This window comes from Chloroflexota bacterium, from assembly GCA_026706485.1.
GTDB lineage: Bacteria > Chloroflexota > UBA11872 > UBA11872 > UBA11872 > JAJECS01.
On sequence record JAPOYR010000008.1, the window covers coordinates 1 to 57,671 of the forward strand.

48 protein-coding genes (1 of these 48 running past the window's edge) are annotated in these 57,671 nt (G+C 68.7%); 23 read left to right on the plus strand and 25 right to left on the minus strand.

All coding sequences use genetic code 11. The annotated features are described in order from the left end of the window. Window positions 1-188 precede the first annotated feature (188 nt). The 3 genes from OXG79_06050 to OXG79_06060 all read left to right on the plus strand — a co-directional run bounded on the left by OXG79_06050 (window position 189) and on the right by OXG79_06060 (window position 4,577). Window positions 189-1,793, plus strand: a complete 1,605-nt coding sequence (locus OXG79_06050) for a thiamine pyrophosphate-binding protein (GenBank protein ID MCY3783329.1) — start codon at window positions 189-191, stop codon at window positions 1,791-1,793. Window positions 1,794-1,831: 38 nt separating this feature from the next. Then, window positions 1,832-2,575 carry an SDR family NAD(P)-dependent oxidoreductase gene (locus OXG79_06055; protein ID MCY3783330.1) on the plus strand — a complete coding sequence of 248 codons (744 nt, stop codon included), beginning with the start codon at window positions 1,832-1,834 and terminating at the stop codon, window positions 2,573-2,575. Between the two features lie 361 nt (window positions 2,576-2,936). Further along, complete coding sequence (locus tag OXG79_06060) at window positions 2,937-4,577, plus strand: cation:proton antiporter (GenBank protein MCY3783331.1); 1,641 nt, start codon at window positions 2,937-2,939, stop codon at window positions 4,575-4,577. A gap of 396 nt (window positions 4,578-4,973) precedes the next feature. On the opposite strand, the gene OXG79_06065 is transcribed toward OXG79_06060, so the two are convergent. Further along, on the minus strand, window positions 4,974-5,477 hold the full coding sequence (locus OXG79_06065) for a hypothetical protein (protein MCY3783332.1): 504 nt from the start codon (window positions 5,475-5,477) through the stop codon (window positions 4,974-4,976). A 440-nt stretch (window positions 5,478-5,917) separates the two neighbouring features. On the opposite strand from OXG79_06065, the gene OXG79_06070 reads away from it, so the two are divergent. The 3 genes from OXG79_06070 to OXG79_06080 all read left to right on the plus strand — a co-directional run bounded on the left by OXG79_06070 (window position 5,918) and on the right by OXG79_06080 (window position 9,336). Continuing rightward, entirely contained in the window at window positions 5,918-7,102 is a 1,185-nt protein-coding gene (locus tag OXG79_06070; protein ID MCY3783333.1) for a sialidase family protein, read from the plus strand. Window positions 7,103-7,324: 222 nt separating this feature from the next. Beyond that, the gene (locus OXG79_06075) at window positions 7,325-8,311 is read left to right on the plus strand and encodes a zinc-binding dehydrogenase (GenBank protein MCY3783334.1); all 987 of its coding nucleotides are present in this window, start codon (window positions 7,325-7,327) and stop codon (window positions 8,309-8,311) included. Window positions 8,312-8,349: 38 nt separating this feature from the next. Then, entirely contained in the window at window positions 8,350-9,336 is a 987-nt protein-coding gene (locus OXG79_06080) for a zinc-binding dehydrogenase (GenBank protein MCY3783335.1), read from the plus strand. On the opposite strand, the gene OXG79_06085 is transcribed toward OXG79_06080, so the two are convergent. Further along, a complete protein-coding gene (locus OXG79_06085) occupies window positions 9,333-11,642 on the minus strand; it encodes a hypothetical protein (protein MCY3783336.1) in 2,310 nt (769 codons plus the stop codon). The genes OXG79_06080 and OXG79_06085 overlap by 4 nt on opposite strands. 75 nt (window positions 11,643-11,717) lie before the next feature. Next, the gene (locus tag OXG79_06090) at window positions 11,718-12,491 is read right to left on the minus strand and encodes a hypothetical protein (protein MCY3783337.1); all 774 of its coding nucleotides are present in this window, start codon (window positions 12,489-12,491) and stop codon (window positions 11,718-11,720) included. Between the two features lie 63 nt (window positions 12,492-12,554). Here OXG79_06090 and OXG79_06095 point away from each other — a divergent pair, with 63 nt between their 5' ends. Next, window positions 12,555-14,369 carry a DSD1 family PLP-dependent enzyme gene (locus OXG79_06095; GenBank protein ID MCY3783338.1) on the plus strand — a complete coding sequence of 605 codons (1,815 nt, stop codon included), beginning with the start codon at window positions 12,555-12,557 and terminating at the stop codon, window positions 14,367-14,369. Window positions 14,370-14,631: 262 nt separating this feature from the next. Here OXG79_06095 and OXG79_06100 read toward each other — a convergent pair whose 3' ends face one another. From OXG79_06100 to OXG79_06110, 3 genes are all read right to left on the minus strand, one after another. Further along, window positions 14,632-15,234 (minus strand): DNA-3-methyladenine glycosylase 2 family protein, encoded by a 603-nt coding sequence (locus OXG79_06100; protein ID MCY3783339.1) that lies wholly within the window; start codon window positions 15,232-15,234, stop codon window positions 14,632-14,634. 128 nt (window positions 15,235-15,362) lie between these two features. After that, complete coding sequence (locus OXG79_06105) at window positions 15,363-16,148, minus strand: hypothetical protein (GenBank protein ID MCY3783340.1); 786 nt, start codon at window positions 16,146-16,148, stop codon at window positions 15,363-15,365. A gap of 181 nt (window positions 16,149-16,329) precedes the next feature. Then, window positions 16,330-17,007 (minus strand): hypothetical protein, encoded by a 678-nt coding sequence (locus OXG79_06110; GenBank protein ID MCY3783341.1) that lies wholly within the window; start codon window positions 17,005-17,007, stop codon window positions 16,330-16,332. A 216-nt stretch (window positions 17,008-17,223) separates the two neighbouring features. Here OXG79_06110 and groL point away from each other — a divergent pair, with 216 nt between their 5' ends. Further along, window positions 17,224-18,957 carry a chaperonin GroEL gene (groL, locus tag OXG79_06115; protein ID MCY3783342.1) on the plus strand — a complete coding sequence of 578 codons (1,734 nt, stop codon included), beginning with the start codon at window positions 17,224-17,226 and terminating at the stop codon, window positions 18,955-18,957. A 439-nt stretch (window positions 18,958-19,396) separates the two neighbouring features. Here groL and trxB read toward each other — a convergent pair whose 3' ends face one another. Next, window positions 19,397-20,353 (minus strand): thioredoxin-disulfide reductase, encoded by a 957-nt coding sequence (trxB, locus tag OXG79_06120; GenBank protein ID MCY3783343.1) that lies wholly within the window; start codon window positions 20,351-20,353, stop codon window positions 19,397-19,399. A 256-nt stretch (window positions 20,354-20,609) separates the two neighbouring features. On the opposite strand from trxB, the gene OXG79_06125 reads away from it, so the two are divergent. The 4 genes from OXG79_06125 (at window position 20,610) to OXG79_06140 (ending at window position 25,528) form a co-directional block, all read left to right on the plus strand. Continuing rightward, entirely contained in the window at window positions 20,610-21,839 is a 1,230-nt protein-coding gene (locus tag OXG79_06125) for an extracellular solute-binding protein (protein ID MCY3783344.1), read from the plus strand. 211 nt (window positions 21,840-22,050) lie between these two features. Beyond that, a complete protein-coding gene (locus tag OXG79_06130; GenBank protein ID MCY3783345.1) occupies window positions 22,051-22,902 on the plus strand; it encodes a prolipoprotein diacylglyceryl transferase in 852 nt (283 codons plus the stop codon). Between the two features lie 2 nt (window positions 22,903-22,904). Beyond that, a complete protein-coding gene (locus OXG79_06135; protein ID MCY3783346.1) occupies window positions 22,905-24,914 on the plus strand; it encodes a magnesium chelatase subunit D family protein in 2,010 nt (669 codons plus the stop codon). Between the two features lie 65 nt (window positions 24,915-24,979). After that, window positions 24,980-25,528, plus strand: a complete 549-nt coding sequence (locus tag OXG79_06140; protein ID MCY3783347.1) for a hypothetical protein — start codon at window positions 24,980-24,982, stop codon at window positions 25,526-25,528. Window positions 25,529-25,620: 92 nt separating this feature from the next. Here the strand turns inward: OXG79_06140 and OXG79_06145 are convergent, their stop codons facing one another. The 7 genes from OXG79_06145 to OXG79_06175 all read right to left on the minus strand — a co-directional run bounded on the left by OXG79_06145 (window position 25,621) and on the right by OXG79_06175 (window position 34,362). Then, the gene (locus OXG79_06145; protein MCY3783348.1) at window positions 25,621-26,466 is read right to left on the minus strand and encodes a radical SAM protein; all 846 of its coding nucleotides are present in this window, start codon (window positions 26,464-26,466) and stop codon (window positions 25,621-25,623) included. 502 nt (window positions 26,467-26,968) lie between these two features. Then, entirely contained in the window at window positions 26,969-28,534 is a 1,566-nt protein-coding gene (gene zwf / locus OXG79_06150) for a glucose-6-phosphate dehydrogenase (GenBank protein ID MCY3783349.1), read from the minus strand. Next, window positions 28,531-30,210 (minus strand): glucose-6-phosphate isomerase, encoded by a 1,680-nt coding sequence (locus OXG79_06155; protein ID MCY3783350.1) that lies wholly within the window; start codon window positions 30,208-30,210, stop codon window positions 28,531-28,533. Before OXG79_06155 ends, zwf begins: the two co-directional genes overlap by 4 nt. A gap of 126 nt (window positions 30,211-30,336) precedes the next feature. Then, window positions 30,337-31,464 (minus strand): transaldolase, encoded by a 1,128-nt coding sequence (gene tal / locus OXG79_06160; protein ID MCY3783351.1) that lies wholly within the window; start codon window positions 31,462-31,464, stop codon window positions 30,337-30,339. 126 nt (window positions 31,465-31,590) lie between these two features. After that, on the minus strand, window positions 31,591-32,052 hold the full coding sequence (gene rpiB, locus OXG79_06165; protein MCY3783352.1) for a ribose 5-phosphate isomerase B: 462 nt from the start codon (window positions 32,050-32,052) through the stop codon (window positions 31,591-31,593). Between the two features lie 258 nt (window positions 32,053-32,310). Next, a complete protein-coding gene (locus OXG79_06170) occupies window positions 32,311-33,831 on the minus strand; it encodes a gluconokinase (GenBank protein ID MCY3783353.1) in 1,521 nt (506 codons plus the stop codon). A gap of 117 nt (window positions 33,832-33,948) precedes the next feature. Further along, window positions 33,949-34,362: a hypothetical protein gene (locus OXG79_06175; protein ID MCY3783354.1), complete on the minus strand. Its 414-nt coding sequence runs from the start codon at window positions 34,360-34,362 to the stop codon at window positions 33,949-33,951. 93 nt (window positions 34,363-34,455) lie between these two features. On the opposite strand from OXG79_06175, the gene OXG79_06180 reads away from it, so the two are divergent. After that, window positions 34,456-35,454 carry a Gfo/Idh/MocA family oxidoreductase gene (locus OXG79_06180; protein ID MCY3783355.1) on the plus strand — a complete coding sequence of 333 codons (999 nt, stop codon included), beginning with the start codon at window positions 34,456-34,458 and terminating at the stop codon, window positions 35,452-35,454. A 234-nt stretch (window positions 35,455-35,688) separates the two neighbouring features. On the opposite strand, the gene OXG79_06185 is transcribed toward OXG79_06180, so the two are convergent. Continuing rightward, window positions 35,689-36,090 (minus strand): hypothetical protein, encoded by a 402-nt coding sequence (locus OXG79_06185; GenBank protein ID MCY3783356.1) that lies wholly within the window; start codon window positions 36,088-36,090, stop codon window positions 35,689-35,691. A gap of 103 nt (window positions 36,091-36,193) precedes the next feature. Here OXG79_06185 and OXG79_06190 point away from each other — a divergent pair, with 103 nt between their 5' ends. Then, a complete protein-coding gene (locus OXG79_06190; GenBank protein MCY3783357.1) occupies window positions 36,194-37,036 on the plus strand; it encodes a sulfurtransferase in 843 nt (280 codons plus the stop codon). Window positions 37,037-37,282: 246 nt separating this feature from the next. Here OXG79_06190 and OXG79_06195 read toward each other — a convergent pair whose 3' ends face one another. The 6 genes from OXG79_06195 to glpK all read right to left on the minus strand — a co-directional run bounded on the left by OXG79_06195 (window position 37,283) and on the right by glpK (window position 44,321). Beyond that, window positions 37,283-38,053, minus strand: a complete 771-nt coding sequence (locus OXG79_06195; protein ID MCY3783358.1) for a sugar phosphate isomerase/epimerase — start codon at window positions 38,051-38,053, stop codon at window positions 37,283-37,285. Between the two features lie 39 nt (window positions 38,054-38,092). Beyond that, window positions 38,093-39,265 (minus strand): hypothetical protein, encoded by a 1,173-nt coding sequence (locus OXG79_06200; protein MCY3783359.1) that lies wholly within the window; start codon window positions 39,263-39,265, stop codon window positions 38,093-38,095. Window positions 39,266-39,344: 79 nt separating this feature from the next. Then, on the minus strand, window positions 39,345-39,878 hold the full coding sequence (locus OXG79_06205; GenBank protein ID MCY3783360.1) for a mismatch-specific DNA-glycosylase: 534 nt from the start codon (window positions 39,876-39,878) through the stop codon (window positions 39,345-39,347). A 16-nt stretch (window positions 39,879-39,894) separates the two neighbouring features. Then, window positions 39,895-40,836, minus strand: a complete 942-nt coding sequence (locus OXG79_06210) for an NAD-dependent epimerase/dehydratase family protein (protein ID MCY3783361.1) — start codon at window positions 40,834-40,836, stop codon at window positions 39,895-39,897. Between the two features lie 51 nt (window positions 40,837-40,887). After that, entirely contained in the window at window positions 40,888-42,849 is a 1,962-nt protein-coding gene (locus tag OXG79_06215; GenBank protein ID MCY3783362.1) for an acetoacetate--CoA ligase, read from the minus strand. Continuing rightward, the gene (glpK, locus tag OXG79_06220; GenBank protein MCY3783363.1) at window positions 42,846-44,321 is read right to left on the minus strand and encodes a glycerol kinase GlpK; all 1,476 of its coding nucleotides are present in this window, start codon (window positions 44,319-44,321) and stop codon (window positions 42,846-42,848) included. The genes OXG79_06215 and glpK overlap by 4 nt, the downstream gene beginning before the upstream one ends. Window positions 44,322-44,384: 63 nt before the next feature. Here glpK and dcd point away from each other — a divergent pair, with 63 nt between their 5' ends. From dcd to OXG79_06240, 4 genes are all read left to right on the plus strand, one after another. Next, window positions 44,385-44,984, plus strand: coding sequence for a dCTP deaminase (gene dcd / locus OXG79_06225; GenBank protein MCY3783364.1), 600 nt, complete (start codon window positions 44,385-44,387; stop codon window positions 44,982-44,984). Further along, a complete protein-coding gene (locus tag OXG79_06230; protein MCY3783365.1) occupies window positions 44,981-45,466 on the plus strand; it encodes an NUDIX domain-containing protein in 486 nt (161 codons plus the stop codon). Before dcd ends, OXG79_06230 begins: the two co-directional genes overlap by 4 nt. 102 nt (window positions 45,467-45,568) lie before the next feature. Next, window positions 45,569-47,080, plus strand: a complete 1,512-nt coding sequence (locus tag OXG79_06235; GenBank protein ID MCY3783366.1) for a peptide ABC transporter substrate-binding protein — start codon at window positions 45,569-45,571, stop codon at window positions 47,078-47,080. Continuing rightward, window positions 47,061-48,686 carry a peptide ABC transporter substrate-binding protein gene (locus OXG79_06240; GenBank protein MCY3783367.1) on the plus strand — a complete coding sequence of 542 codons (1,626 nt, stop codon included), beginning with the start codon at window positions 47,061-47,063 and terminating at the stop codon, window positions 48,684-48,686. Before OXG79_06235 ends, OXG79_06240 begins: the two co-directional genes overlap by 20 nt. A 112-nt stretch (window positions 48,687-48,798) precedes the next feature. On the opposite strand, the gene OXG79_06245 is transcribed toward OXG79_06240, so the two are convergent. Beyond that, window positions 48,799-49,965 (minus strand): MFS transporter, encoded by a 1,167-nt coding sequence (locus tag OXG79_06245; protein ID MCY3783368.1) that lies wholly within the window; start codon window positions 49,963-49,965, stop codon window positions 48,799-48,801. Window positions 49,966-50,019: 54 nt separating this feature from the next. Next, window positions 50,020-51,285 (minus strand): lactate racemase domain-containing protein, encoded by a 1,266-nt coding sequence (locus OXG79_06250; protein MCY3783369.1) that lies wholly within the window; start codon window positions 51,283-51,285, stop codon window positions 50,020-50,022. A gap of 283 nt (window positions 51,286-51,568) precedes the next feature. Here OXG79_06250 and OXG79_06255 point away from each other — a divergent pair, with 283 nt between their 5' ends. From OXG79_06255 to OXG79_06275, 5 genes are all read left to right on the plus strand, one after another. Then, window positions 51,569-52,309, plus strand: coding sequence for a metallophosphoesterase family protein (locus OXG79_06255; GenBank protein MCY3783370.1), 741 nt, complete (start codon window positions 51,569-51,571; stop codon window positions 52,307-52,309). 66 nt (window positions 52,310-52,375) lie between these two features. Further along, window positions 52,376-53,209: a hypothetical protein gene (locus tag OXG79_06260; GenBank protein MCY3783371.1), complete on the plus strand. Its 834-nt coding sequence runs from the start codon at window positions 52,376-52,378 to the stop codon at window positions 53,207-53,209. Between the two features lie 2 nt (window positions 53,210-53,211). Beyond that, window positions 53,212-54,123: an ABC transporter ATP-binding protein gene (locus tag OXG79_06265; protein ID MCY3783372.1), complete on the plus strand. Its 912-nt coding sequence runs from the start codon at window positions 53,212-53,214 to the stop codon at window positions 54,121-54,123. Then, a complete protein-coding gene (locus OXG79_06270; protein MCY3783373.1) occupies window positions 54,120-54,959 on the plus strand; it encodes an ABC transporter permease in 840 nt (279 codons plus the stop codon). Before OXG79_06265 ends, OXG79_06270 begins: the two co-directional genes overlap by 4 nt. Window positions 54,960-55,006: 47 nt before the next feature. After that, entirely contained in the window at window positions 55,007-56,281 is a 1,275-nt protein-coding gene (locus OXG79_06275; protein ID MCY3783374.1) for a Gfo/Idh/MocA family oxidoreductase, read from the plus strand. A gap of 131 nt (window positions 56,282-56,412) precedes the next feature. On the opposite strand, the gene OXG79_06280 is transcribed toward OXG79_06275, so the two are convergent. Both OXG79_06280 and OXG79_06285 read right to left on the minus strand, forming a co-directional pair. After that, the gene (locus OXG79_06280) at window positions 56,413-57,510 is read right to left on the minus strand and encodes a glycosyltransferase family 4 protein (GenBank protein ID MCY3783375.1); all 1,098 of its coding nucleotides are present in this window, start codon (window positions 57,508-57,510) and stop codon (window positions 56,413-56,415) included. Continuing rightward, window positions 57,507-57,671, minus strand: partial view of a glycosyltransferase family 1 protein gene (locus OXG79_06285; protein MCY3783376.1) — the 3' portion only. 894 nt of this gene lie beyond the right edge of the window; the window shows 165 of its 1,059 coding nt (coding positions 895-1,059); its start codon lies beyond the right edge, outside the window; the stop codon is at window positions 57,507-57,509. Before OXG79_06285 ends, OXG79_06280 begins: the two co-directional genes overlap by 4 nt.

A 57,671-nucleotide genomic window follows, 5' to 3' on the forward strand; every position in this document is an offset into this window, starting at 1 on the left:
GCCCTCGGACATTCCGAGAGTCCTCGGAACATACCCGCCCCGGCACATACAAGGGTTAGGGTGAGGGGTTCCGCCGGGCGCGTGCCCAATGGAGCCGAGTCACTCGCGATGCACGGTTCCACGACGGCGCCCGTGCCCGCTACCATCCGCCTAGTCCCAATCGCACCTGGAGGTGCCGCGTGCCCGTGATGACCGGATCCGACGCCGTTGTGCAAAGCCTGATCGCCGAGGGCATCGACCTCGTCTTCGGCATCCCCGGCTACCACTCCGAGCACCTCTACGGCCGCCTCATGCAGCAGGACCGCATCCGCCACGTGCTGGTGCGGCACGAGCAGGGCGCGGGCTACATGGCCATTGGCGTGGCCCGGGTGACCGGCAAGCCCGCCTGCGTACTGAGCACAGCGGGACCGGGCGCGCTCAACATCGCCACCCCCATGGGCGAGGCCTACGGCGACGGCGTTCCCCTGCTCAACATCATGGCCGAGGACCTCTCGCCCTTTCTCTACCAGGACAAAGGATTGGTCCACGAGAGCAAGGACCAGTTCGGCGTGTTCAGCCGCCTCTCGCAGTGGGCTCGGCAGGCAATGTCTCCGGGCGAGATCCCCGGCGCCATCCACGAAGCCATGCGTCGCATGGAGATCAACCGCCCCCGGCCGACGGTGGTCGAGATCCCGCTCGACGTCTTTCAGAGTGACGGGCCGGTCGAGATTCTCGATCGCGAGACCTGGGCGCGCCCGGCCGGCGATTCGGGGGACCTCGAGCGCGCCGCCGCGCTGCTGCGCGACGCCGAGCGACCGCTGATCTGGGCCGGCGGCGGCGTCATCAACTCGGGCGCCTGGGATGAGCTGCAACAGGTGGCAGAGACCCTCGACGCCCCGGTGCTGACCACATGCAGCGGTAGGGGCTCCATTCCCGACGACCACCCGCTGGCGCTCACCAACATCTCCACCCACGGACCCGTCACGCGCCTCATGGAGCGCAGTGACGCCATGCTCGCCGTGGGCGCGGTGTTCCCGCACCTGATCACATCCAGGTGGACCCTGCCCATCCCCGAGCGCCTGATTCATATTGACATCGACCCCTCGCAGCCCGGCAAGAACTACCCGGCCGAGATCGGCATCCACGCCGACGCCAAGCTGGCGCTGACCGCGCTCGCCGCCGCCCTCGATGGCGGCGACGTCGACCGCGACGACTGGGTGGACACGGCGCGCACCGCCCGCGCCGACGTGCGCCGCGACCTGTCGCAAATGGCCCCGCTGGAGTGGAGCCTAATGCGGACCGTGCGCGAGGCCCTCCCCCGCGAGACCATCGTCGCCTGCGACCCGCACCTCTGGGGCTACTGGGCGCGCGAGCACTTCCCCATCTACGAGCCGCGCACGTTCCTCTACGGACTCCAGTTCGGCACGCTGGGCTATGCCTACCCCGTCGCCCTGGGCGCCAAGCTCGCCGCGCCCGACCGTCCGGCCGTGGCCATCGGCGGCGACGGCGGCTTCCTCTTCACCGGACAGGAGCTCGCCACCGCCGTGCAGCTCGGCATCAACGTCCCCATGGTCATCTTCAACGACGACGCCTACGGCGCCATCAAGGAAGACTTCGTGCGCGACTACGACAACGCCTACGAGGTGGACCTGGTGAACCCCGACTTCGTGCGCTACGCCGAGGCCTTCGGCGCCGTGGGCATGCGGGCCAATCCCGAAAACCTCGGCGACACGCTGCGCCGCGCCCTGGAGCTCGACCGCCCGTCGATCATCGACGTGCCCGCCAAGCTCCGTCGGCCGCTCAAGGTGGACTGAGGCCCGAGCTGACCGAACCGCCCGTCCTCACCACCCGCCTGGACGGCCAGCACGCCATCGTCACGGGCGCCGCCAAGGGCATCGGCCGGGCCGCAGCGCGCGCCCTGCACGCCGCCGGGGCCAACGTCACCCTCGCCGACATCGACGGCGAGGGCGCCAGTGCGGTCGCCGAGAGTTTGAGCGCGGCTGGCCCGCCGTGCTTGGGCTTGCGCCTCGACGTCACCAACGACGTCTCGGTGCGCGCCGGCGTCGCCAAGGCGGCGGAGCGCTGGGGCCGAGTGGACATCCTCGTCAACAACGCCGGCATCTCCGGCTATTCGTCCCCCGTCTGGGAGACTACCGACGCCGACTGGCAGCGAGTCCTCGACCTGAACCTCAGCGGCACGTTTCGCATGTGCCGCGCCGTGGTCCCGCACATGCTCGAGCGGGGCTACGGGCGAATCGTCAACATCGCCTCAATCTCGGCCAAGGACGGCAATGTCAATGTCGCCGCCTATCCCGCCTCGAAGGCCGGAATCATCGGCTTCACGCGCGCCCTCGCCATGGAGCTTGTCCAACAGGGCGTGCTGGTCAACGCCGTCTCGCCCGCCGCCGTCGACACCGAGACCTCGCTGGCCGCCGATCAGACCATGCGCGCCCCGCTCGTCGCCAAGATCCCCATGGGCCGCGCCGCAAAGCCCGAGGAAATCGCCGCCCTGGTCGCCTTCCTCGCCTCCCCCGCCTGCGCCTTCAGCACCGGCGCCAACTTCGACATCACCGGCGGCCGCGCCAACATCACCTGATCCGCGCCGGTCCGGCGCCCTTTCCCTGGAAGGAGACTTTTGCGTAACCCTCCACTAGTCCCCGCAGGCGGGGAGCGGGAATCCGGTCCGGCTCCCTCTCCCACGGGGAGAGGGTCGGGGTGAGGGGATCCCCGCCGTCCGTCGTTCCCGCAGCATCGTTATTCCGAGCGCAGCGAGGAATCTACGGGGCAATTGGCGATGCGCAACGCCCGTCAACTCCTCACAACCGTCGCCCCGCCGACAGTCGCACTTGACGCCCCGTAATCGGCAATAATCGCGCCGGGCCTGGCAGTTCCCGGCTTGTCGAACGCTTCTCGCGCCCTTCGCCTGACTGCAATCGTTCCAAGGGAGCAACGACCAGTTGGAGATCCATGACGCGCTCTTCGCCGTCGGCCTGCTGATCGTCGTCGCCAAGCTGCTGGAAGGCGTCTTCAAGCGCCTCGGCCTCAACTCCATCATCGCCTACGCCACGACCGGGGTGATCCTGGGCCCCGTCACCGGGCTCGTAGAAGCCGGTTCCGAAGTCGAAATCGTCCTGGGCATCGGCATCTTTCTGTTCTTCTTCCTCATCGGACTGGATGAGCTCGACATTCGCGGGTTCATCTCGGCCATTCGCGGGCGGCTCTTCATTGCCTCGGTCTTGTCGCTGGTCATATCGCTGTTAATTTCCCTGGCCGTCACCACGGACGTCATCGTGGACTTGGGGTTGGGGCTCGACTTCACCCAGGCCCTCGGGGTGGCCGGCGTCCTATCGCTGTCCAGCCTCGGCGTCGTCGCCAAGGTGCTGATCGATGAGGGTCGCCTGCGAGAACCGGTTGGCGTTCAGATATTCACCGCCGTCGTCATCGCTGAGCTGATCGGGCTATTCATCGTCGGCTTTGCCATCAGCGAGCATTTCTACGCCAGCGGTGAAGCCCGCACGCTCGATGTGCTCAGCGTATTCACGCTGGTGGGACAAATCGTCGGCTTCGCGATTCTCACCTGGTTCGTATCCACCAGGATCCTTCCCAAGGTCATCGTCTTTCTGCAGCGGTTCATGCAGGTGCCCCAGCTCTCCTTTGGATTGCTGTTGGGCGGACTCTTCCTGGTCGTCGTCGGCGCCGAGAAGGTCGGCCTGCATGGGTCCCTGGGCGCGCTGCTTTTCGGTGCGGCCCTTTCCATGCTGCCCTACCAGGTGCGGCGGGACATCATGCCCGGCATGCAGGGCACCGCCGAGGGCCTGTTCGTGCCGCTGTTCTTCGCCTCCGCCGGCCTGAATCTGAGCCTTGAATTTCTGAGTCTGCCCCTTGTGACCATCCTGGTCTTGGCCCTGGTGCCATTGGCCGGCAAATTCGCCGGGGCCTTCATCAGCGCCTACGTCACCCGGCTCCAGGCCCCGCTCGCCACCGCCGCGGGATTGATGGCCAAGGGCGTGGCCGAGATTGCGCTGCTGCTGTTGCTCCTGCACACGGGCGCCATCGACGAGGGCGTGTTCTCACTCCTGGTGCTTGTCATGTTCGCTTACATCCTGCTCACACCCATGGGCATCAGCCTCGCCCTCAAGCGGATCAAGCACGCCGAGGCCGTCGCTCCTCAAGCGAATGCGCCGCCGTCGCTGAGTCGATTCGCCCTGGAAGGCATCAGGGTCGGCGAAGTCCTGGACCGAGCGCGCAACTATCCGCAACAGTCGCTCACCGTCAAGACATTCGCCGAACACTGGCTGCTGCCGGAACAGCATGACTACGTCGTCATGAAAAACGGCGAGCTAGCCGGCGTCGTCTCCTTGAGCATGTTGCGCTACCTCCCACGCAGCGAGTGGGATCGCACGCCGCTGCAGCAGGTCCTCCGCGGCGATACGCCGTTCGGGCAATCCGACGAGCTGCTCGAGGATCTCCTCCAGCGAATGACCGAAAACTCCCTCACCGTGCTGCCCGTGGCCGATTCCGAAACCGGCGAGTTCATCGGCTCCATAGCCAGCCACGAAATCCTCGAAATGGTCGTCCTCACCGCCAAGGGTCGCTAAGCCTGTCCCCGCGCAGTCGGGGAGCCGGAATCCCGTCCGGCGCCCTCTCCCACGGGGAGAGGGTCGGAGTGAGGGGAACCCCGCAGGCCCGTCATTCCCGCGGAGGCGGGAATCCACCCTAGTCTCACCGACTCCGTAACCCACGTGCATCACTTGAGCCGCCCCCTCTGTCATTCCGAGCGCAGCGAGGAATCTAAGAAGCACGTAACGGGGCACAACGCTCCCCAACTCCTCTCAGCCGTCGCCCCTCCGTCATTCCCCCGGAGGCGGGAATCCACCCATCGTCCCTCAAACCGGTGTAGGGGCGACCCTAGTGGTCGCCCGTTTGCGATCGCCCGCGGCAGACAGCGATTCCCCGGGGCCGCCAAGTCTGGCCTCCCGGATTCCGACGAGCCGCTACCGGCGCCTCATGCGAAGGTAGGCAAAGGACCCACCAACCACGACAACCGCGGCGCCGGCCACGATAGCGATCCACCACCCGCCGCCCGGGTCCGCGCCCTCGCGTTCCTCAGGCGACGGTCCACTCGCCCCGGCCAACGGCGCATCCCCATCCCCAAGCTCGTCAATATCGGCTTGTGCCTGAGCAAGCAAGGCCGTCCGGCTGCAGATGCCCGCCGTGTAGCCGCCGTCGCCGTAAGGGCTGTCATACGCATAGACGACGTACGACTCGCCTTCGACAAACCGATACCCGCAACTCCCGCCAGTCGGCGGCGTGGTGATTGTCATGGTTTGGTGAACCGCACCCTTCCACACGGTGCTGACCTCGAAGCCAACCGTGCTGCGGTCATCGGGACCAACGGACCGTGCATCAGGGTCGTACGAGTGGTGCACGGAGATCACCCGTCCCGCGAAGACCGCGTCGAACTTCCCCAACTCTTCTGACGGTGACCCCGGCTCCACGCACTTACACGCGTGGGTCTTCCCCGCAAATCCGAAGAACCAAACGACGCTCAACGCGAGCGCGACAATTCCGACGCGCAGAGATCCTCGCAGAGTCCGGTAGGGGCGGGTCTCAGACCCGCCCGACGCCAAGCATCCGGCGCGCCCCAGAGTCACCGTCCACATGTCCTAAGTCTCTCCAGTGGCCATCGGCACACGATCGAATCGAGCATTCGCGCGCCGCGCGCCCCTGCGAGCCGTGGACCTGTGAGATCGCATTGGACTCAAGCCGACCGGCGCCGCCGCAAGTTCAATTGTACCGGTCTATCTTGCCCAAGCACCCACGCGGGACAACGCGGCGTCCCCGGGCTGCACCGAGGCCAACGTGCCCAAATGGCACGCTAACGGCATCAGCGGACCGTCTTCTGCCGAAGTCGGATCACTTCGACTGAGAACTCAGGATGCCCAATCCCAACGTCACCCCACTGGCCCAGGACTTCACCATCGCCGCCCGCGTGCCGGATCCCAAGCGCCACTTCTTCCACGACCCGAACCTGGTCCGGCTCGACGACGGCACGCTGATCGTCGCGGCGCCGCAGTGGGGCCGGAAGGGCACGGACGTGGGGCGCTCGCTGCGGATCCTTCGCAGTACCGACAGCGGCGCGACCTGGACCGACCTGCCCACGCTGCCCTACGAGGAGGGGCGCCCCTTCGTCGTGGACGGCCAGCTGCTGATGTTCGTGCAAGAGCGGACCCACCGCGACTTTCAGCTCGTCACCAGCGACGATCTCGGCGAAACCTGGACCGAGCCCCGCACCGTCATCGAAGGGCCGCTGTGGAACATCTCCACGGCCCAGGTCATCCGCCCCGACGCGCTCTACTGGGCCATGGACCATGACTCCGCCGGCATCGACTACAAGGGCAAGGTCATGGTGCGCTGGGACCGCGCCAGGTCGCCGTTCGACCCGGACGCCTGGTCGCTCTCCAACGTCGTGCCGCTGCCGGAGCTGCCGACGGCCCTCACGCGCGGGCTCTACAGCCCAGACCACGGGTCGAAGCTCCATCGCGGCTCGCCGTCGCCGTTCGTCTGGCTGGAGCCCAACACGGTCGAGGTTGCCGGCAAGATCCGCGTTTTCGTCCGGTCGGTCATCGACAACTACGCCACGGCGAACGTCGCAGCCGTGCTCGACTATGACGAAGCGACCAACGTCCTCCGCTTCACCCAGTTCGCCGCCTGGCCCGGCGGGCAGTGCAAGTTCTTCATCATTCACGACGAGCCGCACCGCATGTACTGGATGCTGAGCAACCTGCCCACCAACTCGCAGGACGTCCTCGGCTGGGGCGACCGCATGCGGGAGACCGGGTACACCGGCGGCCCCGGTAACGAGCGCCGCTGGCTCTTTCTCCACTACGGCGTCGACTGCCTCAACTGGTTCCCCGCGGGCTGCGTGGCGCGCTGGCCCGACAGCGTGCACCGCAGCTTCATGTATCCCAGCGCCGCCATCGACGGCGACGACCTGGTGATCCTCTCCCGCACCAGCCGCGACGCCGAGGACCAGCACGACGCCGACCTCTGCACCATCCACCGCGTGCACAACTTTCGCTCCCTCGCAATGGATCTGCATTGCGGCGGTCTGGCGGACTAGCGGCCGCTTACTGTCATTTCGAGCGGAGCGAGAAATCTAAGATCCTCAACCCCGGACGCCCTGGATCAAAGACCGACACCTCGGGCCGCACGTCGACCTAGCCCGCACGCCGCTCGCAGACTCCAGAAGCCGCGGCGCCACTTTTCTCTCGCCTCCCCGACCACTCACTGGCATCATGAACCCGTCGCACCGGCGCATCGCCGTCCCGCATGGAGTCCCCACATGAGGCGCCTCGCGAAACCGGCCGGTCGCTACAACCTGGCGTTCGAAGAGGTCCCAATCCCCGAGCCCGGCCCGACCGAGGTCCGTGTCAAGGCCGTCCGCAGCCTCATCAGCCGTGGATCGGAGATTGGCCGGCGCTACACCCGCGACGAAGCCATCGACCCGCAGATGATGGGCTACTCCATGTCCGGCATCGTGGACGCGGTCGGCGAATCGGTCACGCACATTGCCGTCGGGGATCGCGTCGTCATTTCGGCGCCGCACGCGGACTACGTGGTGCGCGACGCCATCATGCGCTCCGACGACGACCGGCCGCTCGTCTATCCCATCGACCCGGCGGTCGATTTCGACGCCGCGCCGTATTGGTCGCTCGTCAGCGGCTGCGTGACGTGGGCGGCCGGCGAGGAAGCCGCGCCCACCGACACCATCGTCATCGTCGGCCAGGGCCTCGTCGGCAGCCTGCTACTGCAAGTGCACAAGGCCAACGGCATCCACCGCGTGGTGGCGATCGACGCGCTCGACCTGCGTTGCGAGATGGCCGAAGAGCTCGGCGCCGACGTGGTGATTAACGCCGCCCGCGAGGACCCTGTAGAGGCCGTCCACAAGCTCACCGGCGGCCTCGGCGCCGAGATCGTGGTCTACGCCGTCGGCGGCCCGGCCGGACCCAAGGCCTTCGATCAGAGCCTGGACATGCTGGCGCGCGGCGGTCTGCTGCACCTCGTCGGACGCTACGAGGACGCGCCCCTACCCTTCTGGAGCCACAAGTTCGCCGGCAAGCGCATGTTCGAGGGCTACTACCCCCGCACCAAGCGCATGGCGGAAGCCAAGCGGGGCATGGACCTGCTGGCCACCGGCGCCATCAATACCGACCTCATGACGACCCACCGATTCGCGTTCAGCGAAGCGCCCGCCGCCTTCGACCTGCTCTACCTGCGATCCGGCGAGACGCTGGGCGTATTGCTCGACTGGACGCTCGAGGACACATAGCCGGAGCCCAACGCGGCGCCACAAGGACGGGAGACGACATGAAGCGAATGGCAAAGCCCGAGGGACGGGGCAACGTGATGCTCGAGGACGCCCCGGTTCCCGAGCCGGGCTACGGGCAAGTCCGCGTCAAGGCCGTGCGCAGCCTCATCAGCCGCGGCTCGGAAATCGGCCGGCGGTATGTCATGGACGAGGCCATCGACCCGCAGATGATGGGCTATTCCATGGCCGGCGTGGTCGATGCGCTGGGAGAAGGTGTCGAGCACCTGAACATCGGCGACCGCGTGGGAGCCGTCGCGCCCCACGCGCAATTTGTCGTGTGCGCCGCCATTCCCGAAGTGCAAGGCAAGATCCCCGAGATTTTCTCGCTCACGCCCGGCGTCACCTGGGACCAGGCGCCCTACTGGATGCTCGGCGCGTCGGCCGTCCGCTGGGTGGACATCGCCCCATTCGAGCGCGACAACGTCATCGTCGTCCTGGGCCAGGGTTTGGTCGGCAGTCTCATGCTCCAGGTATTGCGCGAGATTGGCGGCGTGCGCCTCGTCGCGGTCGACGCCGCGCCGTTGCGCTGCGAGCTGGCCGCCGAGCTAGGCGCGGACCACGTGATCAACGCGGCCGAGGAAGACCCCGTGGCGGCGGTCAGGAAGCTCAGCAGCGGCGTCGGCGCCGAGCTGGTGGTCTACGCCGTGGGCGGACCCGCCGGCCCGCGGGCCTTCGAGCAGGGCATGGACATGCTCTCCAGCGGCGGCACGCTGCATCTCATCGGCAAATACGAGCATCAAATCCTGCCGCTCACCTCCGACGTGATCCAGGGACGGCGCATCCTGGGCGGCTACTTCGGCGGCCAGTGGCACACGGGATCGGCGCGGCGGGCGCTGGCGCTGCTTGAGTCGGGCGCCATCGACGCCGACCGCATGACAACGCATCACTTCCCCTACACACGGGCGCCCGAAGCCTTCCACCTGCTCCACGACCACACGGACCAAACCCTCGGCGTCTTGATCGATTGGGACGTGGACGACAGCTAGCCGTCGCTGCGGCCGCTCCAGCAGACGACGGTGCCGTCGGCCCGCACCCCGCAGGTGTGAAAGTCGCCGGCGCTGACGGCGACGAACCTCCCGCCCGGGGCATGCGCCAAATAGTCATCGCCCCAGCATTCGATCGTGCCGTCACTGCGCATCCCGCAGCTGTGAAGTCCCCCCGCGCTGACCGCGGCGAACGTCCCGGCGGGCGGTGTGGCCCGGCCGTCTCCGTCAAACCCCCAACATGCCGCCGCACCGTCGGTGCGCAGCCCGCACGTGTGATACCTCCCCGCGCTGACGGCCACAAACGCCCCATCAGGCGGCGTGGATTGGCCATGGGAGTCACTGCCCCAGCACTCGATCGCGCCGTCGGCACGCACTCCGCACGTGTGGTAGCGCCCCGCGCTGACGGCGGCGAAGGTCCCGGGCGGCGGCGTGGCCCGGTCGTTGGAGTTGAATCCCCAGCACGCCACCGCGCCATCGAGGCGCACCCCGCAGTTGTGCCAGGCGCCGGCGTCGACGACAGTGAACGCCCCATCGGGCGGCGTGGATTGGCCGCTGTGGTTGGAGCCCCAGCATTCGATCGCACCGTCGGTCCGCAGTCCGCACGTGTGCCAACGCCCACCGCTGACGGCAGCGAATGCCCCGGGCGGCGGCCTGCCTTGGCCACGGTCATAAGCCCCCCAGCACGTGACGGCGCCGTCGGGCCGCACCCCGCATGTCTGGAACACCCCGGCGCCGACGGCGGCGAACGCCCCATCAGGCGGCCTGATCAGGTCTGCAAATTCAGCGCCCCAGCACTCGACCGCACCGCCTGGCCGCACCCCGCAGGTGCGGAAATCACTGGCGCTGACGGCCGCAAACGCCCCACCAGGCGGGTTGGCTTGGCCATAGCGGCCGGCGCCCCAACAATCAACCGCGCCGTCGGGCCGCACCCCGCAGGAGTGCGAGGCCCCAGCGCTCACGGACGCGAATGTCCCGGCCGGCGGGGTCGTCCGGCCGGCACGGTCGGATCCCCAACAGGCCACGGTTCCATCGGTCCGCGCTCCGCACGTGTGGTACCTCCCGGCGCTGACCGCGGCGAAGGCTCCGCCAGGCGGTGCTGATTGGCGAGCGTCGTTGTCGCCCCAGCATTCGACGGTTCCGTTGGGCCGCACCCCGCAGTTGTGCCAGGCACCCGTACTGATGGCGACGAATGCCCCACCAGGCGGCGCGGACTGGCCAAAGTCGTTGTCGCCCCAGCACTCGACCATCCCGTCGGGCCGCAGCCCGCAGCTGTGCAAGTCGCCGGCGCCGATGGCGACGAACGCCCCGGGCGGCGGCGACGCCCGGCGATCGCGGTTAGACCCCCAACAGGCCACGGTGCCGTCGGCTCGAATTCCGCAGGTGTGTAACGACCCGGCGCTTAGGGTGATGAACGCCCCAGCCGGCGGCGTGGACTGGCCGGCGCCGTCGAAGCCCCAACAGGCCACCACGCCGTTGGGGCGCACCCCGCAGGTGTGCAACTCGCCGGTGCTGACGACGGCAAACGCTCCGGACGACGGCGGTGGCGCGGATACCAGCGCCTTTGCCGTGTCCGGAATGATCACGTTGCTCAACTTCTTCACCTTGTCCGGCACGTTCTGCAGGTTCACCCGGCCCACCGCCGTCCCCGGCGCCGGCACGTTCCAGATCACGAACACCGTCCGCTGCGCCCGTAGCATCTGCAAGCCCTGCGGAATGCCATTCACCTCCCGCTCTTCGTAACGGATCGGCAGGCCGTAGAGATTCAGCCAGTCCGGCTCGCTCAGAAACCGCTCTTTGATCGCCGCGTTCTGGTCCAGTAGCGCCAGGTGGTTGCGGATGATCGTGCCGAAAGTGGCCCCCCGATCCGCTTCCAAAACCTGATGCGGCGGGACGTTGGGGAGCTGCACTTCGGGAAAGCGATTCGCGAGCACGTCGAGGGTGTTGTAGTAGTTCATCCGCTGCTTGCCCGGGTCCCACTGCAAAATGACCTTCTGGAACGCCTGGAGAGTGAACGGCCCATCGACCCACCGCTGGCTGATGGGATAGCCGATGGCCTGGAGGTCGCGCTCTTGGACGAAATCCCACAAGGGCACGCCATCGGCATTGGTCACGGCATAGCCGTCATTGGGGTCGCGGGTGTCTCCGCCGGTAACGGTGAAAAGGCAGCCGTCGTCGACGAGGGCGCCCACGCAATCCAAGGCCCCGACGGGAGGCGCGGTCGTCAGAGCGCCCGCGACCACAATCACCACCGCCGCCAGTGCCGCGCGAACCGGGCGCCACCACTCGCGTCGCCTGCGCGTCAGCATCACATCAATCCCCCGTGCCGCCGACCACCCGGACTAGTCCCTGGTCTTGTAGATCGATTGGGACATCGACGAGAGCTAGCCGCTCGGCGTCCCCACCAGGGATTCGGTCGTCGCGGGCGCGTCCACCACGCCTTCCAGCGCGCCTTTCGCCTCCATCTGGTCCCAATGGCGGCGGAACGTGGCGTTCCACTCCGCCGTGCCCGGATGGAGCAGCATCTCCTCGAAGGTCGCCGGCGAGATCACGATGCCGTCGCAGCCGGCGCGAATCGCCGTGTCGGCGGCGATGGTCGTGCGCACGATGCCCGCCGCCAGGTAGGGAGAGGTTTCGCCGCTGCGCCCAATCACGCGGACGATGTCGCCGATGATCTTTCCGGCATCCGCCCCGGCGTCGATCTGCGGTCCCGTGAACGGCGCGATGTATGCCGCCCCGGCCGACGCGGCGGCCACGGCCTGGCTGACGGAAAACGTCGTCGTCACCATGCTCAGGTGGCCCTCGGCCCTCAGGTGCACCACCGCGCGCAGCCCCCGCATGGTGCAAGGAATCTTCAGCACCACCCGCGGCGACATCGCGGTGAACACCCGCGACACGCGCTCGATCTCCTCCGTGGTGTCGCCATCGACCTCCACCACGAGCGGGCCGTCGTGCGGCAAGTTCAGATACCGCTCGATCACCCGGATCATCGGACCGTAGGAGTCCGTGAGCTGATCCAGCACAATGGTGTTCGTGACCAGCCCCACGACCCCAAGCTCGAGATAATCTCGAATCTCGGCCGGGTCGCCCCACAGCCAGATTCCCACCGGGTCCTTGTGACCCCGTGGAAACCGCGGCATCGTGTGAGACTTGTCCATGGCCCTATCCTACGCGCGCATTCCACAGATGAAAACCACGCTCCGCGCTGATTGCGGCGCGCCATGACGCTCGCTGGCCGCCGGAGCCTTTCGCTCGATCGACGCGCCCTGTCGCTGTCCGGCGCTCCGTGGCCGCGCACGCTGGTCGTTGCCGGAGCCGCCGCGGTACTGGCGTACGGCGCCACACGGATCTTCGTCATCCAGCCCGCGGCCGGCGCCGTGGTGCTGGCAATGCTCGCCATGGCGGCCGCACAGGTCGGCACGCGACCCGGACCTGCGCTGGCGGTGGGCGTGATTGCCGCCGTCTGGAACGACGTCGTCAACCTGCCGCATGCGCTGGCGGGATTCCTGGGCCCCGCCCTCGTCATTGAGTTGTGGACGGCCTTTCTGCGGGCTCGTCCACGCCTGCCGCTGCGACCCCGGGTCGTCGTCGACCTATGCCTCATGTCGCTCGCGCTCGGCAGTCCCGTCGCCATTGGCTTCGCCGCGGGCCCCGGCTACGTCGATCTCGACGCCGTCCCCGAGTTTCGTCGCTACATCGTCGACTTGACCGCCATAGGGCTCGCGTACCTGGGCCTGCTGGCCGCGGCCGCGTTCATGCTCGGACGCGGGGCGCGATGGCTGCGTGCCCGGCGGCAGCGTCGGCGCGCGTACACCGAAGACCTGGCCAAGCAGAGCGCCGAACGTTCGCAGCAAGCCGTGCGGGCCACGACAAGCCTGATTCCCCGCGCGCCGGCGAGCGTCGCGATACCCTTCGTTCGCCAGCAACCGAGGCACACGCTCGTGGATCGACCTCCCCGCACCATCGACGAGATCGACACGCCCGCCGCCATCATCGACCTGGACCTCGTCAAGCAGAACATCAAGACCCTCGAGGACTTCGTGCGCTTCCGTCCGGTGCACACGCGTCCCCACGCCAAGACGCACAAGAACCCGGCCATTGGCCGCCTGCAAGTCGAGGCGGGGGCCGTGGGCCTAACCTGCGCCAAGGTCGGTGAGGCCGAGGCCATGGTCGATGGCGGCATCGAGGACGTGCTCATCGCCAACCAGGTCGTCGGCCCGATCAAGATCGAGCGCATGTGCCGGCTGGCGCATCGTGCCCGCGTCTCGGTGGAAGTGGACGACCCCGCCAACGTCGACGAGATTTCGGCGGCGGCGCAGCGCCACGGCGTGACCATCGGCGTCGTCGTGGAGATCGACGTCGGCGGACCGCGCGCCGGCGTGCCGCCCCATGAGCCGGCGCTGGCCCTCGCGCGCCGCATCATGGACCGGCCCGGGCTGGAGTTCACCGGCCTCATGGCCTACGAGGGCCACACCGTGGGCATCGAGGACTGGGACGAGCGCAACGCGGCCGCCCGCGCCGCCCTGGCGCCGGTCATCGAGACGCGCGAGTTGTGCGAGTCCGAGGGAATCCCCGTCCGCGAGGTCACCGGCGGCGCCACCAACACCTTCGACATCACCGGCACTATCAACGGCTGGACCGAGCTCCAGGCCGGCACCTACGTCACCATGGACGCCTGGTTCCGCCCCCACGCCGGCCACGCCTTCACCCAGGCCTTCTGGATCCTCACCAGCGTCACCAGCCGCGCCAAGCCGGGCTACGTGCACCTCGACGGCGGACGCAAGTCAATTGCCTTCGAGCCTAGCGGATTCCCGGTGATCGACGATCCGGAAGGTCTGGAAATCGAGGTCGTGGCCGAAGAGCATCTGCACGTCAAGATGCTCGACGGCGCTCCCGACCTGCGGCCCGGCGATCAGGTGCGCGTCACGCCCTGGCACGGCTGCGGCACCTTCAACCTGCACGACACCCTGTACGTGCTGCAGGACGACGAGGTCGTGGACATCTGGCCCATCAGCGGACGCGGACGCTTCACCTAGAAACCCTCGATTCCGGCCCCTTCCCCCGGAAAGAGACCGTTGCAAAGTCCCTCCGTCATTCCCGCGAAGGCGGGAATCCACCTGTCACTGAACCTGGGGCTGGTGGGATTCCTACGACCACCGTTCGTCCGACCGGATTCTGCACAAGTCTCTCGGTAGGGGGATGGCTCAGGTGGCCTACGGCCCGGCTTCAGCTGACCAGCGATCCTGCTGAACTGCGGCGAGCGCCGCCGACACGGGGTCGCTCAGCACCGTCCTCGAGCTACGCCCCCGGCGTCCGAATATCCGCCGCGCGCCACATGTACCACGCACCCACGCTGCGAAACGGGGTCCAGCGCGCACCGATCACCGTCGCCTCGGCTGGGGATGGCGTCTCGGCCAGGGCATAGGCGACCTGCATCCCGCGTCGCACCCCAAGATCCCCCACCGGCAGCACGTCCAGTCGCCCCAGTTGAAACATCAGAAACATCTGCGCCGTCCACACGCCGACGCCGTGCACCACCGTGAGCCGCTCGATCACCTCTGCGTCGTCGCTCGCCGGCAGCGCGCCCAAATTCAGCGATCCGTCCTGAAGATGCTGCGCCAAATCACGCAGGTAGCCGGCCTTCTGCCGGGACACGCCCGCAGCGCGAAACTGCTCGTCCGTCGTCCCCAGCAACTCTTCCGGAGTCGGATATCGCCCGTCCGACCCGAAGTGCGCCAGCAGCCGGCCCAAGATGGCGCTGGCCGCCGCCCCGGCCAGCTGCTGGAACATGATGCTGCGAATCAGCGCCTCGTACGGATCGCCGGGAGCACGCGGCGGAAACGGTCCGCACTCGTCGATAAGCCGACCGATCACGGCGTCCACCCGGCGCAAATGTCGCATCGCCTCGCGGGCGACGCTCTCAGTCGACTCGGTGATGGTCGGCGCTCTCTACCGGCCAGGCCACGGCCTGCCGGCGCAAGCCGACGGCAGGCAAACACACGGCCCGCGCTCGACGCCGTCCGCCCGGGCTATACCGGCGACTCCTGCGGCGCGATCTGCAGATACCGGGCCTGGACCCAGGTCCCGTCGTCCAACTCGCGCCAGACGATGCCGTCGACAACCTCGATCACGCCGGTCAGCGTCACCTCGGAGTCGCCGTAGGCCACGTACTGCACCGTGCTCGTCTCAGGGTCCGGCACGTCGCGCACGTTCAGGCCGTCGGCCGGAATCACCACGGCCACGCCGGCGTGCTCCACGTCGGCGAATGCGCCGCGACCCAGCCATTGCTCGGAAACCCAGTTCCCGTCGGCCGTTTCCCGCCACGCGCCGTCGGCCAGGATCACCACCACGCCCGTAACCTCGATTTCGTCGTTCTCGCGAACCACGTATTCGACCTCGCTGCCCTCCACGCCCGGCTGGTTGCGCACGTTCAGCACGTCCGCGATCACCAGGGCCAGCACCGGCACCACCACGGGCGTGGGCTCGGGCTCCGGCGTCGCGGCAGGCGTCGGCGCGGGCGTCGGCGTCGGAGCGGGTTGAGGCGTCGGTGTTGGAACTGGGGTCGGAATCGGTGTCGGCGTGGCAATTGGCACGGGAGTATCGGTCGGAATCGGCTCCGGCGTCGGCGGCGGCGTGGCCGCGGCGGTCGTTGCCTCTGGCGTGGGAGAAGTCTCCCCCCCAATCACCACCACGGTCACGGTTGGGTCCGGCTCGCTGCCGGAATCCGTTCCAGGCGCATCGCACGCGGCGAGGACCAGTACGCCGACAACGGCGACGGCCAAGATCATCGTCCATCGCAGGCGAGGAATTGACATCACGACGCGTGCCTCCTGGGGAATCCTTGAAGTCTAGCGCGCGGAACACTGGTAACTGTAGCGCGTTTAACAATGGTAACCGCGACTTCACTTCGGCAATTGCCCGCCGCCATTCGCCGGCAGGACGCCCAGCGCCTCGGCGCCGGGATCGTCAACCCGTGCCGACAGCCCAACGACGCGCTCAGAACCACTCGCCGGCGCGGCGCGCGCGCGTCACCAGGGCTCGCACACGATCGGCGTCGGTCATCAGCGGCTCGTAGAACTCGACGAACTGCGCCACGCAGTCGTCCACGCTCGTCTCCGACGTGTCGATCTCCATCTTGTTGCGAATCAGCGACGCGGCGTGCTGCTTCTCGAACTGCTCCAGCACGTACTCGACGTCGGCCTCCTTGATCGTTTGAATTCGATGGGGCGCTTCGCGCATGCGTTGCCGGATGACCTCGGGCGTGGCCCTGACGAGAATCTCAATCACGTCCGGCGCCAGGTCGAGGATTCGCTGCTCCGTGTGGCGCGCGAACTCCGTGCGCTCCGCATATTGGCCCGGACCGCCGTAGCCGTAGTACAGCGGCGCGTACACCGCATCCTCCAGGTGCATGCCCACCATCACGTGGTCGGGGTAGGCATAGAACCCTGGTTGCAAGTGGTATTCGATCTGATACCGCTGGAACATCTCGAGCAGCCGCGGCTTCAACGCCGAAAACTGCGCTTCTTCCTCGGCCGTCAGGTTCTTCTCCGGTGGGCCCTTGAAATGGTCATGACTCCCCGGCTTGCCGCCGAGCGTCTCTTCCGCCCATTTGCCGATACCCTCGGCCAGCGTCGTCGTTCCGCTGTACTCACAACCGGCAATGATGAGCCGCATGGGTCTTCTCCCGCTGCCTGCCTGGATCCCAGGCCATTGGACCACATTTGGGCGCCGCAATCGGACCTCATGGCCAGCCCGTCGAGGCGGGGCATTGATCCGGCAGCAAACCACCCCTAAAATTGGGCGAAATTGGATTCTTCCGCTGCGGCGAACGTCCCGCGGCGGCCTTCTACCAACCCATGACGTCCGGCGCCATGCGCCCGAGAGGAAACCATGCCTAAGCAGATCGTGCTCGCCGAAGAAGCCCGCCAGGAACTGTCCGACGGCGTGGAGGTCATTGCCCGCGCGGTGCGCTCGACCTTGGGACCCAAGGGGCGCAACGTGGCGCTGGGCAAGAAATACAGCGCCCCCACCATCACCCATGACGGCGTGAGCGTGGCCGAGGAGATCGATCTCGACGACGAGTTCAAGGACGTGGGCGCGCAGCTCATCAAGGAGGCGGCCAGCCGCACCGGCGAATCCGCCGGCGACGGCACCACCACGGCCACCGTGCTGGCGCAGGCCGTGCTCACCGAGGCGCTGCGCAGCATGGCCGCCGGCGCCAACGCCATGATGCTGCGCCGCGGCATCGACAAGGCCACGCAAGAAGTGCAGTACGCGCTCCGACGCCAGGCGACGCCGATCCGGCACCGTGACGAGATCGCCAACATCGCCGCCATCGCGTCCGGGGACGACGAGATCGGCGAGCTCATCGCCCAGGCCATGGACACCGTCGGGCGGGAGGGCGCTATCACGGTCGACGAGTCCAGGGGTCTCGAAACCGAGATCGACCACACCGAGGGCATGACGTTTGACAAGGGCTATGCCTCGCCCGAGTTCGTCACCGACCGCGACAACATGCAGACCATCATCGAAGACCCATACATCCTCGTCACCAACTCCAAGCCCACCCACATCCACGACCTCGTCCCCTTGCTGGACCAGTTGAATCAAGCGGGCAAGAAGGAGTTTGTGGTCATCAGCGACGAGCTGGCGGGTGACCCGCTGGCCGTGCTGCTAGTGAACAACCAGCGCGGGAATCTCAACTCGCTGGGCGTCAAGGCCCCGGGGTACGGCGATCGCCGCAAGTACATGATGGAAGACATCGCCATCCTCGTCGGCGGCACATGCTTCGGTCCGGATACGGGACGCAAGCTCGAAGACGCCACCATCGACGACTTGGGACAGGCGCGACGCGTGATCTGCCGCAAGGAAGAGACGACCATCGAGGGTGGCAAGGGCCGTCCGGCCGCCATCCAGGCACGCCTCCAGCAGCTCAAGGTGGAGATCGAAGAAGCGAAATCCGAGTACGACCGGGACCAAATCGAGGAGCGTCGCGCACGGCTCTCCGGCGGCGTGGCTGTCATCAACGTCGGCGCCGCCACCGAAGTCGAGCTTAAGGAAAAGAAGGCCCGCGTCGAGGACGCCCTCGCAGCCACGCGAGCGGCGATCGAGCGGGGCGTCGTCCCCGGCGGCGGCGTGGCCCTGCTCAATGCCGCCGGCGCGCTGGACGCCGTCGAAGAAGCGACCTCCGGCGATGAACAAGCCGGCGTGCGGGCGCTGCGCCTCGCGCTGGCCCAGCCCGTGCGGCAACTCGCCCACAATTCCGGCCTCCACGGCGGCGTGGTCATCAACAACATTCGCCGCGGGCAGGAGGAGCAGCAGAACCCGAACTACGGGCTCAACGTGCTCACCGGCGAATACGGCGATCTCGTCGCCGACGGCGTGATCGACCCGGCCAGGGTCACCGAGTCGGCCCTCAAGAACGGGGTCTCCATCGCCAACCTCATCCTCACCACCGAAGTCGTGGTCGCCGAGACCGGCTTCGTTCCCCAGGAACCGCCACCCGGCGCCGACGCGGGCATGGGCGGCATGGGAGGCATGGGTGGCATGGGCGGTATGGGTGGCATGGGCGGTATGGGCGGCATGGGAGGTATGGGCGGCATGGGCGGTATGGGCGGCTTCTAGAAGACTCCGGCCGAGCCCCTTTCTCCTGGAAGGGGGAAGGTTGGGATGGGGGTCCCGTCAGACTTCACCCCCCTGGAATGAACCCCTCGCGTAACCGTCAATCCGTGTAGGGCAGCCCTTGCGGCTGCCCGCGATCTTCGGTGGCCCCCGCTGCGTGCGGCGTGGGAGCGGCCGCGACTGAAGAATCCCAGGCGGCCCACCGCCTGGGCCACCGGGCCAATCCCGTCGTTCCCGCGAAGAGCCCGTCCTGTACTCGATACGGGGCGGGAGTCCAGCCCGGTCAAACCTGCAAGCGCTGAAGATTCACGGTAGGGGCGGGTTTCAAACCCGCCCGTCCGGAGCCGATCCAACGTCTCGCTGGCTGACCGTGTACCGCAGCCGACACGTCAGTTGCCGCCGTGAGGCCCACCCGCACACGCCCCCTGACGGGCGTCGCCGCCTAGCCGACCGCTGCGGCCTCCACGGGCACGCCGGCGTCCGCGCCCTCGAGCCCGGCGACGAACTTCTCCGCCTCCATGGCCGCCATGCAGCCCTCGCCGGCCCCGGTGATGGCCTGACGGAAGTAGTGATCCTGCGCCTCGCCGGCCACGAAAATGCCCTCGACGCTCGTGTGCATGCGCCGGTCGGACACCACGTAGCCGTCGTCCGTCATTTCCAGCTTGCCCTCGAACATCGCCGTGTTGGGAAAGTGCCCGATGAACACGAACATGCCCTCGACGGCGAGATCGCTCATTTCGCCAGAGTTGACGTCGCGCAGTCGCAGGTGCGTGACGCCACGCTCGTCGCCTTCGACCGACGCGACCACGCGATTCCACAGAAACTCGATCTTCGGGTCCTCTTCCGCGCGCATCCGCAGATAGGTCCCGGCCCGCAGCTGGTCCCGGCGGTGGACGACCGTGACCTTGGAAGCGAATCGCGTGAGGAACAGCGCCTCTTGCAGCGCGCTGTCGCCGCCGCCGATGACCGCCAGCGGCACGTCCTTGAAGAACGCGCCGTCGCAGGTGGCGCAAAACGACACGCCGCGTCCCCAATACTCCTGCTCGCCCGGCACTTCGAGCTGCCGCGCTGTCGCGCCGGTGGCCACCACCACCGCACGCGCCGTCAGCTCGCCGGAAATCAGTTTCAGCGTGAATGGTGGACCGTTGACGTCAATCTCGGTGACCGTGTCCACCAGCATCTCGGCGCCGAACTTCTCAGCCTGCTCCCGCATCCGCATCGTGAGATCGGGTCCCTCGATTTCGGAGAACCCCGGGTAGTTCTCGACGTCGTTGGTCGTGGCGATCTGCCCGCCGAACATCTCGCCGGTGATCACCACCGTGGAGAGATTCGCGCGCGCGCTATAGATAGCGGCCGTGAGGCCGGCCGGTCCTGAGCCTAAGATCGCGATGTCGTACATCTACCACCCACCACGCACAGCCCGTGCGATTCTTGCTGCAATTCCACGCACTCAATAGTCGCATGCCTGCCACCCCGGTTCGAAGAACCGAGCGCCAAACCGTCGTGGTTCTTGCACAAGCCCTACGCGGCGCCCCGCGCCATGCGTTGGTCCCAAGGCTACGCCGCGACATCGGACGGCAAGGCTGAGACACGGCATCGGCCGCGCGCCGAAGCGCCTCTCGCGACGCTCCCTGCTGCGGGGCGCAAGCTCGGCGGTGGCCGCCCGAGTGCTGGCCGCCACCGGTGCGGTATTCGCCGGCCAGGACCTCCATCAGCCGTCCCTCGCGGCAGCGGCGGAGGCCGACTCCACAACGGTCCGCCTGATGGTGCTCGGTCGCAATGAGTCGCCGTGGCCGGAGCGTGTGGCAGCCGTCGCCGCGCGGCGGCCCGATATCGATCTCCAGGTCTCGCACGCCACCCCGTCACCGGCAGCCCTTGCCGAACTCATCGCCGGGGCCCGTCGCGGTGGTGCGTTCGATCTGGTCGCCGGCGTCCCCGGCACGCAGCTGGCGCGACTCGCCCGCGAGGGCCTGGTGCTCGCGCTCAACGCCTGGCTCGGCGGCCTCGACCTGCTGCCGGCCTTGGAGCGGCTCGGACAGCACCACCAGGCCCGCATCGGACTGCCGCTCAGCGGGTACCCCGTCTACGGATTCGTCAATCCGCAAGCCCTGGAGCGCGCCGGCGTCACGGAACCCGGCGCCACCTACCAGGAGTGGTTGGACGCGGCGCGCCGCCTCACCGATCGCGAGCGCTTCACCCACGGCTGGGGCGTCGTCGCCGACGTGCCGGAGATCGAGACCATGGCGACGTCGTCCGGCGGCCGGTTCTGGACCGGCGCCCACGTCGCCCCCAGCGCCGGATGGCAGTGGTACGCCGACCTCATCCATCGCGAAGCCGTCTCCCCGCCGCCGTATGCCTGGGACGGGCTGCTGAACGCGCACAACGCCCTGGCCGAGGGCAGGATCGCCATGATGCTTCGCTCCGCCTGGGTGCTCGACGAGCTTCCATCGGGCGGCGCGTGGCAGCTGGCGCCGCTGCCGGCGTGGGACGACAGGCGTCGCGCCGTGCCGGTAGCTGCCGACTACGTGGCCGTTGCAACGGACGCCCGAGATATCGAAGCCGCCGTCGATGTTGCGGCGCTGCTGGTCACCGAAGCCTGGCCGGCCCCAGGCGCACGCGGCCTGCCCGCCTGGAGGCCCGCACTCGAAACGTTTGCGGAAACGAAGGGTCTTTCGCTCGGGACCCTCACCGAAGCCGCCGCCCACTGGCGCCGCCCCTCGCTCGAAACACCGGGCGCGGCGATCGCCCAGGAGCGCCTGCTTCCGGCCATCGACGACGTCATGTCGTCGGGCCAGCCCGTCGACGCCCGCATGGCCGCCCTGGCCGAAGAGTTGCAAGCCGGACGCGATCCGGTCCCCTCTCCCCCCGGGAGAGGGTTAGGGTGAGTGTGAGGGTGAGGGTCCGTCCGGTCCCCTCTCCCTCGGGGAGAGGGTTAGGGTGAGGGTCCGGCTGAGCCACGCATCCGCAGGGTGCATGGCGAACGTGACCATCAAGCCCCCCATCGGCGTATCGACGCTCCGCCATTGCCCTCGCCACGGCAGGTACCATCGGGCCGCGGGTCCTCCGGTGGGCCCCGTCACCGACTGAGGCTGCGGCGTGTACGCCATCGAGATTCCGTGGGACCCGGACCTGTTCGCCATCGGCGACTTCCGCTTCACGTGGCACTCCCTGTGGGCGGTCATCGGCATCATCGTGGGCGTCTTCGTCGCGCGGCGCTTGGCGCGCCGGTCGACCATCACCACCGACGAGGTGACCACGCTCGCCCTGTGGGGCGTGGGCGCCAGCATCGTCGTGGCGCGACTGCTCTACGTCATTGACAACTGGGAGCTCGAGTTCGCCCACGACTTCGCCAGCATCTTCAAGCTCAACCAGGGCGGCATCACCGTCTGGGGCGCCATCATCGGCGGCACCATTGGCGTGGGCGGGGCCGCCTGGTGGATGCGCCTCCCCGTGCGCACCGCGCTGGACATCGGCGCGCCGGGCACCATCTTCGGCATGGGCATCGGACGCATCGGGGATCTCATCAACGGCGAGCACCATGCCCTCGCGTCCAACCTTCCCTGGGCGGTGTCCTACACCCACCCCAACACGCTCGGGCAGGGTCCCGTCCGACCTGAGATCGAGGGCTTTCCGGTCCACCCGGCCACGACCTACGAGATGCTCGGTGACTTCGTCATCTTCGCCGCCGCCTTGTGGATCGTGTTCCGTTACATGGGCAACCTCTACACCTACTGGTTCGTCGTCGCGGGCTACAGCGCGCTGCGGTTGGGCCTGCAATTCTTGCGTCTCGACCAGAACATGTTGTTCGCCGGGCTGCAGCAGTCGCAGGTCATCGGCATCATCGGTCTCGTCGTCGCCGCGGGCTGGGCCGCCCGTCACCTGTGGCAGCGCCGTTTCGCCACTGGAGCGCCTGAGAATTCCGCTCCACGCCCGCCGCGACCACGCTGACTGTGTCCACCGAAACCGCCGCCGACACCATCGGCGTGACCTATCCCTTCGCGGCCATCGTCGGCCAGGACCGGATGAAGCTGGCATTGCTGGCCAACGCCGTGAACCCCGCCATCGGCGGCGTCCTCATTCGCGGCGAGCGGGGCACCGCCAAGTCCACGGCGGTGCGCGGCCTGGCCGTGATTCTCCCGGCCATCACCGTCGCCACCTGCCGCTACCGCTGTGACCCGGACTCCGGCAACCTCTGCCATGAGTGCCGCGACAAGCGCGGCGCTTCCGTCTCGATCGAGATTGAGTCCCAGCGAGTTCGTGTCGTCGACCTCCCCGTATCCGCCACCGAGGACCGCGTCGTCGGCACCATCGACCTCGAGACCGTGCTGCGGGACGGCCGGCGCTCGTTCGAACCGGGACTGCTCGCGGATGCGCATCGCGGCATCCTCTACGTCGACGAGGTCAACCTCCTCGACGATCACCTCGTCGACACGCTGCTCGACAGCGCGGCGTCCGGCGTCAACCGCGTCGAGCGCGAGGGCGTGGCCCACCACCACCCGGCGGAGTTCATCCTCGTCGGCACCATGAATCCCGAGGAAGGCGACCTGCGCCCGCAGCTCCTCGACCGCTTCGGACTCGCCGCCGAGATCAAGGGCGATCGGGATCCGACGTCTCGCGCCGAGATCGTGCGGCGCCGGCTCGCCTTCGAGACCGACACGGCGGCATTCCTGGAGCAATGGCAGTCGCCGACGAACGACCTCATGGCGCTGATCGAGCGAGCGCGCGGTCTGCTGCCGACGGTGGAAATCAGCGACCACCTGCTGGGGCTCATCACACACATCGCCAATGCCATGGGGGTGGACGGTCACCGCGCCGACATCGTCATGTACAAGACGGCCCAGACCATCGCGGCGCTCGACGGGCGAACCGAGGTCACGCTGGAAGACGTGCGACGCGCCGCGGAGCTGGCGCTGCCCCACCGCCGCCGTCGCGATCCATTCACGCCGCCGGGACTCGACCCCGACGAGCTCGACCGCGCGATCCAGGCCTTCGAGGCGCGGCCCGCTCCGGCACAGGCCACCGACTCCGCCGCCGACGCCACCGACGGAGCCGCCGGCGCCAGCGACTCGACCATGTCCTCCGGTCCCGCGGAGAACGGCCCGCCCGGCGACGCCACCGAGGCCGACCAGCGGCTCGCCAGCGACGAGGCGACGACAGCCCCGCCGGTCAACGCGCCGGAGCGCATCCCGTTCCAAAAGCCGCGCACGGGACGACGGACCAGCGCCGAGGTCAAGGGTCGCCGCGGCCACTCCGTGCGCAGCCGGCCCATGGACCCGGACGATCCGCCCGACATTGCGGTGATCGACACCGTCCGCGCCGCCGCCGCCCGCCGGACCCAGCCGGGCACGCCCCAGATCGACGCCCAGGACCTGCGCGTGCACCGGCGCATGCGCAAGGTCGGCAATCTCATGCTCTTCGTCGTCGACGGTTCGGGAAGCATGGCGGCCCAGAGGCGCATGCAGCTCACCAAGTCCGCCGTGCTCTCGCTGCTCGCGGACGCCTATAAGCGGCGCGACCGCGTCGGCGTCATCACCTTTCGCAAGACCGAGGCCTACGAGACCGTGCCCCCGACCTCCAGCCTCGACGTGGCCCACGCCCGCATGCACGAGCTGCCCACCGGCGGCCGCACGCCGCTGGCCCACGGCCTAGAGCTGGCTCGGCTCGTGGTCGAGCGCGAACGCGCGCGTGACGCCCAGCTGCGCCCCATCCTGATCCTGCTGACCGACGGCGTCGCCAACGTCGGGCTGGCCGCGGGCTCCGATCCGATCACCGACGCCATGCAGTCCGCCGGCGCCATCGCGCGCGACCGCGTGCCCGCGCTCGTAGTCGACGCCGACCGCCGCCACAACCGCAGCGGCTCGCTGGTGGAGCTCGCCAAGCAGATGGCCGCGGCCCACGTGCGCCTGGACGCCCTGGCCGCGGGACAGCTGACCAGCCTCATTCGCCTCGCCGCGGCCTAAGCCGCCGCTCCGACGGGGACCCGCGCGTGGACTCGCCGTCGGGCCGTCTGCCACGCCGGATATCGGTGGTCGGCCTCTCCGGATCGGGCAAGACGACCGTCGCCCGGCGACTTGCCCGCCTCGTGGATGCGCCGCACGTCGAGCTGGACGCCCTGCACTGGGTCCATCCGGACTGGGCCGAGCCGTCCGGCGAGGAGTTTCGCGCGGCGGTCGGACGCGCCCTGGCCGGCGACGCCTGGGTCGTCGAGGGCAACTACCGGAGCGCTCGCGCGGTGTATTGGCCACGGGTCGAGATGCTGGTGTGGCTGGACCTGCCGCTGTGGGTAATCACCTGGCGCGTGCTGCGTCGCACGCTGCGGCGCGTAGGGTCCAGCGAGCGCCTGTGGGGGACCCAGCGCGAGACGTTTCGCAGAGGATTCCTGAGCTACGACAGCTTGTGGCTCTGGAATGTCCGCACCCACCGGCCGCGGCGACGCCTCTATCGCGACCTCGCCGCGGAGCTCGAACTTCGCGGTGGACAGGCGGTGCGGCTGCGCTCCCAGCGCACGGTGGACCAGTGGCTGGAGCGCCTGGCGAATCAGAAGCGGTCGGATCGCCAGGAGGGTCTGATGTAGGCCGTAGCCTTGACCCCAATCCGTTCGCCCTGAGCTTGTCGAAGGGGTGACCGAACGGATTGGGGTCGCGAATGACGGCAGCCCTTGCCACTTCAGAGGTCTGCTAACGCCAACTGCGCCGGAGCCGGCGGCGGTCCCAGCACCGGCAACGACTCCTCCATGGGCCCGACCGTCTCCCGGACCGCTTGCGCCCGCGCGTGCAACTCGTTGCTGACCGTCTGGTCGACGTAGCGCGTATCGTCGGGATACAGCCCGCCATAGAGCGGCTCCAGGTGGGGAAAGTACCGCCGCAGGTGGTGCATGAACCAGCGCTTGGGCTCCTGGTCCAGATGCAGCATCACCACGCCCACGCGCCGCGCGCCGTGATCCCTCGCCCGCCGCATCACCGCCTCGATCGCGGCGTTGGAATCCGTCAGGCCCGGCAGCACCGGGGCCATGTTCACCCCCACGTCCAGCTTCAGCCGCGCCAGCTCGGCGACCAGTCGAAATCGCTCGTCCGGCGGCGGCGTTCCCGGCTCGATGCGCCGGGAGAGATTCGCGTCGGCGATGGGAATGGAAACAGTGACGGAAAGCCCGGCGGCGCGCGCCAGGTCCTGCAAGAGATCGCCGTCTCGCCGCAGCAGCGTCGACTTGGTGATCAGGCCGATCGGCGAGCGCGCGGCCAGGAACTCGCGCAGGCAGGCGCGCGTGAGCTTCAGGCGCCCCTCGACCGGCTGATACGGATCGGTCGCCGCGCCCACCGCCACCGTCTCGCGTTTCCACCGCGGCGACTGAAGCTGCGCCCGCAGCCGCTCGGCGACGTTGACTTTGGCGAACACAATGCGCTCGAAGTCCCGCCCACCGTCAAGGTCGAAGTAGGTGTGCGTCTGCCGCGCGTAGCAATACCAGCAGGCGTGGCTGCAGCCGCGGTAGGGATTCAGACTCCACTTGAAGGGCATCCCACGCACGCGATTCAGCGCGGACCGGCACTCAATGGGTCGAACGTCCACCCGCACGGCACGGCTGCCCTTCGCTGCCCTGCCGCCCGACAACTATACCAAACAAAAGGCGAACGCCATAAGCCGAAACGGCCCGAGAAAGCAGGTCAGTTTTGTCCGTCATTCCGGCGAAGGCCGGAATCCAGTCCGGTTCCGCTTGTGCGGCCGGCGATTGCCGGACCTGGACCCCGGCTTGCGCCGGGGTGACGGAGTGCTATTCGACCGCTTCGACAGGGGACGAGCAGATAACCCGCGCAATTGCGCTCAAGAGCCGACCCAGGCGGGTCTCAAACCGTCCGCCACCGCCCGAATTGTGTCTCTGAATCACCTTGGGGCAGGGGTTTTTTGGCATGTTCGGCGTTTAATTTCGACTCCGAATTAGAAGCCCCGCATCCTGAGAGATTCGACGTAGGGGGCAACCCTCGTAGTCGCCCGGTCGCGCCCCCCTGCCGCTACGCCGCCCTTACAACCGCCGCCAGCGGAACCCGTCCGACGCCAGCAGATCGTCGGCCGCATCGGGGCCCCAGGTTCCGGCCTGGTAGGAGTGCAGCGGATGTCCTTCGTCGAAGCGCCACGCGGAGAGCACCGGCATCACCGCCGCCCAGGCCGCCTCGGCCTCGTCTCCCCGGATGAACAGCGTCTGGTCGCCCAGCATCACGTCCAGCAGCAACCGCTCGTAGGCGTCCGGCGATTCCTCGGCGAACCCCTGCCCGTAGCCGAAGTCCATCCGCACCGGACGCACGCGCACGGACGGTCCCGGCTGCTTGGCCTCGAACGTGATCGAAATGCCCTCGTTGGGCTGAATGCGCATCACCAGCCGGTTGGGCGGCACGCCGTCCGAACTCGAGTCGCTGAAGAGCCGGTGCGGCACGCTGCGAAACTGGATCGCGATTTCGGTGGCGCGCTTGGTCAGCCGCTTGCCCGTGCGCATGTAGAACGGCACGCCCTGCCAGCGCCAGCTATCGATGAACCACCGCGCCGCGATATAGGTCTCGGTCAGCGAGTCGGCCGCCACACCGTCTTCGGTGCGATAGGCCGGCACGTCGGAGCCGTTCATGCGTCCGCCGCTGTAGGACGCCCGCACCACGTGCTTGCGCACGTCGGCCACGCTCATGCGCCGCAGCGCCCGCAGCACCTTCACCTTCTCGTCGCGAATCGCGTCGGCGCCAAAATCCACCGGCGGCTCCATGGCCACCACCGCCAGCAGCTGCATCATGTGGTTCTGCATGATGTCCCGCAGCGCCCCGGCCTCTTCGTAGTAGCGGCCGCGGCCCTCGACGCCCACTTCCTCCGCCACCGTGATCTGCACGTGCGACACGTAGCGCCGATTCCACACCGGCTCGAAGATGCTGTTCGCAAAGCGAAACACCAGCACGTTCTGCACCGTCTCCTTACCCAGGTAGTGGTCGATGCGGTAGATCTGGGACTCGTCAAAGACGCTGTTCGCGATGGCGTGCAGCGCGGCGGCGGACTCCAGATCGCGCCCAAACGGCTTCTCGATCACGATGCGGCAGGTGCCGGGGCACTCGGTCAGCCCGGATGCGCCCAGGCGCCTGATGACCTCGGGAAACAGGCTCGGCTGCGTGGCCAGGTAGAAGATGCGGTTGCCGCCGGTCCCGTGCGCCTCCTCCAGCGCCGGGAGCTCCTCCGTCAGTCGGTCGAATCCCTCGTCGTCGCTGGAGTCGCCCCTGAGGTAATGCACCCGCTGCGCGAAGTCGTCCCAGCTCTCGGGCTCCGGCGCCCCGCTGCGCGAGTACTTCGAGGCCGCCTCCAGCAGCTTCGCACGATAGGAGGCGTCGTCCATGGGGCGGCGCCCTTGCCCCACCACCGCGAATCGATCCGGCAATAGTCCGTCCTGCCGCAGGTTGTAGAGCGCCGGGATGAGCTTGCGTCCAGCCAGATCGCCCGATCCGCCGAAGATGATCAGCGCGTGGGGATCGCCGGGCTTCGGGGCGTCATGACTGCCGCGCGCCGCCTGGCCGTCGGCGGCAACGGCCGTAGCGGGCGTCGCCTCTTGCGCGGCGCTCACGACAGCGTCTCCACGACCGCGGCAAGCTCGTCGAGCGCCGCCGCCGGTTCGCTCGCCACCAGCCCGAGCACGCGGCGCTCCTTGTCGCGCAGCGACCGTAGGTCGCCCTCGGCCTGCGCGTCGATCAGCGTGGCAAATCCATAGCCCTCGCCGGGAATCGGCACGTCCGCGCCGTGATCGCCAATGATCTGCATGAAAACGCCCCTATTCGGTCCACCCTTGTGCAGCTGCCCGGTGGAGTGGAGAAACCGCGGACCAAAACCCAAGGTCGTGGCCAGCTTGGTGCGGTCGCGAATCGACGTCTGAATCCGTCGCAGCCGGGCCTCCTGCGCCGGCGTGCGGTCGAGATAGGCGTGGATCGATACATAGCCGCCCGGCGCCGTGTCGCCCAGGAATGCTCTCACCGCCTCGGCAGCGGTCATGCCCGACTCACCGGAAACGCGCAGGGCCTCTCCGGTCTCCGTGGTGGCCTGGTCGGATAGGGGCGACGCGCCGTCCATCACGCCCTCCAGCACCCGCGCCGTGTTGGCCTTGCTCTCCTCGACGTTCGGCTGGTCGAACGGATTGATGCCAAGCACCCATCCGGCGACGGCCGTCGCCAGCTCCCAGCGCCAGAATTCGGCGCCAAGGTCGTGCACGTCGCCCATCGTGAACCGGACCACCGGATGGCCGGCGTCCGCCAGCGCATCCAGGCCGTCCAGCGCCTCGTCGCCGACGGAGATGCCCACGAACACCCGGTCGTCGCCATAGACCGACGAGTCGCCGAGCGCCTCGCCGTCCACCGGCACGATGCCGAGCCCATGCTTGCCGGTGCTCTCGGCAACCAACTGCTCGATCCACGCTCCGATTGGCGCCGTCGTCGGCGAGAGCGCCAGCGTCAGTTTGTCCCGCCCGCGCCGCGCCAGCGCCCCCAGCGCCAGTCCGAGCCAAACCGCCGAGTTTTGCGAGATATCAGTCTCCCGCAGCGCCGCGTGCCCAAACTCGACGGCTCCGCGCAGCACCGCTGCGATATCCAGGCCGACCAGCGCCGCAGGCACGAGCCCGAAGTACGACAACGCCGAATAGCGTCCGCCGATCCGAGGGTCATTCAGAAACGCGCGGGCGAACCCGTCGTCCAACGCGCGCTGGGCGAGCGAGGTGCCGGGGTCCGTGATCACGATGAAGTGCGACCCCGCGTCGGGAAGCCCGCACTCCTCATACCGCGCCCGAAACGTCGCGTAGAGCGTGGCCGTCTCCAGGGTGCCGCCGGACTTGCTCGCCACGATGAAGAGCGTGCGTGCCAGATCGATGGCGCAACTCACCCGCCGCACGGTCGCCGGGTCGGTGGAATCGAGCACCGTCAGGCGCGGCCGCCCGGCGGCCGCCGGCAGCATCGCCGCCATCACCTCCGGCGCCAGGCTGCTCCCGCCCATGCCCAGCAACACCACGTCGTCGATGTCGGCTGATACCTGCGACGCCCACTCCGAAATGGCGTCGGCCTCCGGCTCCAGCCGCTCCGCAATGCGAATCCAGCCCAGCAGGTTGCCGATCTCGGCTCGCTGGCCGGCCTCATCCGACCAGAGCGACGCGTCCTCGTCCGACAGCCGTGGCACCAGCCGTTCCACGCCCGCCCGGGCCTCGGCATCGGAGATGTTGAGGGTCGTGGCGCGCATCGCCAGCCGCGGCGTGGAGGACATGCCTAGGGAACCTCGGAACAGATAGAGTCCTGCGGCATACATAGACCCCAATCCGTTCGCCCTGAGCCTGTCGAAGGGGTTATCGAACGGATTGGGGTCATGCCCACAGCCTTGTTCTGACCGTTCTCAGGCGCCCAGCGAGGCTGCCTTCGCGTCCAGATCGGCCAAGAGCTCGTCGTATGAGTCCACGAACTTCTGGACGCCCTCGTCCTCAAGTTGGTCCATCACCGCGTCCAGGTCGATGCCCAGCCGCTGCAGCCGTTCGAGCACCTCGTCCCAGAAGTCCATATCGGCGCGAACGGTCTCCTGCACCTCGCCCGTATCGCGAAACGCCGTCATGGTGTTCTCGGGCATCGTGTTGACGGTGTCGGGGCCGATCAACTCGTCCACGTAGCGCGTCGGCGGATACGCCGGGTTCTTGGTGCTGGTGCTGGCCCAGAGCGGCCGCTGCCGGCGCGCCCCGCGGGCCGCCAGGCGCTGAAACCGCTCGCCGCCGAAGATTTCCTCGAAGATTCGGTAGCAGGCCTTGGAGTTCGCAATGGCAGCCTGTCCCAGCAGGTCGCGGGCTTCGGTGGCCGCGTCGGGACGGCTGGCCGCCAGCGCCTCCAACTGGTCGTCGACGGCCGTGTCGATGCGGCTCACGAAGGTGCTCGCCACCGACGCCACGGCATCGAGCGACTCGCCGCGCGCGGCGCGCGCTTCGAGCGCGTTCAGATACGACTCGGCCACCGCGCGGTAGACCTCTTGCGCAAAGATCAGCGTGATGTTGACGTTGATGCCCTCGCCCAGCAGCGTCTCGATGGCCGGCAGCCCCTCGCGCGTGGCTGGCACCTTGATCATCAAGTTGCGGTAGTCCACGCGGTCCGCCAGCCGCCGCGCCGCCGCCACCGTCCCGTCGGTATCGCGCGCCAGGTGCGGCGAGACTTCAAGGCTCACGAAGCCGTCCCGGCCCTGCGTCGACTCATAGACCCGCAGCAGGATGTCGCAGGCGGCCCGGATGTCGGCGATCGCCAGCGTCTCGAAGGTCTCCTCGGCGTCCTGGCCGCTGGCGAACAGCGACGCGATCTCTTCGTCGTAGGTATCGCTGCCCGAGATGGCCCCGTGGAAGATCGTCGGATTCGAGGTGATGCCGCGCAGGCCGTCGGTCGCAATCAACTCTTCGAGCTGACCGGACCGGATCAGATCGCGGCTCAGGTAGTCCAGCCAGACGCTCTGGCCCTGGTCGACGAGCTCCTGCAGCGGGTTACGCATCATCAACAGCGACTCCTTTGTCCTCTCACGCCCCAGGGGAAGTCGAGGCCGGACGATTCCCTGCGAACGGGACCACCTGGTTCCGCATTCAGCGTAGCAGCGGCCATTGGCGAGGCTGTGTAGGTCGGGCTACGGCGACAGCCGCTCGCCGCGCTCGAGCGCCTGCACCTTATGCAGCCGGCGCACGTAGCGTTCCTCCGAGTCGGCGAACTCAGCGCCAAGAAACGCCGTCACGATTTCGGCGATCAGCGACATGCCCACGATCGACGAGCCCAGGCAGAGCAGGTTCAGGTCGTCGTGCTCGACGCCCTGGTGCGCCGAATAGGTGTCGTGGCACGTCGCCGCGCGCACGCCGACGATCTTGTTGGCCGCCACGCAGGCGCCCACGCCGCTGCCGCAGACCACAACGCCGCGGTCGGCCTCGCCGTCCACGATGGCCTGTCCCACGGCCGCCGCGTAGTCGGGATAGTCGACCGACGCATCGGAATCCGTGCCGAGGTCCAGCACCTCGTGGCCCGCGTCAACAAGCAGCGCGAGCAGCTCGTCCTTGACCTCAAACCCACGGTGATCGACCCCGACGGCAACGCGCATGCGTGTCTCCAGTCGCGCCAGCAACGGTCCCGCGTCTAAGGATACGCAAGCGCGGCGGGCGCTAAACCCTCGGGGCTGTCCTTTGAACGCAGCTATCCGTCATTCCGAGCGCAGCAATCTGTCATTCCGAGCGCAGCGAGGAATCTAAGGACGCTGTGCCTTCTCCCGGCCCCCTAGATTTCTCGCTTCGCTCGAAATGACAAGGGTGAGACGCAACCGCCCTCGACGCTAGCTTGAGCGGCTCAGGCTGAATCTAAGCTAGGTACCGTCCGCCAACGCGCCCGCGCCGGCCATGCGTCGGTAGAGCCGCTCCTGCCGCTCCATCGCCGCGCGGTAGACCGCTCCGTTGGTCGGACTGGGCTCGAGTGTTTCGCCGCCAAGCTGATCGACCGCCGCCAACGACTCGATGGCCCCAAGCTGAGCCAGCGCCCACAGCGCCGCGCCGCGGCTGGTGGCTTCTATCGCCGCCGACCGCGTCGCGGGTCGCCCAAACGCGTCGGTCACCATCTGCGCCCACACCCTCGACCGTCGGAATCCCCCGCCCGACAGCATGACCGAGTGCGATGGGGGCAACTCGTCGGACAACAGGTCGTAGATGCGCGTGAGGCGATAGGTCACCGCCTCCATGCCCGCCAGCAGCAGCTCCTCCGCCCGCGTGTTCCGTCGCAGGCCGTGGATGGTCGCCCGCGCCTGGTCGTCCCAACCCGGACTGCGCTCGCCGCTGAGAAACGGCAGCAGGGTCACGCCGTGTCCGTCAGGCGGCAAGTCCTCCACCAGCGCGTCCCAGCCCTTCGACGGACCCAAGTCGGTCAGCTCGGCCACCCAGCGCACCATGTTGCCGCCGTCGGTCAGGGCGCCGCCCAACAGCGATCGGTCAGGCGACATGCGGTATTCCCAGAGACCCCGCGGCACCTGCGCGACCGGTCCCGGCACGATGGCCCGCACCGCCGCGCTGGTGCCCAGGTTCACGACTACCGCCGGCGTGTCCGTTTCCGCGGTTCCGACGTTGCTCACCACGCCGTCGCCCACGGCCGGAAACCAGGCCGCCTCGGCAAGCGCCGGCCACCGTTCCGCCCAATCGGCGGCCAGCCCGCGCACGGGAGCGTTCTCGGTGTCGATCCGCCCAAGCGCGTCGGCCTCGAGCTTTAGGGCGTCCAAGGTGGTCCGATCCCAGTCCATTGCACGCCGATCGAGCAATCCGCTCCACGCGGCCGCCGACACCCCGAGACCGCACGGCCGGCCAAAGAGCCGTCCGTAGAGGTATTCACCGAACGAGACCCAGCGATCGACGCTCGCCAGCAGCTCCGGCTGCGTGCGGGCCAGCCAGCGGAACCGTGGCGCCAGGTAGCTGGCGTGCAGCGGACACCCGGTGCGGTCATAGAGCGCCGCCGCGTCCCACTCTTCACGCAGCGCGGCGGCGTCGGCCGCGCTGCGCACGTCGGCGTAGGTATAGACCGGCGTCAGCGCCGCGCCCGCCGCATCCACGCCGACAATGCTCGACGCGAACACGCTGCATCCCACCGCCGCGATATCGCCGGTTCGCGCGTCGGCCCGCGCCATGGTTTCGTCAATGGCTTCAATCACGCGGTCGCTCAACGCTTCGGCGTCCGCGGTGACGCCGCCATCCGTGGTCGAATGGAATCGGTGTTCGACCTTCGCGGCCGTCTTGCGGACCCGGCGGCCGCGGGCGTCATAGAGCGCCGCGCGCGCCGACGAGCTGCCGATATCCAGGCTGAGCGCAAGCGGGGAGGCGGCGTCCGCCAACTTGATCCTGCTCATGTTCGGCAAGCGTGACGCGTCATCGCTTCACCCCTCCCTGACCCTAAAGCTTCCGCCGCCGAGCCACCGACGTCGCCGCCAATATCTTGATTATGTCAATCAGAGGCGCTGCGGTCGCTAGGTGGCGTCAGGTTCCTTCGGCGGCTCTTTCTCGTCCTTCGTCGACTCCGGGCGCAGGCGCTCGCCAACATCCTCGATCACGGACTCGACCTTCCGGCGCAGCTCCTGCGCCTCGGGACGCTGCATGGCGGCATCCACCGCCCCGCGAGCCTTCTCGCCAATCTGTTGCACGTCCTCCCGCACCCGCTGCACGTCGTCGCGCGCCAGCGTCTCCTCGACCTGGCTGCGAGCCTTGGCGCCGAGAGCCTTCGCGTCTTCGCGCAGGCGCTGGGCCTGGTCGCTCGCCAGCGCCTCATCCACCGCCGCCCGCGCCTCGCCGATCCGCTGCTGCACGCGCTCGCTCTTCAGCTCGGCCTCGGCCTGGCGCGCCAACTCGCGCGCCTTTTCCTGCCACGACTGTTTATCCGTCAAAATTTCGACCCCCAAACTCAATAGCTTCACTATGGCAAGCCTACTCCTACCGGCATGGTACGGTCCGATACCCGCGCGCATCTGTGATGTTGCATGCCAATGCCGCGACGCATCGCCGTCACCGAAGTCAACCACTGGCACTCGTCCTTCGACGCCGCCTACCTGCAGGTGCTGCGCGATCTCGACGTCGACATCGTCGGCGTGTCGGACGCGGACCTGGCCCTCGCCGAGGACCGGGCGCGGCGATTCGAGAGTCGTGCGTTCGCCGACTACCGCGCCATGATCGACGAGACCAAGCCGGACTTCGTCGTTGCGCTCGGACGGCATATCGACATGCCGGCCATCGCCCGCTTCCTCATCGAAGCCGACATTCCTTTCATGATGGAAAAGCCGATGGGCACGACGGCCGAGGACGTGAACGCGCTGGCCGACCTTGCCGAGGCGCGCGGCGCCTGGGCGGCGGTGCCGTTCCCCAACCGCCTGCTGCCGTGGGCCGTTCGGGCCAAGGCCATGATCGAGGCCGGCGAGTTCGGAAAAATCTCGCACGTGGTGATGCGCCTCATCCGCCCCACCATGCAGCGCTATGTCGAATGGGACTCGCCCTGGATGTGGGACCGGGAGCTGGCCGGCGGCGGCGCGCTGCTCAACCTCGGCGGCCACGGCATGGACCTCGCTCGGATGCTTTTCGGTCCGGATGTGTCGGTCGCGACCGCGGTCATCAGCAACCGCGTGCACCAGGCGCAGGTCGAGGACTACGCCCTGGCCACGTTGCGGAACGGCGACGGCGCGCTCATCCACGTCGAGGTCGGATACACCTGGCCCACTTGGCCCGCCAACGAGAGCGACCTCGAATTCAAGGTCGCCGGCGAGAAGGCGGCGCTGCGCGTGGTGCCCGGCGGCCTGCAAGTCATCGCGCCGGGACGCGACGACCGGTATCCCGGCGCGGCGTCCGCCGCCGGCAACTACCCGCCCCTGATCTCGGACATGCTGGAGCGCGCCGGGCGCGGCGATCCGCCGGCCATCACCGCCAGGGATTGCGCCAACGCCATGCAGCTGGTCCACGACGCCTACCGCCTCGCCGGACGCCAGTAGCCCCGCTCAGAGTTCAGAGTTGGCTGAATCACGCTGGCGCGTCCCCCGATCCGTTCGCCCTGAGCAACGTCGAAGGGCGCCGTTCATGGTTCGACTGGCTCACCACGAACGGCGGTGGGCAAACCACGAGAGTTCCCCGTTCGCCCTCGTATTGAGCGCGGGGCAGGCTCTGACCTTGTCGGAGGAGCTATAGAGCGAATTGGGGTGAGGCCATTGGCTCACCCCAAGGATTCCCTAGTCCGGCACCGCCAGGTCGATCCCCAGCGGCTCGAGCTCAGCGGCCAGCTCGATCAACTCGTCGACGGCATTCTCCAGCCTCGACGCGATGCGCGCCGCCGCCTCATCCACGCCGTCCGACTCCGACGGCAAGTGGATCTCCCGCGAGTAGCACCCGGCAAACGTGCACGCACCCGGGAAGAAACGCGACCTTCTGACCGGCATGAATCCCATCACCCGCAGCGCGTGGCTCTCCCGAAACCGCCGCGACATGCTCGTGATGGCCGGCGCCGGCTGCACGTGCAGCCACCCGGCCCCGTCGGCCTCGCGCGCGATCACGAAACGAAATCGTCCCGACGACCGCCGCGCCACTTCCACCGCGGCCTCGGAATGCCCCGGGCCCGAAAACGGCTCACGCATCACGGCTCACGTTTTTCTGTTGTAGGTGGCAATCCCGGCTGCCAAGATACATAGGCAAGCAGCCTGACAAACTTAACAACGGCACGACGCAAGGAGCATCCCCATGGCTGAATACGCAAACCCGGACGCGCTCGTCAGCGCGGACTGGGTCGCCGAGCACGGCGCCGACCCGAACGTCCGGCTCATCGAGGTGGACGTCGACACCACCGCCTACGAATCCGGTCACATCGCCGGCGCCGTCGGCTGGAACTGGCAGTCCCAGCTTTCCGACCAGGTGCGGCGCGACATCGCCACCCAGTCCCAATGGGAAGAGTTGCTGGGCGCCTCCGGCATCTCCAACGACACCCACGTGGTCCTCTACGGCGACAACAACAACTGGTTCGCGGCCTTTGCCTACTGGATCTTCAAGCTCTACGGGCACGAGTCCGTGAGCCTGATGAACGGCGGGCGCTTGAAGTGGGAGAAGGACGGGCGCGCGCTGACGACCGATGCACCGTCGGTCGCCGCCGCGTCCTACCAGGCCAAGGCCCCCGACGCCGCCCTGCGAGCGTTTCAGCACAACGTCCTCGACGCGCTTGGCGACAGCGAATCGGTCATGATCGACGTCCGCTCGCCGGCCGAGTTCAACGGCGAGATCATGGCCCCTCCGGGCCTGCCCGAGACCGCGCAGCGCATGGGTCACATCCCCGGCGCGCACAACGTGCCCTGGCTCACGGCGGTCAACGAGGAGGACGGCACGTTTAAGTCCGCCGACGAGCTGCAGGAGATTTACGGCGGCAAGGGCGCCAGCGCCGAGAAGGACATCATCGCCTACTGCCGCATCGGCGAGCGGTCCTCGCACACCTGGTTCGCGCTCAAGGAGCTGCTCGGGTTGCCCAACGTGCGTAACTACGACGGCTCGTGGACCGAGTGGGGCTCGATGATCGGCGTGCCCATCGAGAAGTAGGCCGCCGGGGAGCGGGGCGCTCCGAGTACGGCCTTCCCGCGCGTGTGGCCCCCTATCTGTCATTCCGAGCGCCCAATCTGTCATTCCGAGCCGCAGGCGAGGAATCTAAGGACGCTGCGCCGTTTCCCCGCCCCCTAGATTTCTCGCTCCGCTCGAAATGACATCGGTGGCCCGCGCGGCGTGCGGCGTGGGACCTGCCGCGGATGAATCGCCATGCCGCATCTCGCGGCACATCGACCCGCCGGACTAGGCCTGGGCCATCACCCGCTTGAGAATCTCGAAGCTCCGGATCATCGCGTCGCGGGGGTCCGGCAGCTTCGGGTTCATCTCGATCGAAATCTGCCCGTCGTAGCCGTGCCGCCGCAGCGCGCGCACGGCGTCCACCAGGTCCTGTTCCTGCTGGAGCCCGTCCAGCAGCGCCATGTGATCGTCCAGCTCGCCGCGGTTGTCGTCGAAGTGGACGAACGTCATCAGGTCGCCCAGCGCCGCCACGGCGTCCGGCACGCTCTCGCGGCTGATCTGGGCGTGGCCGATATCCAGCAGCACGTACAGGTTGGGATGCCCCACCTCCTCGACGAAGGCCAACGTCTCCGCCACGCTCGGCAGCGCGTAGCCGGGAAAGTGCTCGATGCCGAACTTGATGCCCAGGCGCGCGGATTCCGCGGTGAGCGCCACCACCGCCTCGCGGAAACGCGCCCGCGACGCCGGATCAACCGCCGAGGCCGACGCCGGCGGCAGGTAGACAAACTCGGCATTCAGCTCCGCAGCCTCGGCCATCCCCGCGCGCACGTGATCCAACGCTGCGGTCCGCGCCGCGGCATCGGCGGCCTCCAGCGCCGCGCCCTCCGGCAGCAGGTGCGCGATCGCCACGCTGGCCACCGGCAAGCCGCTGGCCGCGTCCCACCCGGCGGCGAATCCCGGGTCCACGTCGATCGCCTCGAAGCCCACGTCCTTGGCCCAGGCCGCGGCCACATGGGGGTCTTCGGGCAGGGACCACAAGCAGGCGCCGATCCGCATGTCGAGCTCCTTCGGCAGGTGCGACGTTTCGCGGGCGTGTCAGTCGGTGTGGAGCGAGGCCTCGAGCACGAGGCACGCGCCATCGAGCGCACGCAGGGTAGCGCGTAGACCGGCGGGGATGCCCACGTGATCCCGCGGGCCCAGCTCAACCGAGACCCCAGCCATGGCGAGATTCAGGCGTCCCTCGCGTACCGAGAGGATGTGGAACTCGTCGAAGCTGAGCGACATCGCCTCCTCGCCCACGTGCAGGGCCGCCAGCTCCAGGCCGCCGGTGGCGGGCCGGGCCGTGCGCTCGGCGTCGATGAGCACTCGTCGTTCCCCGGCCGGCGCCTGCCGGATGGCGGTCAGCGCCGGCGCGAGGTGGACGGATCGGTTCATGCCCGACGACTCGAGCGGCGTCTCCGGCCAGTCGTGCGTGGGCGACGGCCGCGGCTCGACGTCGAAGAACACGCCCCACCCATCCAGCGTCCGCGAGCCGAACACGAACGGCACGAAGTGGTCGTGGCCGCTCAGGTTGTCGAACCCGTGGTCCAGCATCGGCGGAATCGGCATGGCGTAGGGCGCGGTCACGGTCGCGGCGCGGCCGTCGAGCAGCGTCCGCCCGTGTACGCCCTCGTACCCCAGATGAATCTCCACTTGCAGCGCGTGCCGGTGCGTCGTCGCGCCCCCGCTGGCCGCCGTCACGAAGGCGGAGTTCCACGAGACGTGATCGCCGTACACCAGCGGCACGATCACCACCTCGATGCCCGGCACCTTGTAGCTCGCCTGCTCGGGCAGATCGTCGTCGCGCATCGGGAGGATGCCGTCCGACGCGCGGATGGCGTCGATCACGGCCTTAAACCGGTCCCTCACCGCACGCGTTTCTGACGGCACGTCGTCACCCGAGAGCGCGGCTAGCACCTCATCGCTCCACGCGTGATACCAGGCCAGCGTCGGCGCGGCGGCGCGCAGATCGGCCGGCACCGGACGCATCGCCAGCGCTTGCAGGTCGCGCAACCGGCGCTGCGCCGTTTGGACGGCCGGCACGGCGCTGTAGGGGTCCAGCGCCAGACGCGTGGCGTGGAACGCCCCAACCGTCTGCGTGCGATAGGCGTAGGCGTAGAGGCGGGCGAGATCGATGTCGGCCTGCGTGAGCTCCGAAACGTCCCGCCGACCGTCAATCGCCGCCTGCGCCAGCGCCGCCAGGTCGCGATAGCAGGGACTCATTGGCATGGACGCGCCCGGGCAAGACCGGGGTATACCGAAGGGCAGTCTAATGTTTGACGGCGATTGATGGCTTGCACCGTTCGGCTCAGTCGGCCTTGAGCTCGTCTCGAAGCACTCTGAGCCGCCTGTAAAGGCTGACTAGGTCTTCCAATGTGTACCCCCTGGCCTCACGACTGGGATTGGGCACAAGAAACACCCTTGAATGTTCCAGAAGCCGCGGCTGAAGTCCCGGCTTCGGACGAGATTTCACTCCTTCTCCGTATTCGAGGAAGTAGCGGTATCCCTCCATGCCCTGGAAACACACGATCAGTGGCCTGAAGCACCTAATCTTGTTCTTGAGGATGGGTGCCGCCTCGCGGTAATCACTGATAGTGAGATCGCTCGCGCTGCGAGTCGGCCGTTTCACGACATCCGTAAGGCCGATTCCATACTCCAACACTCGGTAGTCACTCTCGGAATCCAGCGGTTCGCCAAACAGCCCTGATTGATTGACAGCGCACCAGAATCTATTGCTCTTCCTGGCGTAGTAGCGCCCTGTCTTGGCCGAGTACTCACCTGGATTGATACCCACGAACACGATATCGAGACCGGGTTCGAGGTAATCCGGGAGTGTTTTCACAAACAGTGCCCTTGACCTACGCCGGCGCGCCCAGGGCATCCAGGTTGGCGGCGGTCATGCGCTCCAGGTCGAAGCGCGGTTCCCAGCCCCAGTCCGCGCGCGCCGCCGAGTCGTCCATGCGCGACGGCCAGCTGTCCACGATGTCCGCCCGCACCGGATCGATGTCGAACCGCAGGCGGGCCTCGGGCAGCCGCGCCTGCACCGCGTCTACCATCTCCTGGACGCTCGGACCGGCCCCGATGATGTGATAGACGCGGCGCGAGAGGCTGTCCTCATCGGCGTCGTTGAGGAGCTGCAGCGCGCCCACCACGTCGTCCACCCAGACGATCGGGACGCGGGTGTTCGGATAGACATAGAGGTCGTATTTCCCCTCACGCACGGCCTTGACGAAGAGATCGCAGACGAAGGCGCTGGCCGCGCCGCCCGCCGGCGCCGTTGGGGCCACCATCGCGGCCAGCCGCACCGCCCGGAAATCCAACCCAAACCGCTGGTGGTAGTACACCCCCAGGCGCTCGCCGAGCACCTTGGTCACGCCGTAGAGTCCCGACGGCCACTGCGGCACGTCTTCTGTGATCGGCTCGGGCAACCCGGCGCCGTAGGTCGCCACCGTGCTCGTAAACACCACCCTGCCGATTCCGAACCTGCGCGCCGCCTCCAGGACGTTGCGCGTCCCGTCCACGTTCACGCGCCATGCCAGCTCGGAGTCGGTTTCCGCCAAGCCGGACAGGATCGCCGCGAGATGGAAGATCGCGTCGGGCCGAAACTCCGCCACGACCTCGTCCACCGCCGCCGCGTCCTGCACGCTGCCAATGCGCGCGTCGACCTGCGCGAAGGCGTCCGACGGCACGACCGGCTCGTCGCTGACGTCCAGCGACAGCACCTCATCGCCGCGGGCGACGAGCGCCGCCGACAGGCGCGACCCAATGCTCCCCGCGCCACCGAAGATCAGTGCCCGCATCGCTCTGCGCCTCTCAGTCGAAACCGCGCAACGGCGGCCCAATCATGATATTCACTTCGCGGCGCCCGCCAGCAGGTCGTCCCGCGCGCGCTCGAACGCATCCAGGCACTCAGGGTTCGCCAGCGCCTCCCGGTTCGGCACGCCCTCGCCGCGCAGAATCCGCGTCACCGCCAGCTCGGCCAGCTTGCCGTTGCGGGTTCGCGGCACGGCGGGAACCTCCACGATCCGTCGCGGCGCATGCCGCGGCGAGGCTTCGCGCCGGATCACCGTGCGCAGCGCGTTCACGCGCTCGCGTGAAAGCCCGGCGCCGTCGCCGACGACCACGAAGAGCACGATTTCCTCCGACGCTCCGCGCGCCATGCCGGCCGCCAGCGCGTCAGCCACCCAGGCGATCCGCTCGAGCGGACGGTAGATCTCCGCCGTGCCGATCCGAACGCCGCCGGGATTCAGCGTGGCGTCGCTGCGGCCGTACATGACCACGCCGCCTCTGGGCGTAATCTCGATGAAGTCACCGTGATGCCATACCTCGGGATAGGCCTCGAAGTAGGCGCGGCGATAGGCCTGTCCGTCGGCGTCATTCCAGAACCGCACCGGCATCGAGGGAAAGGGACGGCGGCACACCAACTCGCCCTGGGTCCCTACAACCGGCGTCCCCGCCGCATCGAACGCCGCCACGTCCATGCCCAGGCCCAGGCACTGGATCTCGCCGGCGTACACCGGGAGCAACGGATTCCCCAGCACGAAGCACGAGACGATGTCCGTGCCGCCCGCGATCGACGAGATGCGCACGTCCGGACCGGCCGCGGCCTGGGTCCAGCGGAACGCCGCCGGCGACAGCGGCGATCCGGTGGAAAGCACCGCTCGCAGGGAGCGATGCGCCCAGGTCGGCGTCCGCCGCCGCATGCAGGTTTCCAGGAACGGCGCGCTGGTGCCGAAGATCGTTATGTCAAGCTCGTCGATCAACCGCCACAGCCGGCCCAAGCCCGGATGCCCCGCGCTCCCGTCGTAGAGCACCAGCGTGCAGCCCGCAGCCAGCCCCGTCACCAGCCAGTTCCACATCATCCAGCCGCAAGTCGTGACATAGAGCATCACGTCGTCCGAGGTCACGTCCGTGTGCAGCTGGTGCTCCTTGCGGTGCTGCACCAGGCTGCCGCCCGCGCCGTGGACCATGCACTTGGGCGGGCCGGTCGTGCCCGAGGAATACAGGATGTACAGCGGGTGATCGAACGGCAGCGCCGCGAACGCCAGCGGTTCGGCCTCCGGGCGCTTCACAAAGTCGTCCCACGAAATCCAACCGTCAACGGCAACCGTCTCGCCCTCCGGCGCCACGACCACGACCTGCCGCAGGCCCGGAAGCTCCGTGGCGACCGCGCGCACGGTGTCCACGCAGTCGAAGTGGCGCCCGCCGTAGCGATAGGCCGCGCTGGCAATGAGCAGCTTGGGCGCAATCTGGCCCAGGCGGGCCAGCGCCGCCTGCGCCCCGAAGTCCGGCGAGCACGCGCTCCAGATGGCCCCGATGCTGGCGCTGGCCAGGAACGCCACGATGGCCTCGACGCCGTTGCCGATCATGCCGGCTACGCGATCGCCCGACGTGATTCCTGCCTCGCGCATGGCGTCGGCGCAGCATTCCACCTGGCGATGCAGCTGCCGGTAGCTGACGGTTGCCGTCACGCCCTCCTCGGTGACGGCGATCAGCGCGGGGTGGTCGTCACGACGCCGCAGGCAGTTCTTGGCGTAGTTGAGGCGCGCCCCGGGAAACCACTCCGTGCCGGGCATCCGGTCGGGCCCTTTGACACGCTCGGCGGGAGTGTCGAACTGGATGTCCGCGAACTCGGCGAAGAGACCCCAAAACGCCTCCCGCTCATCCACCGACCAGCGGTGCAACGCGGCGTAGTCGGCAAACGTCCGACCCGCGCGCGTCTCAGCCTCGCGCCAGAACCGCCCAAGCAGCGTGCGCTGGCGGGCATCCGGCGACGGTCGCCACAACGGATCGGGATGTGCCGTCTGCGTCACGCGTCCGGCTCCTCGTCGGGCGCCCAGCGGCGAGCCCGATCGACGGCGGCCCGCCATGTCTCCCGCGACACGGCGCCCAGATCGCCGCGCGCCTCGATCACGCGATCGGGCGGACGGCAACGCCGAATCTCATCCGCCGTGGCCCAGACGCCCGCCGACAGTCCCGCGAGGAACGCCGCGCCCAGGGCCGTAGTCTCCAGCTGCGCGGGGCGAACCACAGGCCGACCCGCGATCGCAGCCTGCAGCTCCAGCAGCAAGTCGCTGCCCGCCGCCCCGCCGTCCACGCGCAGCGGCGCATCGCTTGGGTCCATCGTGTCGAGCACGTCCGCGATCTGGTGCGCGATGGCTTCCAGCGCGGCGCGGCAGAGGTGATCGGCGGTGACTCCCGCGGTCAGCCCCACGATCACTCCGCGCGCCCGCGGGTCCCAGTTGGGCGTACCCAGGCCGGCGAACGCCGGCACGATCACCGCGCCCGCGGCATCCGGCACGCGTCGCGCGCGAACCTCGCACTCCGCGGCCTGCGCGATGAGTCCCAGACCGTCGCGCAACCACTGGATCAGCGCGCCGGCCACGAACACGCTGCCCTCCCGCGCGTAAGTCACGCGTCCCTCGCGGCGCCAGGCGACGGTGGTGAGCAGTCCCTCGACGTCCGCCGGCCGCTCCTCGCCGGCGACCTGCAGCAAAAACCCGCCCGTGCCGTAGGTCACCTTGGTATCGCCCGGCGCAAGGGCCAGGTGGCCGAACAACGCCGCCTGCTGGTCCCCGGCGAGACTGGTGATTGGGATGTTCGCCGGGAGGCCCGAGCCCTCGCCGGTGCGGGCGATCTCGCCGGCGGAGTCGACGATCGTCGGCAGCGCCTCGCGCGGCACGCCGAACAGCTCCAGCAATTCGTCGCACCACGTTCGCGTTGCCAGGTCCATCAGCATCGTGCGCGAGGCGTTCGAGACATCGGTGACGTACGCGCCTCCGGTCAGATTCCATAGGACCCACGTATCCACCGTGCCCAGCCGCAGGCTGCCGCGCTGCGCCGCCTCGCGCACCGGGTCATGGTGGGCCAACATCCACTCATACGCCGTGGCCGAGAAGTAGGGGTCGACCGTCAGCCCTGTCAGCGAAGCAACGCGCGGTCCCCATCCGTCCGCGCGCAACGCCTCGCACCGCGGCGCCGTGCGCCGGTCCTGCCACACGACCGCCGGCGCAAGCGGGAGTCCCGAAACGGCGTCCCACGCCACCGCCGTTTCGCGTTGATTGGTGACGCCAATGGCCGCCAGCGGCGGGTCGCCGGCGTCGGCGAGCGCAAGTTGCGCCGCGCGCTGTACGCTACGCCGGATCTCCGCCGCATCCTGCTCGACCCAGCCGGGCCGGGGGTGGTGGGCGGCGATCGGGACGCGCCCCTGACCCGCCACGGTTGCATCCGGCGCCACGACCAGCGCCGCGGTGCCGCTGGTTCCCTGGTCGATCGCAAGGATCACGGCGGTGCCTGAGTCCGAGGGGTCGGGTACGGTAGCATGACGTTCAACAGGGGTTGCGCACGAGTGGTTCTCAGCGATAGGAGCCTACGCGAGGTCATCGCCTCAGGGCGCCTTCGCATCGAGCCGTTTGACGATGCCGCGGTACAGCCGTCCAGCATCGACCTGCGGCTCGGCACCGTCATGCGGGTATTCCTGAACCACACCGACACGCACATCGACCCACGCATAGATCAGGAAACGTTAACTGAGCAGGTGTCCATTCGTCCCGGTGAGCCGTTTGTGCTGCATCCCGGCGAGTTCGTCCTCGGCGGCACCATGGAGCACGTCGCCATGCCGGACGATCTGGTCGGTCGGATCGAAGGCAAGAGCTCGCTCGGACGCCTCGGCCTGATGGTGCACAGCACCGCCGGCTACGTTGATCCGGGTTTCCAGGGCAAGTTCACGCTGGAGCTGGCCAACATTGCCACCCTGCCGATCCTGCTCTGGCCCACCATGAAGATTGGTCAACTCTCCATCATGCATTTGACCACCCCTGCCGAGCGGCCCTACGGATCGCCCGGTCTCGGCAGCAAGTATCAGGGCCAGCCGGAGTCGACGCCCAGCCGGGCGCATCTGGGATTTTCCGAAGTCCCGAACCACCATGGAGGCAACGAATCAGGATGACCGCCGAACCGCAGCAACCGTCCGCCGTCAACAACGAAGACGAGCCGTATCTGGAATCCTCCGGCGGCGTCGTCTACCGCGTGCGCCAGGGTCGCATTCAGGTGGCGCTGGTGCAGACGCAGCGCGGCGCCTGGGTCCTGCCCAAGGGCGCCGTCGAGCGCGGCGAGGCGCCCGACGACGCCGCCGTGCGTGAAGTCCTGGAGGAGACCGGCATCGTCAGCGACGTGCAGGAAAACCTGGGCGAGATTCGCTACGAGGTTCGGCCCGACCTGTGGACGGGGTTCGTGCCAAAGATCGTGCATCAATACCTGCTGCTGGCGCGCGGCGGCAACATCCGGCCCGACCCCGCCGAACACGTGGAAGCGCGTTGGGTCAGCGTGTCGGACGCCATTCGCATGCTGCATCACGCCAACGAGCGCACGGTCATGGTGCGCGCCGAGGAAAGTCTGCGGCGGATGGTGCCCGAGGGCGCCACACCCTAGGAGACGCCCTCGCTGCATCGCCGCGACGTCCTCAAGCTTGGCGCGGCGGCCATTGGAGCGTTCGCCGCCGCCAGCGGGCGATCGGTCACCCCTGCCGGCGCCGTGGGCGGCACGCTCCGGCTGGAGACCAGGACGCCGGAAACCATCGACCCGGCCATCGTGCGCGATGCGGGCTCCGCCGAGTTTTCCATGGCGGTCTTTGCCGGGCTCACGCGCATCAACGCCGATTTGCGCCCCGAGCCGGCCCTCGCGCGTGATTGGGAGGTCAGCGACGACGGGCACACCTATCGGTTCGAGCTCCGCGACGGTCTCCGGTTTCACGACGGGCGGCCGCTGACCGCCGACGACGTGCGCTGGTCGTGGGAGCGCGCGCTCCATCCCGCCACGCAATCGCCCACGGCCGCCGTCATGCTGGGCAACATCGAAGGCGCCGACGCGGTGCGCAATGGCGACGCCGACGCCTTGAGCGGCGTGCGCGTGCTCGGCGACCGGTTGCTCGACGTGCGCCTGGTGCAACGCGCCGCCTACTTCCCGGCGTTGGTCGCGCAGGCGCCCAGCCTCGTCGTCGACCGCGCGAATGTCGCCGCGGGACCGGATTGGTCGTTGCGACCCAATGGCTCGGGGCCCTACCGGCTCACCTCGTTCAGCCCGCGATCGGAGGTCGTGCTGGAGTCGGCGCCGACCTACCACCCGCGGCAATCGGGCCCGGCGACCATCCGCTTCACCGAGCTCGACCCGGGCGAATCGCTGCTCCGCTACGAGCAAGACCAGTTGGACATCGTCCGGGTCGGCGGTTCCAACATCGATCGCTTCTCGGACCCACGCGAGCCGCGCGCGGCCGAGCTGCGTCGAGCGCCGGAGCTCGCGCTGACGTACCTCGGGTTCAACTCGTCGCGGCCGCCGTTCGACGATCCCCATGCCCGCCGCGCCTTCGCGCATGCCATCGACCGTCCGCGCATCAATCGCGTGAGCCTGAGGGGTCACCACACCGAGGCGCGCGGCATCCTGCCGCCCGGCATGGCCGGATACCGCGCGGACTATGCGGGTCTGCCGTTCGATCTCGACGCCGCGCGACGGGAGCTCCGGCTCTCGCGGCACGGGCCCATCGAGGAGTGGCCCGAGCTCGTCCTGGCCACGTCGGGGTCCGGCCTGACGGCAGGACCGGTAACTCGCGCCATCGTGGAACCGTGGCGGGACCAGCTGGGCGTCGACATTTCGGTCGAGCAACTCGACTTTCTGGACTACCTGGATCTCCTGGACACGTTCACCGCCGCCGACAGCCCGCGACACCTCTTTCTGTCGAGTTGGATCGCCGATTTCCCGGATCCGTTCAACTTCCTGGACATGCTGTACGGGTCGAAGCGCCCGAACAACTACGGCGGATTCAATGACGGCTTCGTGGACCTGCTGCTCGAGTTGGCGAGCAGCGAGCCCCGGCACGAGCGGCGCCTGGCGCTCTATCGGCTGGCGGAGTCGCGCCTCGTGGAGCGCGGCGCCGCCGTTCCCCTCTACCACCGCGTGTCGCACGTGCTCGTGCAACCATGGGTGACGCAATACCCCGGTCAACCCGTGGTGCGTGAATGGCTCACCGACGTTGAGATCGCGCCCCGCTAGCCCCAGGCTGCCGCGCCGGCGCGTCCTGGCCGGCCTTGGCGCCGTGGCCGGCGCCTCGGTCCTGGCCGCCTGCGGCGAACCCGGCGACGGGCGACCGTCCGCCGACGCCGGCAAGATCGAGCTCTGGATGCGCGAGCCGCTCACGCTCGATCCCGCGCTGGCCTCCACGCCCAACGAGTTCACCATCCTCAACGCGCTGTTCGAGCCGCTGGTCGCGGTCAGCAGCGACGGGCTGCCAACGCCGGCGGCGGCCGCGAGCTGGGACGTGAGCAACGCCGGACACACCGTCACGTTCAAGATCCGCCCGGAGGCCCGCTGGATGACCGGCGAACCGCTCACGGCGGACGCCTTCGCCTGGGCCTGGCGCCGAAACCTCGATCCGCAGATCGGCGGCGCGTTCAACTATCTCCTCTTCCCCGTACGCGGCGCCCGCGACTACGCCTATGGGCTCTATGAGGATCCCGCAGTGGTCGCCGTGGGCGCGCCCGACGACTCGACCCTCAGCGTCGGGCTTGCCGAGCCGTCCCCCGGGTTTCCCGCCCGGGTCGCGGCACCCATTTTCTATCCCCTGCCCGAAGGCGAAATCCGGTCCTATGGCTCGACCTGGACGCAGCCGCGACGACTGCGTGGCAACGGCCAGTATCAGCTGGTGCAGTGGGATCAAGGCCTCGGCCTCACGCTGTTTCGCAACGAGCACTATTGGGGCGATCCGGGGACCTTCGGCGAAGTGGTGGTGCGGTTTCCGGAGGAAGACGGCTCGCCGTTGCTGGCGTTTCGCGGCGGCGCCGTGGACGTGGCGCCGGTGAGCGGCGCCGCCTATCGCTCCGCGCGCGGCGACGACCAGCTGCGCGATCGCCTGCGTCTCTTCGAGCGCGGCGGCAGCTGGTTCCTCGTGTTCAACACCGCCAAGCCTCCCTGGAATCGGGCGGAGGTTCGCCGGGCGCTGGGCATGGTGCTGGACCGCGAGGAAATGGCGGCGGCCGTATTCGAGGAACCGACGCTTCCGGGCTGGACCATCGTGCCGCCGAGCACGCTCCCGCGAGAGATTGCCCAACCGGGCCCGGACGTGGATGCCGCGCGGGGCTTGCTCTCGCAGGCAGGCTTCCCCGACGGCCAGGGCCTGCCGCCCCTCCGATTCACGTTTCACACCACCGACACGTGGAAGCGCCTGACCGCCTACCTTGCCGCGACGTGGCGCGAGACGCTGGGCGTCGACGTCCAGCCGGACGAGCGGTCGTGGCGCGATTTCCTGTCGTTCACCGACGACCCGGGCGACTTCGATTGCTACCGCGCCGGGTGGACCTCGGAGTTCGCCGATCCGGCGAACTGGTACGACACGCTGTGGCTCTCCGACGCCGACTATCTGGGCGCCCGCTGGCGAAACGCGGATTTTGACCGCCATGTGCAAGCGGCCGGAGCGGCCACGGATCCCGAAGCGCGGCGCAACGCCTACCGTGCCGCCGACGCGGTGCTCCAAGCCGAGCAGCCGGCCATTGGCATCGGGCATCACGCCGACGCCTATCTGTTGCACCCGCGCATCACGGGATTCGGCATCGACCCAGTGACCGGCGCGATCGACCTGCGGGCCATCGTCGTCAGCAACTAAGCCGCAGCCTCCGCCGTAGGGGCGGCCCTCGTGGCCGCCCGCGCCCCGTTCCAATCACCGAGGTCGTTCCAGCCGGGCTCGCGATGGCGCGTCGACCGTGAATGAGAACCGGCTACGAACCAGCGCCCTCCGCCTCCCGCCGCATCAGCGCCCGAATGGCGATCAAGGTCACCACCGTTGCCGCCATCACGGCGGGAGCGATCAACATCGCGCCGCGCAGCGTCCACGCATCGGCTGCGCCTCCGATCCCCAGCGACGCCCCGATGCCGCCCAGCCCCAGAATTGCGATCACCGCGCCCAGCATGGCCCCCGCGTCGGCCGGTCGATGCCGCGCCGCCAATGCCAGCAGGGAGGGAATCAGCGCACCGCTCGCCACGCCGGCCAGCGCCGCACCGGCCACCGCCATCCACGCCTCCGCGGCCAGCGCGGCCAACAGCGCCGCCAGCGCGGTCGCGACCGAGGCGCCGATCAGCCACGTCATCAGGTCCAGTCGCCCGCTGAGCCAGGCCCCCAGCAATCGACCGACGAATCCGCCCACCCAGTACAGCGTCACCAACGACGCCGCCGCGGCACGATCGAGCGCGAAGGCGTACTCGAGAAATGGCGCGAAGAACCCGGCGAGCCCGGTTTCCAGCACCACTACCAGCGCCGACGCCAGACCGATCAGCAGCAACACCGGCGCCGCGGCCGCCCGAATCACCCCTCGCAGGGAGGTCGGTCGCTCAACGGTGGGCGCGCTCGGAATGCGGGTGAACGCCGCCGCCACGCTCGCGGCCAGCAGCGCGCTCAGCACCACCGGCGGGCGCCAGCCCCAATCGAGGACGAACGAGCCGCCCACGATGGCCGGCGCGACAATCGCCCCGCCCGCGAATCCGAGCTGCGCCAGATTCAGGTCCCGCACCGAAAGCGCGGCTCCGGCACGGGCGATCAGCGCCGTGACGGCAACCTCCGTCGCGCCCCACCCGACCGACGCAACCGCCAGCCCCGCCAGAAACGAAAGATACGCGGGGCTCACCCCGGCGAGCAGCATGCCCAGGGCCGCGACGGCCGACGCAACGATGATGCTCGGACGGGTTCCGACCCGGTCCGAGATCGGCCCGCCCACCAGCGAGCCAACCGTGTAGCCCAAACCGACCGCCGCCAGGGCCATGCCCGCACCGATGTATTCGAGCACGAACTCTTCACGGATGGCTTCCAGCGCGGGACCAAGGGCATTGAACGCCACGCCCAGCGACGCGTAGAACCAACCGCTGGCGAGCAGGATCCGCCGGCGGTTCACGGGCGACGGCGGGATTCGCCCGTCAGACGGCGAGCGGCGCTTGCGCGCGGCGCGTCAATGGGCGTAAGCGCCGGATTCGACGATCGATCCGTCCTTGCCGAAGTCGAATGACGCGCCACCGGCGACCACTTCGCAGCTCTCGGGCAGGTCGGGCAACGCCGCCTCGCTGAGCCAAAAGGTTTCCAGCTCCATGGTGGAGGCAATGCGAGCCACGCGCAGCGGTTCGAGTGACGAGCGCTTCGCCAACGAAAGCCCCATCGCCACGCACTCGCGGTCGTTGGGCAGCGTCAGCGGCACCTTGGCCATGCCCACGGCCATGCTCGTGAGCACGTTGGCATATGTCGGCACCGGGTCGATGTCATCCGTCAGCTTGCGGCTCGTCAGGTCCGCCATGCCGATCCCAACCGCGTTCCCGTGCGATTGCTCGGTCAGGCCCAGCACCGCCAGCCAGCGATAGTCCGGCTCGTGCGGCAACTCTGGGAATCGCCGCCACATGCCGATCACGTTCGGGTCCATGCCGGTACCGGAAACGTTCTTGCCCATGCGATCGACCACCAGTAGATCGAGGCCGTCGAGCGGGAGGCGCGGGAGCACGCCGCGGGCGACTTCAAGCAGCTCACGGTCGGTGGCCTCGAAGGCTTCCGGTCCGACGACCGCGAGCCGATGGGGGCGGTCGAAGGCGTTCTCAACCAGCCCCACGCCCATGCACACCGGCGCCTCCGCCAGCGCGACCCGCGCCGCTGCCGGAATCGTGGTTGCCAGATCGTGCGCGTGGATGGTCTCGGCGCCGCGGCGGTTGCCCAGCCCGATGGCGAGCATTTTGCACAGGCCGCTCTCGACGGTTCCGCGAAACGACGTGTGCGGCTTGATCCGCCCGATGACCACGATGCCGTCCGCGGCCGCCGCGGCCGAATCCAGGTGCACCCGGACGCCGTCGTCGGTCGCCCCGAGCTCGACGGTATCCATGGTCGCCTGCACCGGCACGCCCAGCGAAGCTTCGCTGATGCCGTATCCGGCCAGCACTTCCGCCTGTCCGGCGGCCGCGCCCCCGCCGTGGCTCCCCATCGCCGGAACGATGAACGGCTCGGCCTCCAGCGAGCGAACCGCCTCGCTCACGATTCTGGCCACCCGCGCCACCGGCGACACGCCGCGCGAACCGACGGCGATGGCGATGCGGGAACCCGAACCGACGCCCTGCGCCGTGAGCACGGATCGAGATTCGGCCGCCAGCCGCCGGTCGAAATCCGGCACCTCGGAGGCATCGAATTGCTGCCGCACCAGGTGCATGCGCGGCGGTGTCGCGTGATCGTTAACGGCCACGTCGGGAGTGTAGCCATCCGTCATTCCGAGCGCAGCGAGGAATCTAAGGGGCCGGACAGACACTCAGCGCATCCCGCGTTCTCCGGCATCGCCTAGGTGGCGATCCGGTCCCTCGCCCTTGATGGAAATCCTTGCGCCCCTTCCGTCATTCCCGCGAAGGCGGGAATCCACGCCGGCGATTCAACGGGGGAGTGGAGGGCGCCGACCAGTGTTGGCTCACCACGCGCTCCTTTGAGGTCAAAGCCACCAACTACCCGCACCCCGATGCACTACCCTTGCCGCCATGCGCGTGGCCGTTGTCACCGACATTCACGGGAATCTGGGCGCCTTCTTCGCCGTGCTGGCGGACCTCAAGACCCAGGCGCCCGATCAGGTGATCTTCGGCGGTGATGCGGCGCTTTTTGGCGCGCACGCGCTCGAGTGCTGGCAGCGGGTGCTGGAGCTCGGCTGGCCCCTGGTCCAGGGAAACACCGACCGCTACCTGGCAAACCCGCGCCCCGCCCTGGAGGCCATGCGCCGGACATCCCCAGCGGCGGCGGAGCACTTGGAGCGCAACCTCGCCTGGGCGCGGGCGCGGCTCGGCGAACGCCTGATTGAACGCATGGCCTCGATGCGCACCGTCATTCGCGTGCCGTCGTCCGCCGGCCCGATGCTTGTGGTTCACGCCTCACCCGGCAACGACGAGGCCGGCATCACTCCCGACACGTCGGACGAGCAGGTGGACGCCCAACTCGCCTCGGTGGACGCACGGGTGCTGGTCTGCGGCCACACCCACCGCGCCTTCGTGCGGCACGTGGGTCAGCTGCTCCTCGTCAACTGCGGCTCGGTGGGTCGCACCTACGACGGTCAACCGGGGCAAGCCACCTACGCCGTGCTGGACGACGGGTCGGGCCGCTGGTCCGCCACCATCCGGCGCGTGCCCTACGACGAGCGCGCGGCGCACCGCAACACTCGCGCCCGTGGCGTGCCGTTGTCCGAGCCCTTTCTGGATTCCCTGCTGACGGCGCGCGACCCCGCCGCCTAGCAGCGTGCAACGGCGTTCCACGCACCTGATGCTCAACCACGACGCCCGCCCCGACTACCGAGCACCTTGACCAACGTCCTGCGGTCCCGCGGCCTATGGGCGGGACTCGGCCTGACGGCCGCGGTCGTGGCGCTGCTCGTCACCGTCGAGCCCGTCCGGCTCGCCGTCCACCACGTGCTCAACGGACTGCGCGAGCAGCCCATCAACATTGAAGCCGGCGCCGACGCGCCAACCGTCGCCGCCACTCCCGCGACCACGACCGACTTGGCGCCGGACACCTTCGTAATCACAGAGATCGAGGCGCCGGTCTATCTGGACCTCGGCGCGACCGACCCCCTGCCCGATCTCTCATTCCAGCCGATGGAGTTGGACGCTCCGGCCGGGTTCGCGGTTGCGGCCGAGCGGACGCTGCGGCAGGGCGGCGCCTGGCGCATTGACGTCGACTTCGAGCAGCTGCAGAGCTTCCTGGCGGGGTCGCAGGTGCGCGTGCCGCTGCCCGAACGGCTGCGCACGCGCGCGGTGAGCGTCCAGGGGCCCGACATGCTGATCACCACTTGGACGAACGGAGCGCGAAGGGACAACGACCTGGTGCTCGTCCAATTCGCCACGCCGCTGGTATCCGCGCCGCCCGAGGTCGATCTCGAGCTGATCAGCCAGGCCCTCGTGCGCGAGTTCCTGCCACCCGTGCTCGCACGTCGAGTCGAGCTGAGCGAGATCGCGCTGTACCGCGACATCCTCGGGCTCGAACCGCTCAGCGACGACGCCGAGCCGCAATCGCTGCAGCTGCCCGACGGGCGCGCCCTCGTCTTCTGGCGAGCCGAGGACTCCTACGCGGCGCTCATGGGACCGCTCGGCCCCGAGGCGCTGCGGCGCCTGGCCGGCATCGAGCCCGGAGCCTAGGCGTGGACCAGGCCGCCATCCGCGCCACCGGCTTGCGCAAGTCCTTCGGGGACACACACGCGGTGCGCGGCATCGACCTGGACGTTCCTCGGGGCGAGGTCTTTGGCTTCCTCGGCCCTAACGGCGCGGGCAAGAGCACCGTGGTCAAGATCATTCTCGGCTTGGTGCAAGCCAGCGCTGGCGAGGTGACCGTGCTCGGTCATCCCGCCGGCAGCCTCGCCGCGCGGCGGCAGATCGGATTCCTGCCCGAGACGTTTCGCTTTCACCACTGGATGCACGCGTCCGAGTTCCTCGACTTTCACGGTCGCCTCGCCGGTCTTGATCGGGACACTCGTAGCAAGCGGACGCTGGAGATGCTCGAGCTCGTGGGACTCGCGCACCGTCGCCGCGACCGCCTGGCAACGTTCTCCAAGGGCATGCACCAGCGCATCGGCTTGGCGCAGGCCCTGCTGGCGGAACCGCCCCTGGTCGTGCTGGACGAGCCGACCTCCGCGCTCGATCCCATCGGCCGGCGCGACGTGCGCGACATCATCCGCGACCTTCGGGCGGTGGGCATCACCGTGTTTCTCAATTCCCACTTGCTCTCGGAGGTCGAGCAGGTGTGCGACCAGGTCGCCATCATCAACCGCGGTCGCATCGTGGCCGCCGGCGACCTGCGTGAGCTGCTGGCGGCGCGCGAGGTGGAGCTGCGCCTTGGGGAGGGCGCCGAGGCGGCCCTGCGGGCAGGCGGGGTCCAGCCGGTGTCGGCACAGCCGGCTGACGGCCGCTACGTCCTCACGGCCGCCGGCGACGAGGACATCGCCCGCATCACCGCCCATCTCGCCGGCGCCGGCGTCTCCATCTACGAGGTCCAGGTCCGCTCCAACAGCCTGGAGGACCTGTTCGTGCGCCTCGCGGACGCCACCGACCAATGAACCTCTGGGTCATCGCCGACCACACGCTCCGCGAGGCCGTGCGCCGCCGCGTGGTGCTCGCCGCCACGGTCGTCATCGGCGGCTTCCTGGCGCTCTACGCGGTGGGCGTGTGGTTTGGCTACCGCGACATCTCCACGGATCCCGACCTCACGATGTCGATGCAACGGGTGATCGTGGGCTTCATGCTGCAGGGCGGCATGTGGAGCCTCAATTTCGTCGCCTCGCTGCTCGCCATTTTCCTCGCGGTGGGATCCATCTCCGGCGAGATCGACCAGGGCACCATGCACGCCGTGGCCGCTCGGCCGGTGCGCCGCGCGCACATTGTGCTGGGCAAGTTCCTGGGCAATCTCATGCTCCTCACCGTCTTCATCGGCGTCTCGACCGCGATCATGATTGCCGTCGTCTCGATCATCACCGGGCAGTACGCCGAGCGTGCCTGGACGGCGCCCTTCGCCATGCTGTTCGCCGCCGCCATCTTGCTGGCTCTCACCATCGCGGGCAGCACGCGGCTGGGCACGCTGGCCAACGGCGTGGTGGTGTTCACGCTTTACGCGGTGGCGCTGGTCGGCGGCGTGATCGAGCAGATCGGCAACTTTCTCGACAATCCCGTCACGTTCGACATCGGCATCGCCACGAGTGTGCTGCTGCCCACGCGGGCGCTTTGGGACCTCGCCGGCGCACAGTTGGCCCAGGAGTCGGGGGCGGCGGGCGGTATGACGGGAGGCCCGTTCAGCTCACTGAATCCTCCGTCCGGCTGGATGCTGTTGGTGGCCGGTGTGTACTTGGTGCTGGCGCTGGCTTACGCAATTCGCGGCTTCCAACGTCGAGACATCTGACCGCCCCTCTACAATGCCCGCCATCAAGGCGGAACCGGTGGGTCCACATGGCTGATCCCCTGCGCGTCGCGGCCGTGGGCTGCGGCGACCACATGGTTGCCCGGCTGCTGCCGTCGATTCACGACGCTTCCGAGGTCGTACTCACGGCGGCCGTGGACACCGACCCGACGGCGACGCGAGAAGTCGCGCTCGGCGGCGTTCAGGCCTTCCACGACGCCGAGTCCATGGCCGCGAGCGGCGTCGCCGACGCGGCCGTGATCGCCGTGCCCCACGACGCGTTGGCAGACACGGCGCTGACGTGCATCAACGCCGGTCTTCACGTGCTCGTCGAGAAGCCCCTGGCTCGAAACCGCGCCGAGGCCGAAGGCGTCGCCGCGGCGGCGCGCGAGCGCGGCGTCGTCGTCATGCCCGGCTACTGCCTCCGCTTCCATCCCGCCCGCACGCATCTGCGCGACCTGCTGGCGCGCGGTCTGACCGGTGAAATCGTCGGCATCGTCGCGTTCAAGGGCGGTCCGCCGCTGAAAGGCTGGCTGGCCGAGCCCGCGCGCGGCGGCGGACAACTCGCCTTCGTCGGCAGCCACCTCGTCGACCAGGTGCTGTGGCTGCACCGCGCCCGGGTCGTGAGCGTGAGCGCGCGCGTCGTGAATCGCCACGACACCGGCAGCGACGAAACCTCCTCGATCCTGATGACGTTCGACGACGACGTGACAGCCGCGCTTGTGGTCTCGCAGGCATCGCCCGCGCACGGCGACGTAATCGACCTGGTCGGCCGCGCCGGCCGCCTGCGCAGCGACGTGTTTGCCGCCACGGTGGAAGTCAACGCCACCGCCAGTCGCACCTTCGACCGCCCCGCCACCCTGCATCACTTCGGCGACCCGTGGCAGGCCATGTTCGACGGCGAGATCGCCGAGTTTGCCCGCGTGGTGCGTCAGCGCACCGCGCCGGTCGTCACCAGCCTCGACGCCATCCGCACTCTCGCCGTGCTGGACGCGGTGCGCGAAGCGGCCGAGGCGGGCGGGTCCGTCGCCGTCGACGATCCATGGGACGGGCGCGGCCCACGGTCCGTCTCCCGGCGCGGTCCCGCGCGCATGCGGCTGCAGCTCACCTACCCCGCCGACAAGATCCAATCGCCGATCGTCAACGAGCTCGCACGGCGCTTCGACCTGCGGCTCGATATCCGCCGCGCGGACATCGACGGAGGCATCGGCTGGGTCCAGTTGCTGGTCGAAGGCGACCACGACGAGATCGACGCCGCCGTCGAGTGGACCGAGGCCCAGGGAATCCGCGTGGACCCGGTGGAAGGCGAGATCGTCGGCGGCTAGCGACTTCGATCGCAATAGCTCGAAACGACTCGAGAGCTTCACCCCAATCCGTTCGCCCTGAGCCTGTCGAAGGGGTGCCGAACGGATTGGGGTGCATGTCCGCCGTGGGTCATGTGATGCCTGGGGGCGTTCTACCGGTCGGAGCCGTCCATCACCGCCCGATAGAACGCCGCCGTCGCCTCGGCAATCCGCGCATGGGTGAATTCCGCCAGCACGCGCGCTCGTCCCGCCTCGGCAAGCCGCCCGCGCTCGTCGGCATGCTCGCGCAAGTCGACCAACGCCTGCTTGAGCGCCTCCACGTCGCCGGCGGGAACAATTCGTCCCGCCTCGCCCACCACCGCCGGAAGCTCGCCCGCGTCGGACACGATCACCGGCGCCCCGCAGGCCATGGCCTCGATGGCCGCGCGCCCGAACTGCTCGGTCCAGCCTCGCCGTCCCAGCGTCGGCAGCACTAGCACGTCAAGCCCCTGGTAGAAGTCCGGCATCGCGGCGCTGGGCAGCGCGCCCAGCAAACGCACGCGGTTGTCGCCCGCCGTCTGCCCGCGAATCGCCTCCTGCAGCGGTCCCGTGCCGGCGACGAGCAGCTCCACGTCGCCGTCGATCCGCCGCACCGCCTCCAGCAGCAGCTCGATGCCCTTCGCCTCGATCAACCGACCGGCATATCCAATGCGAAACGTGGCGCCGGGTTCACGGTCGCCGGGCGCAAAGAGTTCGGGATCCACGCCGAATTGCGGGATGACCGCCAGCCGGCCCCCGAAGCCCTTGGCCCGCAGCACCTCGGCCGCCGTCGGAGTCCCGGCGATGCCCGCGGCGCGCCCGAAGACGTAGCGCTCGAACCACGCGAACGGCGGTGGATATCGCCGCCGGATGTTCTGCCAGGCGAAAAAAACCACCCGCGCACCGCGACTGCGAGCGACGCGGCAGGCATGCACGGTCGCCGCGTTGTAGGGCTCTTCGTCGATGTGCACGATATCGGGCCGGAACTCCTCGACGGCGCCCGCGAGCCCCGGCCACCAGTGCAGGTGAAAGCGCCCGTTCAGCCGGAGCGGCTGGTAGCGCAGGCCGTATCGTGCGGGCGTGACCGGCTCGGCGCGCTGCCGCCGCCCGCTCTCGACCCAGGAATCGGGCGCCAGCGCCAGCAGATCGACCTCGGGCTGCGCGCCCAGGGCTTCGAGCTTGGCGTGATAGGCGCCCACCACCAGCGCCTTCGACGCCATGAGAATCTTCATCCCGCCGCCTTGGCGTAAACCGCCATCGTCGCCTCTGCCGCCCGCTCCCACGTGAACTCGCGCGCCCGTGCGATGCCCGCATCACGCAGCGACGCCGCTCGGTTTGGATCGCTCAGCACGTCCGCCACGGCAGTCGTCCAGGCCGCGGCGTCATTGGGACC

What these genes read in the sequence shown, in the direction of transcription:
- OXG79_06195 (MCY3783358.1), bottom strand. Translation starts at nt 38,053, where the DNA reads ATGCGGATCGGCGCCTGCTTGTGGTCCCTGCCCGAAGACCCCCATGTG.
- OXG79_06180 (MCY3783355.1), top strand. Translation starts at nt 34,456, where the DNA reads ATGCCAATGCCGCGACGCATCGCCGTCACCGAAGTCAACCACTGGCAC.
- OXG79_06280 (MCY3783375.1), bottom strand. Translation starts at nt 57,510, where the DNA reads ATGAAGATTCTCATGGCGTCGAAGGCGCTGGTGGTGGGCGCCTATCAC.
- OXG79_06230 (MCY3783365.1), top strand. Translation starts at nt 44,981, where the DNA reads ATGACCGCCGAACCGCAGCAACCGTCCGCCGTCAACAACGAAGACGAG.
- OXG79_06100 (MCY3783339.1), bottom strand. Translation starts at nt 15,234, where the DNA reads ATGCGACATTTGCGCCGGGTGGACGCCGTGATCGGTCGGCTTATCGAC.
- trxB (MCY3783343.1), bottom strand. Translation starts at nt 20,353, where the DNA reads ATGTACGACATCGCGATCTTAGGCTCAGGACCGGCCGGCCTCACGGCC.
- OXG79_06085 (MCY3783336.1), bottom strand. Translation starts at nt 11,642, where the DNA reads ATGCTGACGCGCAGGCGACGCGAGTGGTGGCGCCCGGTTCGCGCGGCA.
- OXG79_06170 (MCY3783353.1), bottom strand. Translation starts at nt 33,831, where the DNA reads ATGAGCAGGATCAAGTTGGCGGACGCCGCCTCCCCGCTTGCGCTCAGC.
- OXG79_06275 (MCY3783374.1), top strand. Translation starts at nt 55,007, where the DNA reads ATGGCTGATCCCCTGCGCGTCGCGGCCGTGGGCTGCGGCGACCACATG.
- OXG79_06200 (MCY3783359.1), bottom strand. Translation starts at nt 39,265, where the DNA reads ATGCCAATGAGTCCCTGCTATCGCGACCTGGCGGCGCTGGCGCAGGCG.
- tal (MCY3783351.1), bottom strand. Translation starts at nt 31,464, where the DNA reads ATGATGCGTAACCCGCTGCAGGAGCTCGTCGACCAGGGCCAGAGCGTC.
- OXG79_06190 (MCY3783357.1), top strand. Translation starts at nt 36,194, where the DNA reads ATGGCTGAATACGCAAACCCGGACGCGCTCGTCAGCGCGGACTGGGTC.
- OXG79_06110 (MCY3783341.1), bottom strand. Translation starts at nt 17,007, where the DNA reads ATGCGGCTCATCATTGCCGGTTGTGAGTACAGCGGAACGACGACGCTG.
- OXG79_06255 (MCY3783370.1), top strand. Translation starts at nt 51,569, where the DNA reads ATGCGCGTGGCCGTTGTCACCGACATTCACGGGAATCTGGGCGCCTTC.
- OXG79_06075 (MCY3783334.1), top strand. Translation starts at nt 7,325, where the DNA reads ATGAGGCGCCTCGCGAAACCGGCCGGTCGCTACAACCTGGCGTTCGAA.
- OXG79_06145 (MCY3783348.1), bottom strand. Translation starts at nt 26,466, where the DNA reads ATGCCCTTCAAGTGGAGTCTGAATCCCTACCGCGGCTGCAGCCACGCC.
- rpiB (MCY3783352.1), bottom strand. Translation starts at nt 32,052, where the DNA reads ATGCGCGTTGCCGTCGGGGTCGATCACCGTGGGTTTGAGGTCAAGGAC.
- OXG79_06095 (MCY3783338.1), top strand. Translation starts at nt 12,555, where the DNA reads ATGACGCTCGCTGGCCGCCGGAGCCTTTCGCTCGATCGACGCGCCCTG.
- OXG79_06185 (MCY3783356.1), bottom strand. Translation starts at nt 36,090, where the DNA reads ATGCGTGAGCCGTTTTCGGGCCCGGGGCATTCCGAGGCCGCGGTGGAA.
- OXG79_06155 (MCY3783350.1), bottom strand. Translation starts at nt 30,210, where the DNA reads ATGTCCTCCACGCCGCGGCTGGCGATGCGCGCCACGACCCTCAACATC.
- groL (MCY3783342.1), top strand. Translation starts at nt 17,224, where the DNA reads ATGCCTAAGCAGATCGTGCTCGCCGAAGAAGCCCGCCAGGAACTGTCC.
- OXG79_06070 (MCY3783333.1), top strand. Translation starts at nt 5,918, where the DNA reads ATGCCCAATCCCAACGTCACCCCACTGGCCCAGGACTTCACCATCGCC.
- OXG79_06105 (MCY3783340.1), bottom strand. Translation starts at nt 16,148, where the DNA reads ATGTCAATTCCTCGCCTGCGATGGACGATGATCTTGGCCGTCGCCGTT.
- OXG79_06090 (MCY3783337.1), bottom strand. Translation starts at nt 12,491, where the DNA reads ATGGACAAGTCTCACACGATGCCGCGGTTTCCACGGGGTCACAAGGAC.
- OXG79_06080 (MCY3783335.1), top strand. Translation starts at nt 8,350, where the DNA reads ATGAAGCGAATGGCAAAGCCCGAGGGACGGGGCAACGTGATGCTCGAG.
- OXG79_06050 (MCY3783329.1), top strand. Translation starts at nt 189, where the DNA reads ATGACCGGATCCGACGCCGTTGTGCAAAGCCTGATCGCCGAGGGCATC.
- OXG79_06270 (MCY3783373.1), top strand. Translation starts at nt 54,120, where the DNA reads ATGAACCTCTGGGTCATCGCCGACCACACGCTCCGCGAGGCCGTGCGC.
- OXG79_06210 (MCY3783361.1), bottom strand. Translation starts at nt 40,836, where the DNA reads ATGCGGGCACTGATCTTCGGTGGCGCGGGGAGCATTGGGTCGCGCCTG.